Source organism: Pseudomonas sp. PICF141, assembly GCF_002286815.1.
Classification (GTDB): domain Bacteria; phylum Pseudomonadota; class Gammaproteobacteria; order Pseudomonadales; family Pseudomonadaceae; genus Aquipseudomonas.
In genome coordinates, this window is the sequence record NZ_MUNM01000073.1 from 57,018 (window position 1) to 114,688 (window position 57,671).

Below are 57,671 nucleotides of genomic sequence, written 5' to 3' on the forward strand. Positions count from 1 at the left end.
TTGCCCGCGCCGTTGGGGCCGATGATGCAGCGCAATTCACCGACGCCGATGTACAGGTTCAGATCGTTCAGTGCCTTGAACCCATCGAAGCTGACGCTGATGTCTTCCAGGGTCAGGAGGGTACCGTGGCGAGTGTTCAGGCCAGGGCCAACGCGTTGGCCGAGGCCGATGGCATCGCGGCTGCTGCCGGCGTCCCTGTTGGGCTCCAGCGGCGGAAAGAACGCCGGCTCAAGCATGAATTCAGCCGTTGCAGTCACTCTCATTGCTCACCCCTTTTGTTCAGCAACCCGATCACGCCTTTGGGCAGGTACAACGTCACCACGATGAACAGCGCACCGAGGAAAAACAGCCAGTACTCCGGAAACGCCACGGTGAACCAACTCTTCATCCCGTTGACCACACCCGCGCCGAGCAGAGGACCGATCAACGTGCCGCGACCACCGAGGGCTACCCAAACGGCGGCTTCGATGGAGTTGGTCGGCGACATTTCACTCGGGTTGATGATCCCGACTTGCGGCACATACAGCGCACCGGCCAGGCCGCACAATACCGCGCTCAACACCCAGACAAACAACTTGAAGCCGCGTGGATCGTAGCCGCAGAACATCAGGCGATTTTCCGCATCGCGCAACGCGGTCAGCACCCGGCCGAACTTGCTTTGCGCCAGCCGCCAGCCGATGAACAGGCTCGCCACCAGCAGCAACACCGTGGCGAAAAACAGCACAGCACGCGTGCCCGGTTCGGTGATGCCAAACCCGAGAATGGTGCGGAAGTTGGTGAAGCCGTTGTTGCCGCCAAACCCGGTTTCGTTGCGGAAAAACAGCAACATCCCGGCGAAGGTCAAGGCCTGGGTCATGATCGAGAAATACACGCCCTTGATCCGTGAACGGAAGGCGAAAAAACCGAACACCAACGCCAGCAGTCCAGGCGCTAACACAACAAGACACATGGCCCAGAGGAAGCTGCTGGTGCCGGTCCAGTACCACGGCAATTCGGTCCACGACAGGAACGTCATGAACGCCGGCAAGCCATCGCCCGAGGCCTGGCGCATCAGGTACATGCCCATCGCATAACCGCCGAGGGCGAAGAACAGACCGTGACCCAAGGACAGCAGGCCGGCGTAACCCCAGACCAGATCGAGCGCCAGGGCGACGATGGCGTAGCAAAGGATTTTGCCCACCAGGGTCAGCGTATAAGCCGAGACATGAAAAGTGCTGTCCGCCGGCAACAACGACAGCAATGGCAACGCCATCAGCAGAACGAGGATTACCGCACCGACAGCAATCGTGACTTTGGGGCCGGCCTTTTGTGTGGCCGTGAGCATCAGGGGCTGGTTCATCAGTCGATCACCCGTCCTTTCAGTGCGAAGAGGCCTTGCGGACGTTTCTGAATGAACAGAATGATCAGCGCGAGGATCAGGATTTTGCCCAGCACCGCACCGATCTGCGGTTCGAGAATTTTGTTGGCGATGCCCAGACCGAAGGCGGCCAATACGCTACCGGCCAATTGGCCGACACCGCCGAGCACCACCACCAGGAACGAGTCGATGATGTAGCTTTGGCCGAGGTCCGGACCGACGTTGCCGATCTGGCTGAGGGCTACTCCGCCAAGGCCCGCAATGCCAGAGCCTAGGCCGAAGGCGAGCATGTCCACACGCCCGGTCGGTACGCCGCAGCAGGCAGCCATGTTGCGGTTTTGAGTGACGGCACGCACGTTCAAACCGAGGCGTGTCCTGTTCAGCAGCAGCCAGGTCAGCACCACCACAAACAAGGCGAACGCGATGATCACGATGCGGTTGTACGGCAGCACCAGATTCGGCAGCACCTGAATCCCGCCCGACAACCACGCCGGGTTGGCCACTTCAACGTTCTGCGCGCCGAACACCAGGCGCACCAACTGAATCAGCATCAGGCTGATGCCCCACGTGGCGAGCAGGGTTTCCAATGGGCGGCCATAGAGGTGACGAATCACCGTGCGCTCCAGCGCCATGCCAATCCCGGCGGTGACAAAAAACGCTACCGGCAAAGCAATCAGCGGGTAAAACTCGATGGCCTGCGGGACGAAGCGCTGGAACATCAGCTGCACCACGTAAGTCGAGTAAGCGCCGAGCATCAGCATCTCGCCGTGGGCCATGTTGATCACGCCGAGCAGGCCGAAGGTGATCGCCAACCCGAGGGCCGCCAGCAGCAGAATCGAACCGAGGGACATGCCGCTGAAGGCCTGGCCGAGCATCTCGCCGATCAGCAATTTGCGTTTGACCTGGGCCAGGCTGGTTTCGGCGGCGGTGCGCACATTGGCATCGGCCTCGACGCCGGGTTCGAGCAACCCTTCCAGGCGGGTGCGGGCCAGCGGATCGCCGGTTTCACCGAGCAAGCGCACAGCGGCGAGGCGCACGGCCGGATCGGTGTCGACCAATTGCAGGTTGGCCAGCGCCAGGCTCAGGGCAGCGTGAACGCTTTCGTCTTTTTCGCCCGCCAGCTGCTGGTCGAGGAATTTCAGCTGTGCCGGTTTGGCGCTTTTCTGCAATTGCTGCGCGGCGGCCAAGCGGATTTTGGCGTCGGCGGCGAGCAATTGGTGGCTGGCCAAAGCGGTGTCGATCAGACCGCGCAGGCGATTGTTCAGGCGCAGGTTTTTTGCTTGGCCATCGACCGTCAATTCGCCTTGTTGCAGGGCGTTGATCAGTTCGATACGAACCGGATCGGGCTGCGCGGCCCAGGTTTCCAGAAGTTTGGCTTGCTGCACGGGATTGGCCGCGACGAAATCTTCGGCGTCGCCGGCGTGGGTGGCCATCGGTAGTAACAGCGCGACGGCGAGGATCAAGCGGTAAAGGGCAGTGGGCATAACGAGTGTCCTGTATTGATCGTTCCCACGCTCCGCGTGGGAATGCAGCCCGGGACGCTCCGCGTCCCAAAGCGGACGCAGAGCGTCCGTTGAGGCATTCCCACGCAGAGCGTGGGAACGATCAGGCTAAGCGGGGTGAATCAGTTGCTCTTCACCGCATAGTCCGGCTTCTTGTCGTTGCCCTGAATGAATGGGCTCCACGGCTGGGCGCGGATCGGCCCTTCGGTCTGCCACACCACGTTGAACTGACCGTCGGCCTGAATCTCGCCGATCATCACCGGCTTGTGCAGGTGGTGGTTGGTCTTGTCCATGGTCAAGGTGTAACCGGACGGCGCGGCGAAAGTCTGGCCGGCCAGGGCTTCACGGACTTTGTCGACGTCGGTGGACTTGGCTTTCTCGGCGGCTTGCGCCCACATGTGGATGCCGACGTAGGTGGCTTCCATCGGGTCGTTGGTCACCGCTTTGTCGGCGCCCGGCAGGTTGTGTTTCTTGGCATAGGCTTTCCAGTCGGCGACGAATTTGTTGTTCTGCGGGTTCTCGACCGACTGGAAGTAGTTCCACGCCGCGAGGTTGCCCACCAGCGGTTTGGTGTCGATGCCACGCAATTCTTCTTCGCCCACGGAGAAGGCCACGACCGGAACCTCGGTGGCTTTCAGGCCCTGGTTGGCCAACTCTTTATAGAACGGCACATTGGAGTCGCCGTTGACGGTGGAGATGACGGCGGTCTTGCCACCGGCGGAGAATTTTTTGATGTTGGCGACGATGGTTTGATAGTCGCTATGGCCGAACGGGGTGTAGACCTCTTCGATATCCTTGTCCGCCACACCTTTGGCGTGCAGGAACGAGCGCAGGATTTTGTTGGTGGTGCGCGGGTAGACGTAGTCGGTGCCGAGCAGGAAGTAACGCTTGGCGCTGCCGCCTTCTTCGCTCATCAGGTATTCCACCGCCGGAATCGCCTGCTGGTTTGGCGCTGCGCCGGTGTAGAACACGTTCGGCGACATTTCTTCGCCTTCGTACTGCACCGGGTAGAACAGCAGGCCGTTGAGCTCTTCGAACACCGGCAGTACCGATTTGCGCGACACCGATGTCCAGCAACCGAACACCACCGCCACTTTGTCCTGAGTCAGTAACTGCCGGCCCTTTTCGGCGAACAGCGGCCAGTTCGATGCCGGGTCGACCACCACCGGCTCCAGCATCTTGCCGTTCACACCGCCCTTGGCGTTAATTTCGTCGATGGTCATCAACGCCATGTCTTTGAGGGAGGTTTCGGAGATCGCCATGGTGCCGGACAACGAATGCAGAATACCGACCTTGATGGTCTCGGCGGCCTGGACCGTCCAGGCCATGCCCATCGCGGCAATGCTTGCCGATAGTGTGAAAGCCTTGATCAAACTGCGACGCTTCATTGTGCGATCTCCATGAACGTTAAAGTTTTTTATGGTTGGCAGATGCGGACGACTGAAGGGTCTTTAGCAAGGGCTGTGCCCGGTCGGGGAAGGGCAAGCAAATGTCGTAGTAGAGCGGTTGCGCGGGTTTGGCGGCGCACCACGAAGGATCGCGTTTGGCGCATGGGTGCAACGAGGTGCGCCACATTGGGGCGTAGGTGTCGTGTGCTGGCGAAATCGCTGGCCAGGACACTTGCATTACCGTAGGAGCTGTCGAGTGAAACGAGGCTGCGATCTTTTGATCTTAAAAAATCAAAGTCAAAAGATCGCAGCCTCGTTTCACTCGACAGCTCCTACAGAAGGCGTAGAGAAGAGGTTAGCGGCGGCGCATCAGGCCGATGAAGAACAACCCGCCAATCGCGGCAGTGGCGACGCCGATGGGCAAGTCTTCCGGGGCGATCAGGGTGCGGGCGGCCACATCGACCCAGACGAGGAACAAGCTGCCCAGCAACACGCACACCGGCAGCAATCGCCGATGCTCGGCCCCGACCAACCGCCGCGCGATGTGCGGCACCATCAGCCCGACGAAGCCGATAGACCCACTGATCGACACCAACACCCCAGTCATCAGTGAGGCAATCAAAAACACCCACAAACGCACGGTGCGAGCATTCAGCCCGAGGGTCACAGCCGTCTGTTCGCCGGCCATCAGCGCATTCAACGGCCGGGCCATCCCCAGCAGCAACACCAACCCAAGCAACACACTCGCCGCCGGCACCGCGAGCAATTCCCAGCGCGCCAGCCCGAGACCGCCAAGCATCCAGAACATCACCGCGGAACTGGCGCGATGGTCGCCCAGAAACAACAGCAGATTGGCAATCGCCATCATCACGAACGACACCGCCACGCCGCACAGCAACAGTCGATCACTGTCGAGCCGGCCATTGCGATTGGCGATCATCAGCACCACCAGCATGCTCAGCAGCGCGCCGATAAACGCCGCAATCGGCAAGGTCAGCAGGCCTGCGATTTCACCGACATGCAGCACCACGATCACCGCGCCGAGGGTCGCGCCGGAGGTCACACCGAGCAGGTGCGGATCCGCCAGCGGATTGCGCGTCACCGCTTGCAGCACCGCGCCGATCAACGCCAGGCCAGCGCCCACCAGCGCGCCGAGCAACATGCGCGGCACGCGGATCAGCCAGACGATGTGTTCCTGGCCGGCCGTCCAGTCCGGAACACCGAAACCAGAAATCTTGTGCAGCAGAATCCGCCACACCACCTCCACGGGCACCCGCGCCGGGCCGAAACCCAGCGACACCACGCACGACACCAGCAACAGTGCGCCGAGGGCAATCAGCAACCAGGCATAGCGACGATCGATCATTCGCCGTGGAAACCCTTGGCCAGGCTATCGACCGCCAGCACGTTGTCGATCCCCGGCGTGGCCTGCACGTAAGGGATGACGATGAAGCGCTGGTTCTTGATCGCGTCCACCGATTGCAGGGCCTTATTGTTCAGCAGGAATTGCTCCTTCTGCTGCGCGGTGACTTCGCCGTAATCAACGATCACGATCACTTGCGGATTGCGCTCGACCACGTTTTCCCAGTTGACCCGGGTCCAGCTCGCCTCGACGTCGTCGAGAATATTGCGCCCGCCGGCAGCGTCGATCAGCGCCTGCGGCATCCCTAGACGACCGGAAGTCATGGCCCGGTCTTCACCACTGTCGTAGAGAAATACCCGTGGCTTGTCCATCGGCAGACCCTTGCGGATGTCGGCGACCTGCGCCTGCATCCGGGCGATCACAGCGTTGGCGCGGTCCTGCACGTCGAAGACTTTCCCGAGATTGCGCAGGTCGTTGTAAGTGTCTTCCAGGCTGGCCAGTGGGCGCGGCATGACGAAGGCGCAGGACTCGGTGAGTTCGTACACGTTGATGCCCAGCGGCTGCAGGGTTTGCGGGGTGAGATCACCGCCGACGCGCATGCCGTAATCCCAACCGGCGAAGAAGAAATCGACGTTGGCGTTGAGCAGGGTTTCCACTGACGGGTACTTGGCCGCCAGTTCCGGCAGGCCATCAAGGATGGTCTGCATCTGGGGCGTCACCGACTTCCAGCCCGTCACGCCGCTGTAGCCGGCCATCTGCGGTTTGAGGCCGAGGGCGAGCATCATCTGGGTCATGTTGATGTCATGGCTGACCGCGTGTTTCGGCGCTTGCTTGAACGTCACTTCGCGGTTGCAGCTCTGGACGGTCAGCGGGTATTTCGTGGCTTCGGCGAAAGCGTGGGCACTGCCCAGCAACAGAACGACGCAAAGCAGGGAACGCAAAGTCATGATTGGGTTATCCAGGTGATTCGTGGGTAGCCGTGCAAGGGATGGTCGTCGATCAGGGCGTCGACGCCGAACACGTTGTGCAAAAGCTGGGCGGTCAGGACTTCTTTGGGTGGGCCGCTGGCCACAATGCGACCGTGATTGATCACGTACAGCCGGTCGCAAAAAGCCGCCGCCAGATTGAGGTCATGGATGCTCGCCAGCGTGCCGATCTGCAGACGCTTGACCAATTGCAACAGCTCCAGCTGATAGCGCGGGTCGAGGTGATTGGTGGGTTCGTCGAGGATCAGCAATTGCGGTTGTTGGGCCAGGGCGCGGGCGAGGATCACGCGCTGTTTTTCACCACCGGAAAGCGTGGCGAAGGCGTGGTCTTCGAAGCCTTTGAGGCCGACCGATTCGAGGGCATGAGCCACCCGTTTTCGGTCCTCAAGGGTATCGCCATCAAACAACCCTTTGTGCGGCGTACGGCCCATGGCGACCACTTCATCCACGGTCAGGCCGAAGGCGTCGGGGAACTCTTGCAACACCACCGCGATGCGTTGCGCACACCAGCGTGAGGATTGCTTCCAGACATTGTGATGCTCCAGCTTAACCTCGCCGCTTTGCGGTTTGCTGAAGCGATAGGCGCACCGTAACAGGCTGGTCTTGCCGCTGCCGTTGGGGCCGATCAACCCGACGAATTCGCCAGCGGCCACGTGCAACGATGCATCACGCAGCTGGAACTGGTGGTGGCAGTGGCCGTGGCCCAGGGGTGTCCAGGCGAGGTTCGTGAGGTTCAGCGAGGTCATGCATTTCTCTTGGGAGTTTTGCTGTGGCTGATGACGCCTTCGCGGGCAAGCCTCGCTCCTACAGGGTTTGTGTCGTGCGCAATATTTGTGATCGACACAAATCCTGTAGGAGCGAGGCTTGCCCGCGAAGAGGCCCTATGCTTCAGAGATAAGCGCCAGAAGTCTATAGATCCTTCTAAAACGCGCATCTCGCCTGCTTCATGATGAAGCTGAAGTGGATTCAGTTTGCCGACTCAAACGCGACAGCAGCACCCGATCCAACACCCAGACCACCACCAGCGAAGCCCCCACCAACGGAAACATCACCGCCAACCCGAACATGATGACCATCGCGGTTTTCCATTTCGGCAGGTCGTGACGCAACGGCGGTACGCCGAATTTGCCCTGCGGCCGGCGTTTCCACCAGATCACCACACCGCTGACGGCACTGAGCAAAATCATCAGGCAGATCAGCAGCACGATGATCTGATTGAACGGGCCGAACATCTTGCCTTCGTGCAGCATCACGCCGACTTCGGTGGCCCGGGCGACGTTGCTGTAATGCTGCCAGCGCACGTCGGCGAGGACGTCGCCGGTGTATTGGTCGACATGCAGGGTGGCGTCATTGCGCGGGTCGTCGGCGAACACCGCGATGGTGAATACACCGGTGGCCGTGGTGGGGAAGGTGATGCTGTAGCCAGGTTCGACCTTGCGCTGCACGGCGATGTCTTGCACGTCTTGCAGGCTGATGGTCGGCGCTGCCGGGCCGGCTTGGGTGGCGGTGTGCGCCATGTGTTCGGCGTGGTCGCCGGACATCGGCATCGGCGTGTTTTCCATCGCCCAAGGCACGGTCTGACGCGTGGCGCTGTTGAGGCTGCGGGCCTCGACGTCGGATTTGGGCACGTCATTCCACATGGCTACCGGGAAGCGATTCCAGAGGTCGGCGTATTGCTTGCCCCAGAACCCGGTCCAGGTCATGCCGCTGAGCAGCATCACCAGCAACAAGGCCGCGCCCCAGAACCCGGTCACCGCGTGCAGGTCGCGCCAGAGCACTCGACCACGACTGTTCATGCGTGGCCAGAGAATCCCGGCGCACTGGCCGCGTGGCCACCACAGAAATACCCCGGAAACCACCAGCACCACGCCCCAACCGGCGGCCAGTTCCACCAGCCGGTCACCGACGGTGCCGATCATCAATTCGCCGTGAATCGAGCGTGCTATCGCTTGCAGATTCTTCTTCGCGTCTTGTTCGCCAAGGATGTCGCCGTGGTACGGATCGATGAACACGTTCAGTTCATGACCTTCATTGATCACCACAAATTGCGCACTGCGTTCGGCGTTGAGCGGCGGCAGGTATTGTTTGATCTGGCCCAGTGGATACGCCTCTTTCACCCGCTTGAGCAGTTCATCGGCGGAGACCGTGTGATGAGCAGGCGGGACATTCAGCAGGCTGCCGTACATCAACGGGTCGAGTTGCGGTTTGAACAGGTAAATGATGCCGGTCAAGGCCAGCATCACCATGAATGGCGCGACGAACAGACCGGCATAGAAATGCCAGCGCCAGGCCAGGTTGTAGAAATTCGGTTTGGGCTGTTTCATTTGTGTGCTCCGCTTGGCGATTCATTTGTCTTGAAAAGATCGCAGCCTCCGGCAGCTCCTACGGGATGTGTTTACACCCGCAATTGCGGCGATATCCTTGGCCCATGTAGGAGCTGCCGAAGGCTGCGATCTTTTGACTTTTCTTGTTAGAAGCTCATATCAACCTTGGTCCAGAGCGTGCGCCCCGGTTCGTTGATGGCTTGCGGATCATTGGCCGGGAACCCGAAACCAGCGTTGCCCGCCAGGTTCAAATGCTCGGCGTACGCCTTGCCGAACAAATTGTCGACGCCGCTGCTGACCTTCCAGTTCTTGTTGATCCGGTACGCGCCGTTGAGCGAGAACACGCCAAAACCCGAGCTCGTGTCGAAGTCTTTGCCGACCACGTTGCCCTTGTTCTGGTCGATGCGGTTCTGCGCCGCCACCACCCGCCACAAGGCGCCGGCGCTCCAGTTGTCTTCGCTGTAGGTCAGGCCGAAACGGGCATCCAGCGGTGGCATCTGCGGCAGGGCACTGCCGTCGCTGCTGTTCTTGCCCCAGGCGTAGGCCAGGGTCGCGTCGGCTTTCCAGTTGGCCGTCAGCTTGTAGGCGGCCCCGATTTCGCCGCCCATGATGCGCGCGTCGATGTTCTCGGCTTGCGAGGTCATGCCCATCATCCCCGGCGTGTAGTTGAACAGGATGTAGTCGCGCACTTGCCCGACGTAACCCGAGGCCCAGGCTTCAAGGTCTTCGGTCTTGTATTGCAGGCCGAAGTCGAACTGGGTGGTTTTCTCCGGCTTGATCGAGTCGAAGGCGTTCACCGAACCGGCGGGGCCGGACTTGGGCGAAAACAGCTCCCAGTAATCCGGGAAGCGCTGGGCGTGACCGAGACCGGCATACAGCGTGGTCGGGCTGTCGGCCAGGTCATGCTCGTAACGGACGAAACCGCTGGGCAGTGTGTCGGCGCGGGTGTCGTCGGCCGTCGGGTTGGGACGGGCCATCATTCCGGAGCCGATGGTCTGCCGATAATCCTTGGCCGACGCGCGATCCAGTCGTGCCCCGGTGACCAACCGATCACGGTCGGCGGCGTACCAGGTCAGTTCGCTGAATACGCCGTAATTATGAAAGTCGGCGTCCTTGTTGCGCGGTACATCCTTGTAGGCGTCGACGCCCATCGCACTGCGTTGACGATGTTCGTTGGTTTGCGCATCCACGCCGCTGATCAGCTGCACATCGGCCCAGCGCCAGGTGGCTTTGATCCGCGCGCCGAGGGTCCGGCGGTCGACGTTGGAAGCCATGGGGCCGGCCATCATCCCGGTGCCGGACGGCGTGCGCAGGGTGTAGTTGTCCATCACATGGTCGGCGTAGTTGTAGTAGACCTGCGCCTCGACCTTATCCAGCACCTCACCGATGTTTGACTGTTCGAAGCGCAGGCCGAGGCTTTCGCGCAAGAACTGCGAACCGTCCATGCCGCGCCCGGCGTAACGAGCTTCACCATCGCCCTTGCCGGCGGTCAGTTCCAGCAGCGTGTCGGCGCTCGGGGTCCAGCCGACAGCGATGTCGCCGTTCCACTTGTCATAGCGCGAGGGCACGGTGTCGTTGTTGCCGTCCTTGTAGTCGTCGGAATGCGCGGTGTTGCCGATCACGCGCACGTAGCCCAGCGGCCCGCCGGCAGCGGCGTCCACCACTTTGTCGAAGCGCCCGTTGGAACCGGCCAGCACGCTGGCGTTCACCCGGGTGCCGAGTTCGCCAAAGCTTTCCGGCGCGCGGTCGAACAGCACGGTGCCGGCCGATGCGCCGGGGCCCCAGAGCACGGTTTGCGGGCCTTTGATCACGGTGAGTTTGTCGTAGGTTTCCGGCGAAATGTACGAGGTTGGCGCGTCCATCCGGCCGGGGCAGGCGCCGAGCATCATGCTGCCGTTGGTAAGGATATTCAGGCGCGAACCGAACATGCCGCGCAGCACCGGATCGCCGTTGGTGCCGCCGTTGCGCACCAGCGCGAAGCCGGGGATGGTCTTCAGATAATCGCCACCGTCGCTGGCCGGCACCGGTTGGCGCGGGTCCTTGGGGTTGGTGACGATGGTCAGCGGCGAACTCGGCGCGATGGCGGTAATCACCGTCGGGCTCAGTTCTTCGGAGTGCCCGGCGTGTTCATCGGCCTGCACCATCGGTGCCAGCAGCAAGCCACAAAGAACGGCCGTGGCGTGCCTTAAGCGAACGTGAGATTCGTTCAAGGTAAAAGAAGCCTGGGCAGCGCCCAAGCGTGTGTCAGCAGAAAATCTTGGCATGACAATGTCCATCGAACAGTCGTAAACGACACGGCCGGCAGCCTGCAAATCTCTGTGGGAGCAAGTTCCTGTGGCGAGGGGGCTCGCCCCCGTTGGGCCGCAAAGCGGGCCCAAAACCTGCGATCGCCGTGTATCAGGTACACGGCGTGCAACGTTTTACGACTGCTACGCGGCCGAACGAGGGCAAGCCCCTTCACCACCCAGCTCGCTCCCACAGGTTGCTATGGCCATGTTGCGGGCCGCGTGAGATCGGAGGTGAGTGTTTACGCGACGATGGGTGGGGCGCGGGTGCGGGCGCCGGGGAAGAAGGTTTGCCGGGCGTGGCCCAGGCGGGTAGCGGGAGTGCTGAAAGTGGTTGTCTGTGGACTGTTGAAGGCGGCGAAGAACTGACCGCCAGTCAGCGCCGGGCAATTGAACAGCAGGCTGCAATAGCCACATTTTTCCCAGAGTGCGTGATGGTCGGCTTTGGGCGGGCAGTGCTCGGCGGCGGGTTGCGCGCCATGCTCCATGGCGGGCATGTCCATCGACATGCTCATGGACATTGAGGCGCGTTGATCCATCGGCATCGACTGAGAAATCAGCGGGCCGATAAAGATCATCACCATGGCGAACAGGCTGATCCAGCTGCCGCGCGTCAGGCTCATTGGCTGACGGCGGTGCACGGATGACCTGTTGCCAAGCGGGCGCATGGGCGTTTTCAACGTGGGCGATTACTGAGCGTGCATATGCTCTTGCATGCCATCAGGCGCCTTTTTCTGCACCGCGACCTCGACCGTCACATCGCCGGATTTTTCGAAGTGCATCGTCACCGGGAAGCGCTTGCCGTCGCTCAGCAGCCCGCGGTCTTTCAGCTCCAGCAGCATCACGTGATACGCCATCGGTGCGAAGTTGACCTTGCCGCCAGCCGGAATCTCGATGCTGGGCACTTGCTGCATTTTCATCAGGTCGTTTTGCTTCACGTGCTCGTGCAATTCGGCCTTTCCCGAAATTGGCGAGTCAACGCTCAGCAGTCGGTCGGCGGTTTTGCCGTTGTTGTGAATCACGAAATACGCCGCGACGGTGGGCGCGTTGGGCGGCAATTCTTGCGACCACGGATGGGCGATCGCAAGTTCGCCAGCCTTGTATTCGTGAGCGTTGGCAAAACAGGCAGGCAGCAGCAATACAGCCAGAACGATGAGCTTGTTCAACATGGCAGTTCTCCAGAACGATTCAAAACGCAGGTCAATTGCGAGAAGGAATCACACCAGAGGGGACGCGCGGGGGTTGAGGTTTGGCCATTGCTGGCGCGGTGCAGGGGTGTCGAGTGTGGCAGGCAGCAGGCTTCGATTGGCCTCGAAACGCGCAAAATACAGCTGCGGCGCATGCCCCGGCAACGCCACCAAAGGCGCAGAGCCCGAGCAGCACCAGCAATGCTGCATGTTGGAATGATCGTCGCTCTGCGGGGCTTTCTGCTCGATATCACCCAGGGAAATCGCCACCAACCTGGTGCCGTTGGAAGAGCAGAAACTGCCCCACATCAATTGCTCTGCAGGTGATTTCGCCGTCTGCGCCATCGCTCCGGACATCGGCATGGCGAGCATGTTGAACAGCACTGCAAAGCAGGCGATCCAGGCAAATGCTAGCCGTTGTCGGGACATGAGGGCAGATCCGGTTGAGTGGGCGATCAGGCGCGGCTATTTAGCCTGATCAGGGGCGATAAGTAAAAAGGCCGCGTGCGGTGTGGTGTCGCAGCAGACTTTCAAACGAGTGTAGCGGTATCGTTTGGAAATGCCGGATGAGTTGCGGCTAGCCTACAACCCTGTGGCGAGGGGGCTTGCCCCCGTTGGGCCCGCGCAGCGGCCCCAAAACCTGCAACCTGATTTTATCAGCCTGAACCGTGTCTACCTGTTTGCGACTGCTTCGCAGCCGAACGGGGGCAAGCCCCCTCGCCACACAATGATTTATTCGTCCGCTAGATTGCGCTTCGCCAGTGCAGCCAAGACCTCATCCACCGCCCAAAACTCCCGCTCAACCCCCGGCAACACCGGCCGCTTCAACACCAGCACCGGCATTCCACGTTCCCGTGCCACTTCCAGCTTCGGCTCGGTGGCGGCGCTGCCGCTGTTTTTGCTGATCATCACGTCGATCTGCCGATGCTCGAACAGCTCGCGTTCATCCTCGATCAGAAACGGCCCACGCGCGCCGATCACTTCGCAGCGCTCATTGCCGGGATAAACGTCCAGCGCACGCAACGTCCAGAATTGCTCCGGCGGGATTTCATGGAGGTGCTGCAGCGGTTCGCGGCCGAGGGTGAACAGCGGTCGGCGGAAGGGTTTGAGTGCTTCGATCAGTTCGGCCCAGTCGCTGACTTCGCGCCAGTCATCTCCGGCTTGTGGTTGCCAGGCCGGACGCCGCAGAGCCCAGCATGCGATGCCGCTCAACTTCGCGGCAGTCGCGGCGTTCTGACTGATTTGCGCTGCGTAGGGATGGGTTGCATCCAGTAGCAGGTCGATGCCTTCAGCCCGAATAAATTGCGCCAGACCTTCAGCGCCGCCATAGCCGCCAACCCGAACATGGCAGTTCAGGTCCGTCGGCACGCGACCGATACCGGCCAGGCTATAGATGTGTTCCGGGCCCAGCGTCCGGGCAATGGCCAGGGCCTCAGTGACGCCGCCGAGCAACAACACGCGCTTCATTGGAAAACTCCCGCATGGCCGACAATCCCGCCCTGGCGATCGATGGCGAACACTTCGACCTGAACCTGCGCCGGCACCACGCTGCGGGCAAAGTCCAGCGCGTGCTGACACACCGCGTCGCCGAGGGCGATCCCGGCGGCGCTGGCCATGGCCAATGCCTGTTGACTGGTATTGGCTTGGCGGATCGCCTGTTGCAACGCCTCATCGGCGCCGACCGCCGCCGCCCATTCGGCCAGTTGTGGCAGGTCGATGCTTGAATGCCGACTGTGCAAATCCATGTGCCCGGCCGCCAGTTTGCTGATCTTGCCGAAGCCGCCGCACAGGCTGAGTTTATCCACAGGCACTTTGCGCAAGTGCTTGAGCACCGCGCCGACAAAGTCGCCCATTTCGATCAGGGCGATTTCCGGCAAGTCATAGACTCGGCGCATGGTGTCTTCACTGGCGTTGCCGGTGCACGCGGCGATGTGCAGGTAACCGTTGGTTTTGGCGACGTCGATGCCTTGGTGGATCGAGGCGATGTAGGCCGCGCAAGAGAACGGCCGGACGATGCCGCTGGTGCCGAGGATCGACAGGCCGCCGAGAATCCCCAGGCGCGGGTTCATCGTTTTCAGTGCCAGGGCTTCGCCGTCCTCGACGTTCACCGTGACTTCGAAGCCGCCCTGATAATCCAGCTCTTCGGCCAGCCGCATCAGGTGCTCGCTGATCATCTTGCGCGGTACCGGATTGATCGCCGGTTCGCCGACGTTCAGCACCAGCCCGGGCCGTGTGACGGTGCCCACCCCACGACCGGCGCTGAAGCGAATGCCCGGCTCACTGTGCAAGCGCACCTGGGAAAAGAGCAGGGCGCCGTGGGTCACGTCCGGGTCGTCGCCGGCGTCCTTGATCGTTCCGGCTTCGGCGCCGGCGTCCGTCAGCCGACAGAATTCCAGGCGCATCTGCACCCGTTTGCCTTTGGGCAGAATGATCTCGACGGCGTCTGCTTCCGCGCCACTGAGCAGCAGGCGCGCCGCCGCGAGGCTGGTGGCGGTGGCGCAGCTGCCGGTGGTCAGGCCGCTGCGCAGCGGGGCGGGTTGTTCGGCGGTTTCGTCACGCATCGAGGGGCTTCGTCACGTCCAGCAAGGTAATCGGCAGCGCCTGACGCCAGGTATCGAACTCGCCCAGCGGTTGCGCCTGGGCGACATGAATGCGGGTCAATTCACCGCCATGCCGTTCACGCCAGGCCATCAAGGTCACTTCACTTTGCAGGGTGACGGCGTTGGCCACCAGTCGACCGCCGGGTTTGAGTTGCGCCCAGCAAGTATCGAGTACGCCTTCGCGGGTGACGCCGCCACCGATGAAAATCGCGTCCGGGCGTTCCAGCCCATCCAGGGCTTGGGGGGCGCTGCCGCGAATCAATTGCAGACCGGGGACGCCCAAGGCATCGCGGTTGTGCTCGATCAACAGTTGCCGGCCTTCATCCGCTTCGATGGCCAGTGCTCGGCAGCTCGGATGAGCGCGCATCCACTCGATGCCGATCGAACCGCTGCCGGCGCCGACGTCCCACAGCAGTTCGCCGGGAATCGGGGCCAGGCGCGCGAGGGTAATGGCGCGCACATCGCGTTTGGTCAGTTGGCCGTCATGCTTGAAGGCAGCGTCTGGCAACCCGGCGAGTCGGGACAGGCGCGGCGTGTTCGGTTCGGCGATGCATTCGATGGCGATCAGGTTCAGATCGACGGTTGCCGGCTCACTCCAGTCGTTGGCAACACCCTCGATGCGTCGTTCGGCTTCGCCGCCCAGATGTTCCAGCACGGTGAGGCGACTCGGTCCGAAACCACGTTCGCACAGCAATGCCGCGATGGCTGCCGGAGTCTGGCCGTCGTTGCTCAACACCAGCAAGCGCACCCCACTGAACAGATGGGCGTTGAGTGCGGCGATGGGGCGGGCGACCACCGACAGTGTCACCACATCCTGCAATGGCCAGCCCAGGCGAGCGGCCGCCAGTGACACGGAGGACGGGGCGGGCAAAATCAGCATTTCTGCACCGGGCAGGTGCCGCGCCAGGCTGGCGCCGACGCCAAAAAACATCGGGTCGCCGCTGGCCAGTACACAAACCGGCTCGCCACGCAGCGCCAGCAATGGTTCAAGGGAAAACGGACTGGGCCATAACTGGCGTTCGCCGCGAATGCACACGGGCAGCAAGTCCAGTTGGCGCTGGCCGCCGATGATCCGCGAGGCGTTCATCAGGGCGCGCCGGGCATTCTTGCCCAGGCCCTTGAAGCCGTCTTCACCGATTCCCACAACCGTTAGCCAGGGTGTCATGCCGTTCCTTAAATCCAGGGTGATCTTCAGGGGCGGCATCATAACGCGGCAGCCGGTATCTGACGCGGGTCGGTTGTCGGAGAATGGTTGACCGATAGCGGAAACTAAATGTGGTGCAAAAGCGCTTTTCTCAGGGGGCGTTTTTGCTAGTTTGGACTCAACTTAAATCGGAGTTAATGGACGCTCTGATTTAACAACGAAGCATTTATTGATTAATGAGTTGCCAGGTTGGCAGGAAGAGATATGGATATCAATTCAGATAACACCCGTCGTCATGCAATCGCCGTGAACAATATGTTATTCACAGGCATTGAGAACCAGACAGCCGCCGATAACAATTTTGTAAAGAATTGCGCGCTACTCGCGCAGATCAAGGCGGATGAACGTTACAACAGCAGTACCCAGCCAGGTGAATGGTTCGATCACTTTGCCGGCATTCTCTGGTCATTTGGCTGGAGCCTTGAGGAACAGCCCGTCGTTCTGGTCCAGCGCGAATTTTCCGGAAGCGTGCAACAGGCATGGCGAAAGTTGGCGGCGCCGTTGCTCACTCGTTCCCAACTGGCACAAGTTGAAGCAGGACTTGCAGCGCTGGAAAACGATGCAGCAATCCTGAAAAATTTTACGGCCCTGAGTGGCAAGACGTTCAACTCGCATATTTTGCCGATCAGTTATAACGCCAGCGGCGAGTTGGTCGTAGTGCTCAGTCATATCCGGTTTATCAAGATGGTCCTCAACACCACGTTCCTGTTTTGGCAGATCCATCAGCCGATGTCGCAACTGGATATTCGCGCCAGAAAACTGGTGATCAAGCGCCGAACAATGGAGGCTCATCGAGCGGGCGTTGAGCAGGCGCTTCGCCAGATCCCTTTCACGCTCGAAGAATACGAACTCTGAACAGCGCCAGGCTGGGTGATTTGTAGCCATGGCGGATTCCGACCGGCAGGCATTTTCATGCGCTTGGGCAAAGCAGGCATAATGGCGACCTTTCGCCCATCACAGCGCTGCCAGCCAGCCGGTCACCCCTTTGAACGAACGCCCGATGTCCACCGCTTTACGCCCCTCGGCCTGCCCGGGGTTGCTGCGTATCGTCCAGGCACTGGATGGCGGTATCTGTCGGATCAAATTGAACGGCGGCTCGATCAGCGCTGCCCAGGCTGAAGCGGTGGCCGACGCGGCCGAGCGGTTTGCCGGGGGCGTGATCGAGGCGACTAACCGCGCCAACTTGCAGATTCGCGGGATCGGCGGCGAACAGATGGCACTGATCGATTGCCTGCTCGCCGCTGGATTGGGGCCGCGTACCGCTGCTGGCGACGATGTGCGCAACCTGATGCTCAGCCCGGCCGCCGGGATTGATCGGCATATGCTGTTCGACACGCGCCCGCTGGCTGAACAGATGCTCGCCACCTTGCAAAGCCACGAACGCTTTCACCAGCTCAGCGCCAAGTTTGCCGTGCAACTCGACGGCGGCGAGGCGCTGGCGATGCTCGAACACCCCCATGATCTGTGGTTGTCTGCTGCTGAGCGAGACGGCGAACGGTTGCTGGCATTCGGTCTGGCGGGTTGCCCCACGGACACGCCCGCCGGTTCAGTGTCACTTGAGCAAGGACACGCGTTGGTCGTTGCAGTGCTGGAGTTGTTTCTCGATTTGGCGCGGCCCGATCAAACACGGATGCGTCATGTACTGGCCGAAATCCCGGCCGCGGAATTTCTCGCTCGCCTGGCCGAGCGTGTTCCCTTGACACCGATCACCGATTGGCGGCGTTCATCGAGCCCGGACGCTCTGCACATCGGCGTTCATCCGCAGGCCGGAACCGACTATGTCTATATCGGTGCCGTACCTGCGTTGGGGCGGCTCGATCCCGCCGTGCTCAGAGGCGCGGCGCAGCTGGCGCGCGAGTTCGGCGGCGGGAGCCTGCGCTTCACCCCGTGGCAGAGTCTGTTACTGCCCGATATTCAACAGAAGCAAGCGCTCGAAGTGATTCGGCGCCTGGAGCAATTGGGCCTGTTGTGTGAACCCGATCAGCCCTTGTCACGATTGATCGCCTGCACCGGCTCCGCTGGTTGTGGCAAAGGCCTGGCCGATACCAAGGGCGACGCCTTGCAATTGGCTGCGCTGTTGCAACGCCATGATCAAACGGTGCATGTGTCCGGTTGCCAGCGTTCATGCGCCGCCGCTCATGGGGTGCCGGTCACGTTACTGGCCGTCGCACCCGGTCGCTACAACCTCTATTTTCGCGATGCGGGACAGTCCGGTTTCGGCACCCTGCACGCATGCAATCTTACTATTGAAGCGGTCGGCGCCTTGCTCGACGCCCGCCCATGGAGTTCCCTTGATGCTTGATTACATCCGCGACGGTCAGGAGATTTATCGCAACTCCTTCGCGATCATTCGTGCCGAGGCCAACCTTGCGCGTATTCCGGCCGATCTGGAAAAACTCGCGGTCCGTGTGATCCACGCCTGCGGCATGGTCGACGCTATCGACGGGCTGCAATTTTCCGAAGGCGCGGGCAAGGCTGGGCGTGATGCGCTGGCCGCCGGTGCGCCGATTCTGTGCGACGCGCGGATGGTTTCCGAAGGCGTGACCCGCACGCGTTTGCCTGCGAACAACGAAGTCATCTGCACCCTGCGCGATGAAAGCGTGCCAGAGCTTGCCCGCGAGCTGGGTAACACCCGCTCCGCCGCCGCGCTGGAGCTATGGCGCCCGCACCTGGAAGGCAGCGTGGTGGTGATCGGCAATGCGCCGACCGCGCTGTTTTATCTGTTGGAAATGCTCGACGCCGGCGCACCGAAACCGGCGCTGATCCTTGGCTTCCCGGTGGGCTTCGTCGGCGCCGCCGAATCCAAGGCAGCACTCGCCGCCGATAGCCGTGGCGTGCCCTTCGTCATCATGCAAGGCCGGCTGGGCGGCAGCGCCATGGCCGCCGCCGCCGTCAATGCCCTCGCCACGGAGATCGAATGATGCAGCAACCTGGACGTTTGATCGGCCTGGGCGTCGGCCCCGGTGATCCGGAACTGATTACCGTCAAAGCCTTGCGCTTGCTGCGCGAATCGCCGGTGGTGGCGTACTTCGTCGCCAAGGGCAAAAAGGGCAACGCCTTCGGCATCATCGAAGCCCATCTGCAGGACGCGCAAACCCTGCTGCCGCTGATCTATCCGGTGACCACCGAAGCGTTGCCGGCACCGCTGTCGTATGAACAAGTGATCAGCGATTTCTATGATACCGCTGGCGAACAACTCGCCGCGCATCTGGACGCGGGTCGTGACGTGGCGGTGATCTGCGAAGGCGATCCGTTCTTCTATGGCTCCTACATGTACCTGCATGATCGCCTGGCCGAACGTTATGAAGCCGAAGTCGTGCCGGGCGTCTGCTCGATGCTCGGCGGCGCGTCGGTACTCGGTGCGCCGCTGGTGTATCGAAATCAGAGCCTGTCGGTATTATCGGGGGTGTTGCCTCACGAAGACCTCAAGCGGCGCCTGGCCGATGCCGATGCCGCAGTGATCATGAAACTGGGGCGTAACTTTCCCAAAGTCCGTCAGGTGCTCGAAGAGCTTGGTCTGGCGCAGCGCGCGCTGTACGTCGAGCGCGCGACCATGGCCAATCAGAAGATCGTGCCGCTGGATCAGGTCGAGCCGATGTCCTCGCCGTATTTCTCACTGATCATCGTTCCCGGTGAAAGGTGGCAAGGCTGATGACTCATTCCGCTCCGGCGATTGTCATTCTCGGCAACGGCAGCCTCGCCACCGCGCGCAAAATTGCGCAGCTATACCCCGGCGCATTGATCCACGGACTGGCCGAACGGGTCGAAGGCGCGGACCGTGTGTATCACGAGTTCGGCGCGACCTTGCGCGAGCTTTATCAACAGGACACGCCGATCATCGCGCTGTGCGCCGCCGGAATCGTGATCCGCACCCTGGCGCCGTTGCTGCTGGAGAAGGGCGCCGAGCCGCCGGTGCTGGCCGTGGCCGAAGACGGCAGCGCCGTGGTGCCGCTGCTGGGTGGCCTGGGTGGGGTGAATGGCATGGCGCGCGAGATTGCCGCTGGCCTCGACGTTGCGGCGGCGATTACCACCAGCGGTGAGCTGCGTTTCGGCACCTGCCTGCTCAATCCACCCGACGGGTATGCTTTGGGCGATCTGGAGCTGGGCAAGCGCTTTGTCTCGGACTTGCTGGCGGGCGAACACGTGCGCATCGAAGGCGCTGCGCCCTGGTTGGCGCAAGCACAGTTACCTCAAGATGCCGAGGCGCATTTGTCGATCCATGTCGGCAGCGCCGAACGGGCGCCGACAGCCAATGAACTGTTGATCTACCCGCGCAGTGTGTTGTTGGCGGTGAGCGCCGGGGTAGCGGATTTGCCGCAGACGATTCGCGCGGCACTGCGTCAGGCGCAAGTTGCCGCGCAATCGCTGGCGTGTTTGCTGGCGCCCGCCACGGAAATGGCCAGCCCGACGCTGCGCGAAGCGGCGCTTGAACTGGGTGTGCCGCTGCGTTTTTCCTCCCCTGCCGGCGCTGCCAGCGAGATGGCTCGCAGGGCTCTTCCCGGCGCGACGATTATCCCGATCGACGGGCATCTGGCGCTGGCAATCGCCGAACAGCCTCTGAACGTTTCGCAGATCGGCCAGCCACGCGGTCGACTGGCGGTGATCGGCCTGGGCCCCGGCGCTGCCGAATTGATGGTGCCGGCGGTGAAGGCTGAATTGGCCAGAGCCACTGATGTGCTCGGTTACGAAACCTATGTGCGCATGGCCGGCCCGTTTCGTCCGGATCAAGTGCTGCATTGCACCGATAACCGCGAAGAGATGCAGCGTGCCCGTCACGCCTTCGAGCTGGCCGCCCAGGGGCGATCAGTGATTGTGGTCTCGTCTGGCGACCCTGGCGTGTTCGCCATGGCCGCCGCCGTGCTCGAAGCCTTGCACGAGTCGAGTGATCCGGCCTGGCACAGCGTCGAGCTGGAGATCTTGCCGGGGGTTTCCGCTTCGCTGGCGACGGCCGCTCAGGCCGGTGCGCCGTTGGGGCATGACTTCTGCGTGATGTCACTGTCGGACAACCTCAAGCCGTGGTCGATCATCGAAAAGCGTCTTGACCTGGCTGCCGAAGCCGATCTGGCGCTGGCCTTCTACAACCCGATCTCCCGCTCGCGGCCATGGCAACTGGGCCGTGCGCTGGAGATCGTCGCACAGCACCGTCGCCCTAAAACCCCGGTGGTTCTGGGGCGTGATATCGGTCGCCCCGGCCAGACGCTGCGGGTCATCACACTCGGCGCGCTCACGCCCGAGCAAGTGGACATGCGCACCATGGTGCTGATCGGCTCGTCCACCACTTGTGTGTTCCCCCGCGCCGAAGGCGGTGACTGGGTGTATACACCGCGCTGGTATGGCAACAAACCCCTCTGCTGAAATCTGGCGGCCCGCCCGGGCCGCCTTCATCACCTCAATCCGGTGACTTCCTTCGATTGTTTCGCCATTTGTGCATGTAAGCCTGTTCGGTTGTTTGCGTGGGATTGTATTACCTGCTATCAGGAATTTTTATTCTGCTTTGTAGGAAGTTCTACTTTGACGCCAGGATTTTTCAGGGTGTGACGGATCATTATTCAGGCAGTTGTTATAAGGAATGGCCTTTAAGGGGTTCTGACTTGTGTGTCATAAATGAATGAATAAAAGTGCGCCGGTCTGTAACACGGAGTGTGGTGTTTGTTTGGTAATTAATTGAATTCCTTGTTGGTTGAGTTGCATCGGGCGGGGCGTTATTTTAAAACTATTGCTGAGCATCGTCCAGGAACACTTGGTGATTGTCGATCCGGACAGCGGGCACAGTGTGATTTTTCGCGAAGTGTATGCAACGGATGTCAACTTGCGCGGCGATGCCTGGCTCGGGTTCGAAGGGCATCGAACTTATGCAGTTTCGACACTGGTGCGGACGTTGGTTGACCGACAAATAAGTCAGAACAGCGCAACGCTGAAAGAACTGCTGAGCGTAGCGAGTACTGAGTTGGATACCAGCTTGGTGGATTAATCAGAAAAAATTAACCGCAATTTAAAAAGAAGCGATGTGGCGAGCGCCCTCAAACAATCGAAGTTGCTCGAGGCGGGCGCTAGTGCCTGAGTTTCAAGAAATAATCTTAATAGGGACATTATGAGTCAATTAATGCACTTACCCCTTGTTGGACAAGGGTTTGTCAATGCCATTGGTTTATCCGGATTCTCCGGTGATCTTGCTGAGTTTGCGGGAAGTGAGGAACATTCTGCGCTCCAGCGGTATTACAAGGCCGCAAGCGAAAGTGAACAGTTGTCTGAACAATGGGTGCCAGCCAAGTTATTTGAGGAAGCGCTTGTTGCCCTGATCCTTAAAAAAAACGGGCCGATTACCGATACACTTCGCAACGCCAGCGTCGCCACTAAAGCTTACGTGGGCAGGATCGAAAAAACGGTCGCACTGCTTGCCAAAACCCACCCGCCGGTGCCGAAAAACATGCACTTTGTGTGGGTGGGCGGTGCTCTGTTCGGGGATCACCAGCGCGACTATTTCAATATCTGGAAGCAAGTGCTGAGCAAAGACGGACATACCTTCAACCTTTGGTATGACCCTCAAGCACTGATGGCTTTTGATACCAACCGGATCATTACCCAGGCCGCCAAAGCGCACGCCATGGAGTCAGGCGGGACAGAGTTGAGCAGTGCCATCAAACTGGGCGATTTGATCGAGAAGCGCGTAGTGGTGCTACGCCAACAAATGTTTGAGCACATCACGATGGCGCAACAACAGGGCATCAATGCTGACGATGCCCGTATCGATTTGTTGGTGAAGGCTTACGGACAAGACCGGACGGCGCTTGAAGCGGCGAAAGCCCGATACCTTGAGAGCCACCTGGCAATGGCGGGCGAACGGGTTCGAGTGCGCGATGCACGTGCGGCATTTGGTTCGCATTTTCTATGGGACGTCTACGAGCGTGAAGTGTCTTTTCGCGGGAACCTGGCCGCGGCATCCGATGTGGTGCGATTGCAGGCGATAAGTCTGGAGGCGGGTACTTACAGCGATCTTGACTATTTGCCGCCACTCGTCGATCAGTTGGGTGAAGTAAACATCAAGGCATTCAGCTTCGAACAAAAACTGGGTGTGTTGCAGTTATTGCTGGATAAAAATCCGACGTTGATGCCGGGTCGTGACAAAAGCAGGTACAAAAGTTACGCACATTATTTACCTCCTGAACATCTAGAGGCTCTGACCCGATTTGCCGAAAGCAATCCTGAGGTCGCTGATGTTTTCGCCGCGACGAAAGGGCTCACCGTTCCAGAAAGTGCTGTCCGCCTAGGGGCACCTGTAGGCTCGGAAATGAACGCATTTATCATGGCCCATCCTGAGTCAGGAATGGTTGATTCGATCATGAGGCGAATTCGGAGTAATTACGACATTCTGACCAAGGTTGAGCAGGAACTAATAGCATCCGGAAAACAATGGGATCGTAATGCGGTAATTGATATCGGAGGCAAAATTGTTGGCGCGAATAATGACCGGTTTACCAGTTCGGCATTGGATCGCTTGGCTTATGTCTCCGCTCTAGCGGACTACCATCGCGACGGTATAGACCCACTGGCGCGAAGCACCATCTCAATGACCGGTCCCGGCGCCGCTATTTGGGGGATTGAGGATTTTATGGATGCCCACTGCATTGCGCAAAAAGGCGTCGAGGTAAGGGAAAGGCTTCGACTTGTAGAAATCGGGTACAACCGGGCGACTGAAGAAGAGTTGATCAGTGGCTGGGTGGAAAATGTTAAAGAGCCTGAACAGTGGTTGGAAAAAGAACAGCAAAACTGGCGCGACGGTAAATACAAGGCCCGATACACCGGCAATCTTGCGGAGTTGCTGAAGGCGCAGACCCTGACCTTCAAACAAGGCTGGCCGGTGATCGAAGGCAAACCCGTGTTACTGACATCGGTGCTGCAACAGCTGCTTGATGATCTGGGCGAACCCTTCATGCGCGCGATGAATGACAAGTTGAGCGGCGACATCACGTTCAACGATCGCATTGCCCTCGATTTTGAGACGCGACAGCAAATTCTGGCGCAACCTATCAGCCAACTTCCTGAATCAATAGGCGCCGAGTCGCTTGGCAATGTGAACGAGGCATTGTCGCGTATCGCTGGTGGCAGGTTGCCTGCGGAGCAGTTGAGTCCGTTGCACCGTGTCGTGTTTGGCGGCCTGTTCGGTGCCCCCACTCTGGATCAGGAGGGGTTCGCACCTGCCTGGAAGGAGACGGTCGCCCTCGCCGAAAGCACTCAGGATCGCGGGCTTTTCGCACGTTACGAATTGATCGAGCAGACTCTGTTCAATCGGCGACCGGCGATGTTCGAAGCAGGTCGCAATGCTTCATCCTTGTCTGGGCAGGTGCCGGAAACATCGCAGATACTGAAGGCCCAGGCCCTTGCCGAACCGATGAGCGTGCGGCAGTGGGGGGAGCACGTCCACAGGATCGAAACGGCCGCCAGGAAAGAATACCGGGCGTCGATTCTGCAGAGAGGGCATCTGGTCCGTGAACGGTTTTTCCAGGCCGGGGCCGACACCGTCAAACAGTTGCCACAGGATCTGCTCGTACGCGGCAGCGGTGATCCGGGCCGGCGTTGTTATCCGCTGGCGCTGTTCATGGCCGCAGCGCTTGACAGTGGCAGCACGGCAGAGCGGGCCTTGATCGGTAAACTGGCCATTGCCAACCTTACGCCTGACGCCGCTGAAACCCATGCGTTGCTTCATGTTCTGGATGAGTTGCGTGGCATTCCCATGTCGCAGTTCGGCGAAAAAACCGCGGCTGTGGATTTGAGCGCGGCCATGCGGGCGCTGGAAGCGAAAACCTCCACCGGCAGCTTGATGCTCAACACAGGCAATCATTCGATGCTGGTAAGCAAGGTCATGGAACAGGGTGAGACATCCTATCGATTTTATGACCCCAATTTCGGCCTGTATGCCTTCAGGCGGGCAGAGGATTTGCAGCAAGGCATCAGCAACTTTTTTCAGGATGAAGTGATTGCCAGGCTCTATGGCCTCGGAGAGAAGGCGAACTCGACGTTCGATGTGATCGATCTCAATGGTTCGAGCATTGCCGAAAAATCTTTGCCTTCACGGGTGACCGTCGGCGATCTGCTGAGGCGCGAGCAGATCGCCGGTGGACGGTCAATCGAGCCTTGGCAGCATCACGCGGCATTACGTGCCCGTTCATTGTCGGAAAACGCCCGGCTGGGCGATGGCCTGGCTCGGCTGGACGCCCAGGGTTGGGCGCGGCAGATCGAAAGCGCGACCCTTCGCTTGCAGGCAGAACATCAGTTGAGTCATGACTTTGTGCCGGTCTTCGAGTCATTGAAGACCGATGCGACAGGCAGGCGTGAAATTACCCTGGTCAATGCCACGGACTCCAGTCAAACCCGCAGAGTCGTGACCGATGACCTGCGTCTGGACACCATCAAGTCTCATCTGACGGACGTATACCAGGCACTGTCGGTCAAAGCGCCCCGCCCTGGTGCCATTGATCCGACCGATGCGGGGGGCGTCCATACACTCAACGCCGGATTTGCCATTCAAGCCCTGTTGTTCGCTCTGAAGGATCGGGAATCCTCTGAAGGTGAGACGACGGCATTGACGTCTGCGGTGCGTTTGCATGGCTACCTGTCCTATGCACAACTGACCCATGGCCTCGTGGTGGATGTTGTGGAACTGATCAATCTGGTGCGTATCGCGTTTACCGACAGCCTGTTGGTCGCCAAAACCACCTCGTCGGTGGTGATCAATGCCTTGGGGCATGTAGCCAATGAGGGGGTGGGCAATATTCTTCAACTGGCTGCGGTCGGATTCGATATTTACTTGCTGGCCAATGCCGAGAATGAAGCTCAGATTGCCCAGTTCGCAACCCAACTTGCATTCGACTCCGCAGGCCTGGTGGCGGGGCTTGGCGGCCTTGGTGCATCCGTGGTCGGTGCCGGCACCGCGGCTGCGTTTCTGGGAGGGGCAAGTGTCATTCTGGGAGGGCTGGCGGTCGGCATCGGCGCGTTGGTCGAAGGTTTCAGCGGAATACTGGAACGGGCCCGTCAGGTCGGCAAGTATCTGAACCTGATTGAGCAGGGTTACCGCAGCGGCGGTTATTCGCGGATTGACGATGCGCTGAGTATCAGCCCCTATGTCGTGGTCACGCATCTGGACCTTGAGGCACGGCTGCTGCGTTATGGCGGTGTGTTGAATATTTACGCGGCCATTCCCCATTCGTTGCATCCGCCGCAGGGCAATCCGGATCGGTCATTGTCGATCAGCATCCGTGAGTCGCTCGGATATGCCTACGAAAGCGCGATTCCCGATGCCGAAGACTTTGATGCCGTTGTGCTCCCGTGCATGCCGCATTGCTACTTCGGGTTCGACTATAAGGCATTGCCGTTTTCGACCACCCGCCGGGAGGATTTTGAAACGGCGTTGAAACTCGAGAATGACAGTGAAGGGAAGCGCCAGTTCTGGTTCAGTTTTTACAGGTTCCCGACCGAATATATCCTGTATCAACTGACACCCAATTACTCGCAGACGTTGATCAACGTCGTGCTGGATCGCAGAAACCGCTCTCTCCACGTGCCGAAATTGCCAAGAGAGCTGCACAATTACTTGTCCTACGAAATTCTGGGGTGGGGTGGGCAGTGCACGGTGGTACTGACCGAGGGGGTTCGGGCGATCACGCTTTTAACGACCTCGGATGCGCCGTCGATGGCCTGGGCATTGGGTGCAACCTGGTTGAGCGAGGGAGATGTAAAAATTGAAGGGGCCAGTGTGCAGTTGGGCACGATCCGGGTCCATGTCCCAGACAAATCGCCTTTGCTTGTGCAACTGGACAAGCAGTCATATCAGGTGGACTGGGAGCGGGGGAGTCTGCTGATCTCCGAACTTTCAATCGGCTCTGTCGATGACGTTCGCGCTGTGCAGGCGTCCATCCGCGAGCTAGCGCTTTCCAAGCGCCTGGCCGGTCGCTACACGACTGTCCGAAACTTTCCTGTTCCCTACAGCAACCCCCTGGAACCGGTTTACACAACGGCCCAATACGACGGCAACGAAGACCGTTTTCTGTTTGTCCGTGGCCTGAGTCCGGCTTATCAGAAAACCGCCTGTCTGGGCGCTATGGTCGACAAGTACGCGTACTACTATGTCCCCGACGAAGTTCTGATCTGGCGCACGGAGGTGACCACCGGAAAGGTCAATCGTATCTACCGATTGATGGATCCGTTACCGGGCTCAAGGATTTCAGCCTTCCAGGAACTGGAAGGAGGGTTGATACGGGTCGTTCAGAACGTTGTGCTGCGAAACGGTGGGGACATGAAGATGACTTACCTGCTCGGTGCAAATGACCTCTCGCTGTTTTCTGTCATCGGCCCATTGACCGAGGGCCAGAAGGCGTTGTTACAACGCAGGAACACGGTCTCCCTTCCGTATTTTTTCTGGGATTACGAATTGATGGTACGCGACGAGAAACTCATGCCTTTCGAGGCGGTGAGTGTCGTGGACTATCGATACGCGCCGCTGACTTCGATCACCTATTGGCATGATGATTCTCGCAATCGCGTCAGTCTCTGGCTGCGAAGGGATGACGGGCTGGTGATTCGGCCGAACCTGCAAGCGGATTCAGGCACTCTGATTTTGCTTAATACCCAGGATGCCGACGGCGATACGTTCCTGTTTTATGATCAGCGCCATCGCAGTATCTACCGACAGCGAGTGACGATGCGGGATGACGAACCATCCGCGCCTGCTGTGAAGATTCTGCCTCATGAGGTGGTCGAGGTGTATTTCCAGGCGCAGCGCCATATTGCGCTCACTCAGGACGGCATGCTGTTTCAGCTGAACAGAACTGATGAATCGCAGCTGGTCGCGTTGAACGAGGACTGGCTGGCTCGAGCCGAGGCGGTGGGTGGCGATTTCGAATGGCACAAGAGCGTTCTGGGGTTTGCCCAAGAGTTGGCCGTCGATGGTTTTGAAGTATTGGGTGTGCGCAATGTCCCCGGCAACGCGTTCCTGCGTGTCTGGTGCCTGGAGCAGCGCTTGTTGATAGCCGACATGAGGCCGAATCAATCCTTACAGTTATTGGCACAGACCCCGGACAAAACGGCTGCATGGCTATGGGATTCGTCCTCGGGACAGGTCTATCGTCAGCCATTCATGGAGCCCGACGCATTTGCGGCAGCCTTCGCCAATGGCACGCGCCTGTTACATCGAGATCGGTTGCCGGCAATGCAGCGGGTGGCTGCGCAATGGGCTTTTACCCGGATTGTACCCGAAGGCACGCGATTGCGTGGCTTGACCCGAGAGCATGTCTGGATCGAGTTATCTGAAGATGATGCACCTCGTATCGTCGGTGTAGAGAGTGACTTCTTCCTGGGTCTTGGTACCCGGCAGGCGCGGGAAAACAAGCTGCTTCAGTTGATTGCCGGCCGATTATGCGCGCCCGTTTTGACCGCAGGCAGATTCGATAATCTCTATGCCTGGTATGACACCGCTGGCGAGCGCTTGTACTACTCGACTATAGAGAGCAACGGGCATTGGCCCGCTTTTCTGGGCGTGCGCAATGGCGAAATAGCGCTGTTGTACAACACCGTGACCCGTCAGGTGTTCAGTAACAGAAACGGGGCATGGCTGGTGCCGGACCATGATGTCTGGATGCATGCCGACACGGTGAGTCGAGCGGCCCAGGTGATGACGATCCAGACCCAGGACAACATCGAGGACTTGCTGATGTTGATTCCGGACGGTGTCACCACCCTGGTGCTGGGGCTCAAAGGCCCGATGACATGCCAAATCTCGCAAGCCGCCTGGTTACGGCTTGACTGCCTGATTATCGACTTCCATTTGCCCACGCCTCGACAGCGCCAATTGCTCCTGCAACTGCCGCCTATGGATCATTGGCGGATCACGTTGGCCGAGGGGCATCTGTTGCTGACCGATCCGGATGACGGGCGCAGCCTGATTTTCCGAAATATCGAATCCGCCGGAGCGCAATCACGGAACATGTTTGAACTGCTGGTCAATGTTTCCGGCGATCAGCTGTTCGTTACCCTTGATGAGCTGATGGTGGACTTGAAGGAGGGTATGAGTCTTGATCTGCTGGAACTGCTGGTCGTCGAGGCGTAGACCCGGCAACAGGTAATCTGCCTCCGGGTGTATCAAGCGAGGCTGCGATTTTCGCAGCCTTTTTCAGGGGGGCGTGACGCCGGGTACCAGATAACCCTTCACCCCGGTGAAAATGATTTGCGCCGCCAATGCGCAGACAAACAAGCCCATCAACCGGCTGACAATCTGCAGGCCCTGATCGCCAAGAATGCGTTCAATCCGGCTCGACAGATAAAGCACCACGCCAACCGTGAAACTGGCCAAGGCGATACTCATGATGGCGGTGAGCTTGTCATCCCAGTGCGGCTGGCTCACCCCCATCACCAGCAGAGCACCGATGGTGCCCGGGCCGACGGTCAGCGGAATGGTCAGCGGGACGATGGTCACATCCTGCTGCACATTGTCGGTCTGCACCGCAGATTTACCCTGGGCCATGCCCAGTGCCGAGATGAATAACACACTGCCGGCACCGATGCGGAACGCGTCCACGGTGATGCCGAAAACATTGAAAATCACCCGCCCGAACAGGTACAGCAAAACGCTGGATACCAACGTGGCGACGGCCACCTTCCAGGCCAGGCGTCGCTGTTCTTTGCGCGAGTAACCGCGGGTCAGGCTGATGAAGCAGGACAACACGAAGAACGGGCTGTAGAGCACCAGCATCTTCAAGTAAACGCTGAATAATACGTGGAGCATGATTTCGGCTCGCGGCGGCAGATGGGCAGAGCGGAGTCTATCAGTCGGTTTAATGTTTGGGGGGATGATGTGTGAAAGGGGGGCTGAAGGTAAGTTGTGGGTGAGGAAGTTGTTAGTTGTAGAGTGTTGATATTAATACGTTACATGTTCTTGTTTGTTGTTTTTTCTTTCTTTGGTTATTGTTGTTTTGCGGGTTCAAGAGGAGCCTGTTTTAATTGATAAGGGAATAAGTTGTGAATATTAATAATGTCGAAGATTTCTCTATAGCCGAATGTATTCATCGTTTGAATACTTATGAAGTGGACGGCGCTGAAGTTATCCGTCCTCGCAGTTTTTCGGTGCCGGTTGTCGATGAGCCCGGTAAAGGTTCCATCGTCGGTGAGGGCATCTTGTCCTTTACCGGTAACCTGAGTGAGCAAAATCGGGAAGATGTTCAGCATGCCTTCCTGTTCGCGACGCTGGTCGCAAATAAAAAGTTTCCGCATGAGTATCAGGGCAAGGAGTGGTATTACCAGTTCCTGGAAGTCATGACCCATGCAGGCTGGCTGCCGACCAGCAAGTACTACAACGATTTGAACATCAGCGGTAATACCGTACGGATGGATCAATTGGTGCTGGAGATCCTTGGCAGTGTCGTAGCCGGGCTTGCCGTGCCTGGCTCGGCCTCGGTCCTGATGCTGAAGGTGGCGGGCGATGCAATCACCGCATTGAAAAAGCGTGAAACCGCATTGACCCTGTATGAGCGCAATATGCTGGAGCACGGTGTGGGTGGTATGGCGGCCGGCACCTGCACCGAAGTCAATGGTGAAGTCACCATGGCATTGGGTACCGTTCGCTTCATCCGCAAGAACACCGCAACGCAAGTGCTGTTCATGGATTGGGATTCCCGCGACGTAAAACTGTACCGCGGTGATTCTGTCTTCAGGAAAGTGCCTTCCATTGTCGAGCAGACCCGCGACACGATTCGTACAAAACTTGGCTTGAATGCAAAAACCAAGATCGAAGACTACGAGATCTGATCGAATGTTTTAAAAGGGCGGCGGCTTCTCGGTCGCCCTTTTTCATTGAGGGTTTGCTATGGCTCAGTCATATGGTTTGTTGACGGTGGGTAACGCCGTTGTTGCTTTGTCGGATGTCGAAAAAATATCGGCTTATGAGGATGTCGTACATTCAAGTCTGCTGGCGCAATTGGTTGCCAACAAAAAAATCGAGAGCATGAAAGTTCAAGACTGGTATGACACCTATGTGGCGGTGCTGGATGATTTCTGGATCCGCAATTTGAAGTTTCGCCAGGACTTTTCTCTCAACGGGCTGAAGGCGTCCACAGCGCTTGAGTGGATCTGGGCTGCAATGGCAAACAGCGGTAGTGAAGATCATGCGCTTGGCGGCTTTTTAGCGTATGCGGCGCGATTGCCGTGTTATGTCCCTGCCATCCAGATATGGCCTGAGCAGTGTTGTGAAGATGAGATGCAAGCACCTCGTTCACCGCTCAAGGTTGTGCGCCTGCTGGCAATTGTGGGACAAAGCCCGACCTCGATCAGCAGCATTTATCTCGAATTCAAAACCCGGCAGGCGTTGGCCCTGAATCCGTGGTCGCAGCATTTTGAGGCCGATGAAGTAGAAGGTCAGGTGTGCGTGCGATACGCACGGGCGAATCTGTCCGAAACCCTCTACGCGTTATCCCGTGAGGCGATTACCCACAAGCTCAGGGATCGATTGGCGGACAACGTGGCGCTGCTGGTTGAGAAGGCCGATATGGGGGCGTGATACGTCGGCATCAGAGCGTCGAAGCCGTACGATTCTGCTGATCACGTTGGGCAACCCAATGCTCGATCAGGTCGCGCAGTTGCGACAGTTCCACCGGTTTGGCCATGTGCCCGTCCATGCCCGCCTGGCGCGCGCGCTCTTTGTGTTCAGCGAGGATATGTGCGGTCAACGCCACCACGGGGGTGCGAATCCGCTGGTTGCCGACTTCCCAGGCACGCAGTTGCTGGGTGGCGGAGAAACCGTCGAGGATTGGCATTTCACAGTCCATCAGCACCAGGTCGTAGCGCTGGGCTTTCATCGCCACCAGGGCTTCTTCGCCATTGCTGGCGGTGTCCGGTTGCAGATTGAGCTTGCCCAGCATGCCGCGTATGACCTTGGTCGAGATGGTGTTGTCTTCGGCCACCAGAATGCGGAAATCGCTGGGCACCTTGACCGGAAGTGTCGGGCCGGTGGGCAACTGCTGCGAAACGGAGAGGCCTTTGTTGCGTTGGTTCAGCTCGTCCGCCAGCGTGGTCTTGAGTGTATAGCCCGCCACCGGTTTAGCGAGAATTCGCTTGATCCCGCAGTTGCGCGCGATGATTTTGCTCGGGGCGTTGCTGATGCCGGTGAGCATGATGAGCAGAATGTCATGGTTCAGGCTCGGGTCTTCCTTGATCTTGGCCGCGAGCTGCATGCCGGTCATGCCAGGCATGTTCTGGTCCAGCAGGACCACGTCAAAGTAGTCGCGCAGATGTGCCTTGGTGCGCAGCAGCGCCAGGGCCTCCTTGCCGGACGGCACGGCACTGACATTCAGGCCCCAGGCGCTGCACTGCTGCACCAGCACCTTGCGACAGGTGTCGTTATCGTCCACCACCAGTACGCGTGCACCTTGCAGCGGACCGTCCAGGTCTGAGGTCGGATGTTCGAGACGGTCTGGGTCCAATGGCAGGGTCAGCCACAAAGTGCTGCCCTGGTTGGCGCCGCTCTTGATGCCGAACTCGCCCTGCATCAAGCGGATCAGCTGACGGGCGATGACCAACCCGAGATTACCCCCCAGGCTGGTGGCCGAGAGGAAGTGTTTGCTGTGCAGTTCGGCATGCATCAATGCGTCGCGCTCTTGCGCCTCCATGGGCTGGCCGCTGTCTTGCACAGCGATGCGCAGTCGCGGTTTGGCACTGCGTTCGTCCAGGGCGACAACGATCAGGATCTCGCCTTCATCGGTTTTCTTCAGGGCGTTTTCCAGCAGGCTCAGCAGGGTCTGACGCAGGCGCGTCGGATCTCCGCTGATGACGCGGGGTACCTGCGGCTGGATAAAGCTGATCAATTCGACGTTTTGCTGTTCGGCTTTGGCGCGGAAGATGCTCAGGCAATCTTCGATCAGTGCGTTGAGGTCGAACTGCACGTCGTCCAGTTCGATCTGTCCGGACTCGAGTTTGGAGATGTCGAGAATTTCGTTGATCAGTGTCAGCAGCTCGTTGCCGGCGCTATGGATGGTCTGCACGTAGTCACGTTGCTTGACCGACAGCGGTGTGCCCAGTAGCAATTCGGTCATGCCCAGCACCCCATTCATCGGGGTGCGGATCTCGTGGCTGATCTTCGCCAGAAATTCGGCTTTGGCGTTGATTTCGGCGTTGCTGGCGGCCAGGTCGCGACTGACGCTGAAACGGTCTTCGGTGATGCTGCGCTGTCGCTCACCCAAGGCAATACTCATCAACAGGCCACTGATACAGATAAACACCAGCAGAATAATGATCAGGTTTTGTGGAGCGACCAGGGTCAGCCCCTGGAGGGCCGGCAGGATAATCAATGTGCCGAGGTTGAACACCACCATGGCCGCCACGAACAGGCGCGCCGGGCGATAACCTTTTTGCCAGTGATGGGCGCTGACGAACAGCATGCTCAGACCGGCCAGGGCAACCAGCCCATACGTGATCAGGTTCAGCGGCAGTGTGTTGACGAACAACAACAGCAGGCCACAGACCATGATGAACAGGATGTCCCCCAGCAGCAGCCTGTTTAACGGGTGAGGGCCGAGCGGGGCGAAGAAGCGGTAGGCGAACATCAGGCCGCAAGGCGCGGTCATCAGCAAGGCGAGGTAGGCCCCGGGTGTTTGTACGACGGACCAGTTCGGTAACCATGGTCGGGCCAGGTTCAGCAGCAACACCAGACTGAGCATCAGCAGCCCTTCGCACGCTGCCAGCCAGAGGCTGCTGCGCGAACGGGTGTAGATGTAACGGGTCAGGTTGTGCAGGATCAACATCCCGAGGCAGCCGAAGAGCAAGCCGTAGATCAGCGTCTGGTACTGAGTGGCCGCGGTCATGACCGCCGATTGCAGGGTGATGTAAGGCCGAAACTGGTGTTCGGAGACCAGCCGCAGGTACACGTCGAGGGTTTTGTCACTTTGCGGCAGCGGCAACATGAAGTCGCTGCTGGGAAGGGGAGGCTTGACCTGGAACTGCGTGGTACCGGTATTCAATTGATCGATCAGCTGATCGCCGTCGAGCACATACAGATTGAGATGGGCGACGTCAGGTGCGAACACTCTGAGCAACTGTTCATGCTTGCCGGGGGCGAGCTTGAAACGCAGCCACAGGGCGCCATCGGGCGCGGTCGCGGTGAGGCGATCGAGTTCGGTGGGGCTGAATTGATTGGTGTAGCGGCTGGAGCGGATATCGCTCAGTTGCAGATCGCCCTGTTCGTCAAGCAATACCGCCCATCCACTGCCTTGCGTGGCCTGGGCCGGGAGCATGCAGAGCAAGGTCAGCAGAGTGACGGTCAAGCCTATGGCGATCCTGAGCCAGCGCACGGCGAAATCCCTTCGTAGGTTAATGCCAAAGTATAACTATGCGCGGCGCCGGAATAGTCAGGCAAGGGCCGCAAGCCCTTGCCTGGCCGGATGGATGGCTTATTCCTGATTCTCGCCACGCTCGCGGGCAATGGCGCGGTAGCCAATGTCCTTACGGTAGAAGCAGCCTTCCCAGTCGATTTTAGCCGCCAGTTTGTAAGCTTGCTGTTGAGCTGCATCGACGCTGGTGCCCATGGCGGTAGCGCACAGTACCCGACCCCCGGCGGTCACCACTTGACCGTCCTTGAGCGCAGTGCCGGCATGGAAGACTTTGCCTTCCAGTGTCGCCGCTGCATCCAGGCCGTTGATGGCAACGCCTTTGGCATAGTCACCCGGGTAACCGCCAGCGGCCAATACAATACCGACGCTCGGACGTGGATCCCATTGTGCTTCGACCTTGTCCAGGGCTTGTGCCAGCGCCGCTTCGACCAGCAACACCAGGCTCGACTGCAAGCGCAGCATCACCGGTTGGGTCTCAGGATCGCCGAAACGGCAGTTGAACTCGATAACTTTTGGGTTGCCAGCCTTGTCGATCATCAGGCCAGCATAGAGGAAGCCGGTGTAGACGTTCCCTTCCTCGGCCATGCCGCGCACGGTCGGCCAGATCACCAGGTCCATGACGCGCTGGTGCACGTCAGCGGTCACGACCGGGGCAGGGGAGTAGGCACCCATGCCGCCAGTGTTCGGACCTGTGTCACCGTCGCCGACGCGTTTGTGGTCCTGGCTGGTGGCCATCGGCAATACGTTCTTGCCGTCGACCATGACAATGAAGCTGGCTTCTTCGCCGTCCAGGAACTCTTCGATCACCACGCGCGAACCGGCATCGCCGAATGCGTTGCCCGCGAGCATGTCGCGTACCGCGTCTTCGGCTTCGCCCAGGGTCATGGCCACGATCACGCCTTTACCCGCGGCCAGGCCATCGGCCTTGATCACGATCGGTGCGCCTTTTTCACGCAGATAAGCCAGGGCTGGCTCGATCTCGGTGAAGTTCTGATAGTCGGCGGTCGGGATCTTGTGGCGCGCCAGGAAGTCTTTGGTAAAGGCTTTCGAACCTTCCAGTTGCGCCGCGCCCGCGGTCGGGCCGAAGCAATCCAGGCCACGGGAGCGGAACAGATCGACAACACCGGCTACCAGCGGCACTTCCGGGCCGACGATGGTCAGGGAAACGTTCTTCTCGGCAAAGTCAGCCAGTTGCTCCAGGGCCAGTACGTCGATGGCGACGTTCTCGCACTTGGCTTCAATGGCGGTGCCGGCGTTGCCCGGGGCAACGAAAACTTTTTGCACGCGCGGATCCTGAGCCACTTTCCAGGCCAGGGCGTGTTCACGGCCACCGCTGCCAATGATCAAAACGTTCAAAGAGAGACTCCTTCGGAGAAAGCTGCAAGCTACAAGCAGCAAGCAAGAGCGAATGTTTGGCTCTCAGTTACAGCTTATGGCTCTGAATTAATAAGGCTGCAGCTGCAAGAAGGAGCGACACCAGTCTGCTCTTTCTTGCAGCTTGCAGCTTGAGGCTTGTAGCTGCCGTGTATCAGTGACGGAAGTGGCGCATGCCAGTAAAGACCATGGCGATGCCCGCTTCATCAGCAGCAGCAATCACTTCGTTATCACGCATCGAGCCGCCCGGCTGGATCACCGCAGTGATGCCGACCTTGGCCGCATTGTCCAGACCATCGCGGAACGGGAAAAAGGCGTCGGAGGCCATCACCGAGCCTGCTACCTGCAACCCGGCGTGCTCAGCCTTGATCGCGGCGATACGAGCAGAGTTCACGCGGCTCATCTGGCCGGCACCGACACCGATGGTCTGACGGTTCTTGGCGTAGACGATGGCGTTGGATTTAACGTACTTGGCAACTTTCCAGGCGAAGATCAGGTCATTGATTTCCTGTTCGCTCGGTGCGCGCTTGGTCACCACTTTCAGGTCTTCGCTGCCGATCATGCCAATGTCGCGACTCTGCACCAGCAACCCGCCGTTGACGCGTTTGTAGTCCCAGGCCGGTGCGCGATCGGCCGACCACTCGCCACAGGCCAGCAAACGTACGTTGGCTTTTGCCGCGACGATAGCGCGAGCTTCGTCACTGACGGACGGGGCGATGATCACTTCGACGAACTGACGCTCGACGATGGCTTTGGCGGTTTCTGCATCCAGTTCGCGGTTGAACGCGATAATGCCGCCGAACGCCGATTCAGTGTCGGTGGCGTAGGCCAGTTCGTAGGCCTGACGGATACCGCCTTCAGCGTCCGGGCTCACGGCCACGCCGCACGGGTTGGCGTGCTTGACGATCACGCAGGCCGGTTTGACGAAGCTCTTCACGCATTCCAGCGCGGCGTCGGTGTCGGCCACGTTGTTGAACGACAGCTCTTTGCCTTGCAGTTGGGTTGCAGTAGCGATGCCCACTTCGGCTGGCTTGGCTTCAACGTAGAACGCCGCGCTCTGGTGCGGGTTCTCGCCGTAGCGCATTTCCTGGGCCTTGATGAACTGGCTGTTGAAGGTGCGCGGGAATTCGCTGCGACCTTCAGTGGAGAGGGTTTCAGCCGCCTGGTTCACGGTGCCCATGTAGTTGGCGATCATGCCGTCATAGGCGGCGGTGTGTTCGAAGGCCTTGAGCATCAGGTCGAAACGCTGAGCGTAGGTCAGGCCGCCGGCCTTGAGGTTTTCCAGGACGTTGGCGTAATCGCTGGCATTCACCACAATGGCCACGTCTTTGTGGTTCTTGGCTGCCGAACGGACCATGGTCGGGCCGCCGATGTCGATGTTTTCGATGGCGGTCGGCAGGTCGCAGCCTGGCTTGTTGATGGTGGCTTCGAACGGGTACAGGTTGACCGCAACCAGGTCGATCGGCTTGATGCCGTGCTCATTCATGATGGCGTCGTCGATACCGCGACGACCGAGGATCCCGCCGTGGATTTTCGGGTGCAGGGTTTTAACCCGCCCGTCCATCATTTCTGCGAAACCGGTGTAATCCGCGACTTCCACTGCGGCAACACCGTTGTCGCGCAGCAGCTTGAACGTTCCACCGGTGGAGAGGATCTCGACGCCCAGGGCTTCAAGCTCCTTGGCGAATTCAAGGATCCCGGTCTTGTCGGAAACGCTGATCAAGGCGCGGCGGATCGGCAGGCGGGTAGTCTGGTCGGTCATTTCAATTTCCATCGAAAGCAAGGGAAGTCAGCAAAAAAGGCGACCGGTTCTACGCGGGCGCCTTTCTGGTTTGATTGAATGCTTACAGCAAATCGTACTGCTTGAGTTTCTTGCGCAGGGTGCCCCGGTTCAGCCCGAGCAGCTCACTGGCCTTGGTCTGGTTGCCCTTGACGTAGTTCATCACGCATTCGAGCAGGGGAGCCTCGACTTCGGAAAGCACCAGGTTATACACATCCGTGACGGCAGCGCCCTCAAGGTGGGCGAAATAATTGTGCAGCGCCTTCTCGACACTCCCGCGAAGGGTCTGACCTTCTTCGCTCGGCGTATTGAGGTGCTGTTTCAAATTCACGTTGTCGCTCACGGGTGTTGTTCCACTCACTAAAGTCTCGGTCATCATCGTCATGCGGCCACCCCTTCTCCGTCCCCTGTCAGGCTCTTGTAACGTTCGGCGAAAAAGCCCCGAACGTAGGCGCATTGTGCTTCCGTATCTTCCAAACGATTGAAGTGGGCGCGGAACTCCCTGGCGCCCGGCAAGGTTGCGAGATACCAGCCCACATGCTTGCGAGCTATGCGCACGCCCATGACGTCGCCATAGAAGGCATGCAGCGCAGCCAGATGCTCAAGCAGAATACGTTCCACCTCGATCAGTTCCGGTGCCGGGAGTTTTTCGCCGGTACGCAGATAATGATCGATCTCACGAAAAATCCATGGCTGCCCCTGGGCAGCCCGACCTACCAACAGGCCATCGGCACCGGTCGCGTCGAGCACGTACCGGGCCTTCTCGGGCGAATCGATATCGCCATTGGCGAAGACCGGAATCGACACCGCCTGCTTGATCGCGGCAATGGTGTCGTACTCGGCTTCCCCGGTATACAGATCGGCACGGGTGCGGCCGTGTACCGCCAACGCCGTGATGCCTGCCTGTTCGGCGATCTTCGCCACGGTCAGGCCATTCTTGTTCGCCCGGTCCCAGCCGGTGCGGATCTTCAGGGTAACCGGCACATCGACCGCGGCCACGACGGCCTGCAGGATCTCGGTCACCAATGCTTCATCTTTCAACAGGGCGGAACCGGCGGCCTTGTTGCAGACCTTTTTCGCCGGACAGCCCATGTTGATATCAATAATCTGCGCGCCCAGTTCGACATTGGCCCGGGCCGCATCCGCCAGCATCTGCGCATCGCCACCGGCGATCTGTACCGAGCGGGGCTCGGGATCACCTTCGTGGATCATGCGCATCCGCGATTTGCGGGTATTCCACAAGCTCATGTCGCTGGTGACCATTTCCGAGACTACAAGGCCGGCGCCCAGTCGCTTGCACAGCTGACGAAAGGGCTGATCGGTGACACCCGCCATAGGGGCGAGAATCAAGCCGTTGTGCAATGTATATGGACCGATGCGTACCGCCGACATAGGACTTCCCTGTTGTGGGGCCGGATCATGAGAGTTCGAAAAAGGGTTGGCATGATACCCGCTCTCGATGACTGGATAAAGGCTGAATTGAACAAAATCTGAACAGTAATTTTGTTATTGCCAGCGGTTTGGTAGCGCAAGCAAAGCCGGAAAACGGCTGCCAGGCTGTAACACTCGAGCGTTTTACTCAGGGGAATGGAAGCTCAGGCTGTAATTCACCGCTTTGGCGCCTGGATCAAGAATATCCAGCGCGATGTGGATTGGCGTTTGCGGCGGCATCTCCGCCATCCCTTCGAGATCACCGCTGAGGTACTCGCCAGGTTTGAAGCGACGGCTGGCGATCAGGTGGCCGTTGAGGTCGGCAAAGCGCAGCTCCAGCAGCGGGAAGGGTTGTGAGAAGGGCGCGCGATTGTAGATGATCGCGTCGACCACCAGTGCGCCAGTGAAGTCCGGGTGGCTGCGGACCACCAGGTTGCTGCTTTTGACTTTTGCGATGTCGACTTTGGACGGCACGGTGCAGCCGATGTGCGGGCACAGTTGCTGGAACCATGGACGGTACTGGTCCTGGCGTGCCAGTTCGTCGAAATGATAAGCGACGTATTGGCCGGCGAGGCCAGCGGCGCCGAGCAAAATCAGCAGCAGCCAGAAAAAGCGCCGGCCCCAGGGAGAGCGACGTTTTTGCCAATCCAGTTGCAACGGATCGTCGGTCAGATCCTCCAATACTTCCGCGCGCAACGCCGGTTCGCTGCGTTCACGTCGCTTGCGCAGGGGTTCGGCAGAGGGCCGGTCATTGTCGACTTCATCGGCAGTCGCCGACAGGCTGGCAAAGGGGATCGGGGCGTCGAGCGGGTCGTGCAGGCGCAGCTGCTGGATCTCGGGTTCGTCGTCCGGATACGTGGGCTCCAGCGACAGTGAAGGTTCGGTGCGCGAATGTTTGCTTGGTTCGATCGCAGGTTCTGGCGTGGGCGCGTCGGCGGTTTTTGCGCGGTCGGCGGCCGACTCACTGAAGAGACTGTCGGACCAGGGCACTTGGTCATGCTCGGTGGTATCGCGGCGAGCGCTGAGGCTGTCTTCGCGCGGCCGAGTGAATTCCATGGTTGGCTGGATTTCCCGCTGTTCGAGCCGGGCGAGCTCTTCGTCCAGATCCAGGCTGTCCAGATCCATTTCTGCAGCGGTCCATTGCTTTTGGCTGATGGCGCGCTGCACGGGCGGTTCGGTGGGCGTCGGTGCAACCGGTTTGACCGTTTCCTTGCCGGCCCGTTGCTCGAGTAACTGCCTGGCGGCGTTGAACACCTGCAAACACGAGCCGCAACGAACTACTCCACGGGCCACGCTCAACTGAGCATGGCTGACGCGGAAGCTGGTTTGGCAATGCGGGCACTGGGTGACGAAGCTATCGGTCATGCGGAAATCCGGTTTATGCAGGCGCTCATTCTAGCGCCGACGGCCAGTAATGCGTACCCAGCCGTCGCGATTGGCAATCGGATCCAGATCGAAGTCCTGAGCGTACGCGGCGGCGACTTCTTCACCTTGTTCGGCGAGGATGCCCGACAGTGCCAAACGACCGCCCGGCTTGACCAGGCTGGACAGTTGCGGAGCCAGCGAAACCAGCGGGCCGGCCAGAATGTTGGCGACCAGCACGTCGGCCTGAACCTGGGGCAGGTCTTGCGGCAGATACAACGCGAAGAGTTCGTCGGCAATGTTGTTGCGCCCGGCATTGTCGCGTGAGGCTTCCAGCGCCTGCACATCGATGTCGGTGCCGACGGCTTGCTTGGCGCCCAGCAACAGGGCGGCAATCGCCAGAATCCCCGAGCCGCAACCGAAGTCGAGCACGTTGCAACCTTTCAGGTCCTGACCGTCGAGCCATTCCAGGCACAGCGCGGTGGTCGGGTGAGTGCCGGTGCCGAACGCCAGGCCCGGGTCCAGCAGCAAGTTCACTGCGTCGGGTTCCGGCGCGGCATGCCAGCTCGGGACGATCCACAGGCGCTGACCGAAGCGCATCGGCTGGAAACCGTCCATCCAGCTGCGTTCCCAGTCCTGGTCTTCGATCACTTCGCTGTGGTGTTCGGGCAGCGGACTGCCAGTCAGCAGCTCAAGATGGGCCAGCACCGGACCAGGCTCGGTGCCACCTTCGAACAAGGCCAGCAAGTGAGTGTGCGACCACAACGGCGTGGTATTGAGTTCCGGTTCGAAAATCGGCTGATCTTCGGCGTCCATGAAGGTCACCGACACGGCGCCCACTTCAAGGAAAGCGTCTTCGTAGGTTTCGGCTTGTTCTGGGCTGATGGCGAGACGGACTTGCAGCCAAGGCATGGCGGGCACCTTTGAAAAAATATGGATTGCAGCCTGGCGGGTTGCCAGAAACGCGCAAGTTTACGCGAGCGCGAGGCAGAAGACGACAAGACCGATATATGCGTGCTCTTCGTAGGCGCGAGGCTTGCCCGCGAAGAACGATGACGCGGTAAGTCTGAAACACCGTGGCGCCTGGTTCGCGGGCAAGCCTCGTTCCTACAAAGAGCGCAGAAACAACAAAGCCGCTCGAAAGCGGCTTTGTTGGTATGGATCACAGCTTAGTGCTTTTCGCCAGCCAGCTTGTGTTCCAGGTAGTGGATGTTGACTCCGCCTTCGCAGAAGCCAGCATCGCGGACCAGGTCACGGTGCAGCGGGATGTTGGTCTTGATCCCGTCGACCACGATTTCGTCCAGCGCATTGCGCATGCGCGCCATGGCTTCGTCACGGGTGGCGCCGTAGGTGATCAGCTTGCCGATCAACGAATCGTAGTTCGGCGGAACGGCATAGCCACTGTACAGGTGCGAATCGACGCGAACGCCGTTGCCGCCTGGCGCGTGGAAATGCTTGACCGTGCCTGGGCTAGGCATGAAGGTTTTCGGGTCTTCGGCGTTGATCCGGCATTCCAGCGCGTGACCGCGGATAACGACGTCATCCTGGGTATACGACAGCTTGTTGCCAGCGGCGATGCTGAGCATCTCCTTGACGATGTCGATGCCGGTGACCATTTCCGATACCGGGTGTTCTACCTGGACACGAGTGTTCATCTCGATGAAGTAGAAGTGGCCGTTCTCGTACAGGAACTCGAACGTGCCGGCGCCACGGTAGCCGATGTCGATGCAAGCCTTGACGCAGCGAGCGAGGACTTCAGCGCGTGCTTTCTCGTCGATGCCCGGTGCCGGCGCTTCTTCGAGAACCTTCTGGTGGCGACGTTGCAGCGAGCAATCGCGGTCGCCCAGATGGATAGCGTGGCCCTGGCCGTCGGAAAGAACTTGAACTTCCACGTGGCGTGGGTTGGTCAGGAATTTTTCCAGGTAGACCATCGGGTTGCCGAACGCTGCGCCCGCTTCGGAGCGGGTCAGTTTCGCCGAGGAGATCAGGTCTTCCTCTTTGTACACCACGCGCATGCCGCGACCACCACCGCCGCCAGCGGCTTTGATGATCACCGGATAACCGACTTCGCGGCCGATGCCCAGAGCGGTTTCTTCGTCTTCCGGCAACGGGCCGTCGGAACCCGGAACGGTTGGAACGCCGGCGGCGATCATGGCGTGCTTGGCCGATACCTTGTCGCCCATCAGGCGAATGGTCTCGGCTTTCGGGCCAATGAACGCGAAGCCGGAATTCTCGACCTGTTCGGCAAAGTCGGCGTTTTCCGCTAGAAAGCCGTAGCCTGGGTGGATAGCGGTAGCGCCAGTCACTTCAGCGGCGGCGATGATGGCCGGAATGTGCAGGTAAGAGTGCGCGGCCGAGGCCGGGCCGATGCAGACGGATTCGTCTGCCAGGCCCAGGTGCATCAGCTCTTTGTCGGCCTTGGAGTAAACGGCAACAGTCTTGATGCCCATCTCTTTGCAGGCACGCAGGATCCGCAGGGCGATCTCACCGCGGTTGGCGATCAGAACTTTTTCCAACTTCGCAGTCATCAAAGTTTCTCCGCGGTTCAAACGATGGTGAACAGCGGTTGGTCGTACTCAACCGGCTGGCCGTCTTCGACGAGGATGGATTCGATCACACCGCTGGCTTCAGCTTCGATGTGGTTCATCATCTTCATGGCTTCGACGATGCACAGGGTGTCGCCTTTCTTCACGGTCTGGCCGACTTCAACGAAGGACGGCGAGGACGGCGAGGATTTGCGATAGAAAGTACCGACCATCGGCGAGCGCGCAACGTTGCCGTTCAGCGCAGGCGCAGCCGGGGCTGCAGGAGCAGCGGCGGCAACCGGAGCGGCAGCGACAGGTGCTGGCGCTGGCGCCGGTGCCGGAGCATGCATAGGAGCGGGAGCGTAGTACTGCTGAGCCGGCGTCTTGCTGTGACGGCTGATGCGTACGGACTCTTCGCCTTCCTTGATCTCGAGTTCGTCGATACCGGACTCTTCCAGCAACTCGATCAGTTTCTTAACTTTACGGATATCCATGAATCATCAACTCCCAAGGGTCGGTCAGGGGGCGTTTAACGCTTGTTGTTCAAGCTGTTGCCTGTGTTTCAAGCTGCTCTAGGGCGGCCTCCAGGGCCAGTCGATAACCGCTGGCGCCAAGGCCGCAGATCACTCCCACCGCAACGTCGGAGAAGTAAGAGTGATGGCGGAAAGGTTCGCGTTTGTGCACGTTAGATAAATGCACTTCGATGAATGGGATGCTCACTGCCAGCAGCGCGTCACGTAATGCGACACTTGTATGCGTAAAAGCTGCTGGATTGATCAGGATGAAGTCCACACCTTCGCTGCGGGCAGCGTGGATGCGATCGATCAATTCGTACTCGGCGTTGCTTTGCAGATAGAGCAAATGGTGGCCGGCATTGCGTGCCCGCTGTTCCAGATCCTGATTGATCTGCGCCAGTGTCGTTGCACCGTAGACGCCCGGTTCCCGAGTGCCGAGCAGGTTCAGGTTGGGGCCGTGTAACACCAATAAGGTCGCCATCTGCCGCTCCTTTGTCATCTGTGTGCAATTGTCAGAACCCGGCGACTATGCCGCAAAGCCTTTGTGACTGTCCAGTTCTATGCAATAGCCAGCACGATGGCCGATGTTTACGCGAAATATATGACCGGGCAATTAAATCTGGTCATTTGCTTTCGCAACACGTTCGGCGAAGTTTTTCGCGCTGATTTCGCCAATCACCCGCACATCGACACGTTCGACGCCGTCCTTGCCGAAAAACATCAGCGCCGGAGGACCGAATAGTTGGTAGCGGTCGAGCAGGGCGCGTTGTTCGGCGTTGCTGGCAGTGATGTCGAAACGAATCAATCGATAACCTTTGAGGCGTTTGACGACATTGGCATCGGTGAGCACTTCGTGTTCGATGACTTTGCAGCTGATGCACCAGTCGGCGTACCAATCGAGCAGCAGCGGTGTGCCATCGGCTTTGGCTTCGGCCAGAACGCGGTCCAGTTCGGCTGGCGTGGTGATGGTTTGCCAGTTGCCGGCGATGGGTGGTTGACCGTTGCTGGCGACATTGCGCGGTTGGCCAATGGGGTTGAACGGATCGGTCTGGCCACTGAAGGCGCCGTACCAGCAAGCCAGGGCATAAAACAGCAAGAACATCCCCAGCAATTGCCCCAGGCGTTTTCTGGGCGGTTTATAGACGAATTCCAGTGCGCCCATAAACAACCCGACGCCACCGGCGAGCAAGCCGATCAACAGCAAGGTGATCTGGCCCGGCAGTACCCGGCTGAGCAAGGCAATCGCCAGCCCGAGCAACAGCACCCCAATCGCATTTTTCACGTAGATCAGCCATGGCCCGCTTCTCGGCAGCCAGGCCGCGCCGCCGGTTGCTACCAGCAACAGCGGTGCACCCATGCCCAGGCCGAGCATGAACAATTTCAAGCCGCCGCCCAGCGCATCGCCGCTGGCGCTGATGTATAGCAGCGCGCCGGCCAGCGGTGCCGATACACACGGCGAAACCAGCAGGCTCGACACCACGCCCAGCCCGGCCGCGCCCCACAATGAGCCGCCTTCGGTACGTCCGGCGATCCGGTCCAGGCGGCTGCTGATGGCATGGGGGAGCTTCAGTTCGAATACACCAAACATGGCCAGGGCAAATACAACGAAAAACATCGCGAACGGCACCAGCACCCAAGCCGACTGCAAGCGCGCCTGAAGATTGAGCTGTGCGCCGAACATTCCCATCAAGGCGCCGAGCAGGGCGAAACAGAGGGCCATCGGCAATACGTAAGCCAGCGACAGGTTGAAGCCGCGTAACCCGCCAACCTGTCCGCGCAGGACCACCCCGGAGAGGATCGGCAGCATCGGCAGCACGCAGGGGGTGAAGGTCAGGCCCACTCCTGCAAGAAAAAACAGCGCCAGTTCGCGCCAGCTCCAGGCTGTGGTCGCGGCACCGTCGCCATCAATACTCAGGCGTTCGGTCTCAGGCGGATAACACAGGCCTTTGTCGGCACAGCCCTGATAGGTCACGACCAGCGTAAAGGCGCGTGAGTCGGTGCGTGGCAGTTCTACATCGAGAATGCCGTGGTAAACCTCGACATCGCCGAAGAACTCATCGTGCTTTTGTTCGCCTTTGGGCAATTGCGCCGCGCCCAGGCCAATGTCGGCCGGGTCGGCGCGAAACTGGAAGCGATGGCGGTAGAGGTAGTAACCCTCGGTAGCGACGAAACGCAGTTTGATCGATTGCGGCGTACTTTCTACCAGGCTCAACTTGAACGCTTCGCGCACCGGCAGGAAGTCGGCGCTGTTGTTGACTGAACCCAGGGTGGAACTGGGCCGACTGTCCAGCAACCCGGCGGCGGAGGCCGGCAGGGCGAGTACTAAAAACAGCAGGCAAAGCAAACGGCGCATGACAATCTCGCGTATCGAAAGTGTGGGCATGATAGCGGACGTCGGAAGGGTATGCAGGAAGCATGATCGTTCCCGCGCTCTGCGTGGGAATGCAGCCCGGGACGCTCTGCGTCCCAACAGTGGACGCAGAGCGTCCATTGAGGCGTTCCCACGCAGAGCGTGGGAACGATCATTGGGAAGAGAAACTGTCAGACGCGAAAGGCCTGAACGGCTGTATGCAATCGCCCGCCCAGCACCAACAAATTCTCCCCTTGTTCACGCCCCTCGCCGATGCGCAGCAGATTATCCCCACCCAATTGGTGAATCCGCTCACTGTGATCGCGTATTTCGCTGACAGCGCCGCTCTGTTGGGCGGTGACATCGGCGATGCGCACGGCGGTGTCGGCAATGGTCTGGATTGCCCCGACGATTTTATCCAGTGCCCCGTCGGCTGCCTGGGCCTGATTGGCCGTGGCTTCGGCGTGTTCGACCTGGGCACGCATGCCATCGACCGATTGCCGCGCGGCGGTTTGCAGGCCGGCGATCAATGTCTGGATCTCGGCCGTCGCCCCGGCGGTGCGTTGCGCCAGTGAGCGAACTTCCTCGGCCACCACTGCAAACCCCCGGCCCATTTCTCCGGCACGGGCCGCTTCGATGGCGGCGTTCAGGGCCAGCAGATTGGTCTGGTCGGCAATCGAGCGGATCACCGTCAGTACACCGCCGATGGTCGCTGACTCCTCGGCCAGATGCTCGATCATTTGTGCGTTGCCTTGCACTTCACCCACCAACGCATGCAGGCCGGTGAGGCTCAGTCCGATCACTTTCTGCCCGTGTTCCACCGCAAGTCCGGCATGGCGGCTGGCATCGGCGGCCTGGCTGGCGTCACCGGCGACTTGTTGAATCGTCGCTTCAAGCTCACCCAAAGAGTCGCGGATCAACGCGGTGTCGCCGGCCTGATGCTCGGCGCCACTGTGCAGGTCATTGCTTAATTCGGCCAACGTTCGGCTGCTGCCGGCGACTTGCTCGGCATTGAGGCGAATGGTGCCGACCAGGTCGACCAGATAGGCGCGCAAGCGATTGAGCGAGGCTTGAATGTCATGCAGCTCGCGGTTGGTCGCGCCCAGTTGAATGTCGCGGCTGAAGTCACCTTCGGCCCAGGTCGACAGCGCCGGGGCAAGGTTGGTCAGGGTTCGGGCCAGGCGTCGCTGCAAGGTATCGATGAGCAATGCGATCAGCAGAATCAGCCCGATCATCACCCCTTGCATCAGCCGCACTTCGCTCTGGATCTGCCCGTGCTGGGCGCGCACCACCGGTTCCAGTCCGGCGATGGACTGCTGCACGGCGGTGATTTTCACGTGCGTCGCAGCGCTGAGGTCGGCGCGTTTCTGGATCTGTTCGCGGGTGCGCGCCAGTTCCGAAGGGTAGCGGCTGAGCAGGCTGTTGAGTTCCCGCTTAAGGCCGACGCCAACCTCTTCGGCGACGGTTTTCTCAGTGTTGTCCAACCCCATCATCGCGGCGAAATCATCGGTATTCGATTCGGTGCTGGCGGTCACGCCAAGTAGCGGTAAAGCGTCCAGTTGCGCGGCTTGAGTGCGGATGTTAGCGACTTCCCGCTCGACATCGGCGGCCAGTTCGCTACGACCACTGCTGACCAGTTTGTCCCGGGCCAGTGACAATTTACCCAAGTGCTGGGAAGCGACGAGCAAAGGCGTCAGATAGGACGCGTTGCCACTGGCGTATTGGCTGAGTTGATCGAGGCTGGCGCTGAGTTCGCGTTCGGCCTGCAGCAGCAGTGCTTGCGGGTCGCCGGCGAGTTTGCCGGCGGCCAGCAGGTCGGTTTTGCCGAATTCAGCCAGATTCGACAGGCTGGGGCGCAAGGTATCGGCCAATGCCGGTGGCAACTCAGCGAGTTCCGCTTGCAAGGCGTCGATGGCCTGGCTGGCGCTGCTCAGGCGCAGGGCATCGCCGCTGGCCAGGTAATCCTCGACGTTGCGCGCTACTTCATTTTGAAACTGCTGAGAAAGGCCCAGATAACGCTCCATCAACAGATAGGGGCGCTCCAGGGCTTTTTGCGACCACCAGAGCGTGGCGCCAAGGGCCACGCACACGGCGACCAGAAGGAGGGTATTGAGGTTGGTCAACAGCTTCAAGCGCATCATGGTCTACCAACGGCAGAATGGTAAGTGCCTGAAGTTATTGCGTTTCTATTACAGAGTTATGACCGAATGGGTCGATTCCGATGAAAAAGTGGCACTTTGCTCTCGCGCGGCTTGTACCCGGTTACGTCCCTCGTTCTTCGCGCGGTACAGCGCCTCGTCGGCCTGGCTGGCCATCAGCAGACTGTCAGAATTTTCGCGCAATTCGACGACGCCGGCACTGAACGTGCACCACAGATCCTGCGGCTGAGCGGGGTAGTGAATTTCGGCAAAGCGCTGACGGATTTCATCGAGCACCTTGCAGGCCGATTCGATATCAGTGTCCGGCATGACGATGGCGAACTCTTCGCCGCCATAACGGCCAATGAAGTCGGTCTTGCGCAACCGCTGCTTGAGGAACAGCGCCAGGCTCTTGATCACTCGGTCGCCCATGGGATGGCCGTGACTGTCGTTGACCCGTTTGAAGTGGTCGATGTCGAGCATCGCAAAGCTCAGCGGCTTGCTTTCGCGGCGGGCGCGGAATGAACAGTCTTCGAGCAATTGCAGAATGTGAGTGTGGTTATACAAACCGGTCAGGCTGTCGCGCACCATCCGCGCTTTCAGATTGCGCGCCCGCGCCGCGCGGTTGCGCACGGTGGTGATCAGGTGTCGTGGTTTGATCGGTTTGGTCAGAAAGTCGTCGCCGCCTTCGCTCATGGCGTCGAGTTGTTTGTCCAGATCGTCTTCGGCCGACAGATAAATGATCGGCACGCTGACATAGCGGTCGTTATGGCGGATCACCTTGGCCAGTTCGGTACCGGTGCAGGCCGGCATGTACATGTCGAGGATGATCAGGTCCGGCTGGAAATCCGCCAGTTCGGCCATGGCCTGGATCGGTTCGATCAAGGTCCGCGTCACGATCCCGGCACTGTTGAGCAAGCGCTCGGTGTGCAAGGCCTGGGCGCGGGAGTCATCGATGATCAGCACTTTATAGGGTTCGTACTGGGCGACGCAGGTCAGGACTTCGATTTTTTCCAGCAGGCTCGAGGCTTCGAGCGTGCCGGTGAGAAATTCCTGGCCTCCGGCACGCACGGCGGCGAGGCGGGTCGGGGTATCGGTTTCGTGCAGGCTGAAAAACAACAGCGGCAAGGGCTGATCAAGACCTTCCTGGGCTTCGGCCGCCAGTTTCAGGCCGATGCCGGCGCCGCTGAAGTCGACGTCCATGACAATCGCCGCCGGCAAGCGTTCGACCATCGAGGAGCGGAACGCGGCGACACTGTCGAGGGATTGGGCACTCAGCCCGAAAAATTCAAGTTGTTTGGCCAGCCGTTCGGCCCGGTCGTGATCTTGCAGCATCACGTAGATCGGCTTGCGCAGTGGCGGCAGGAAGGTTTGTTCGAGCTGATCGCCATGACGCAGGCCGGTGCGGGACAGGCGCTGCATCAGACGATTGAGTTCAGTGATCAGTCCGCTGCTCAGGCGTCCGCGATTGGCATCGACCGCTTCCAGCGACTGGCCGATGTGGCGCGCCAGTTGAGTGTGTTCCGGTTGTTCGAAACGTTCGGCAAAACGCAGCAGGCGCAGATTGGCTTCACTCAGCTCCGACAAGTCGGTAGTGGACCATTCGTTGCGCTGCAGGCGTTGCCATATCTCAAGAATCTGACGTGCCTGATGAATTACCCGCTGGGCAAAATGGTGCTTGAGGCGCTCACGGCTGGGGTCTTCTGGCTCGGTCATATCCTGACTACTAGGTAGGGTGCATGCTGAGATCGACTGGTGGCTCTATGCTAGCACCTCTTTTCGATTGCATGAGTGTCGCAGGTCAATAATCTGCGAAGCGATGTTATTCAGTTTCTGACCCGTGAGTCTCGGCCAGAGCGTCACTGGCCGATAGAGCCTGATGAATCAGGTGTTTGAGGACATCTCCTGGTCATTTCAAGGCAACTTCCCATGTCTCGGCGAGCCTCGTCTGTCAGGTATTTCTGATTTTTCGGCCAAACGATCCGGTCGGGAATTGCGGCTGATAGGGTTCAGGGATTCCCTTAGTCGCTCGTCTGCAAACCATGACCCAGTGTTTCAAACAACACCCCATAGATGATCAGCGCCTGAACCAAAACAGCACGCCCGTTGCTGACTGTGAATGCAAAGAGGTGCGGCTTTATGGCAGCAAGACCCTCGTTACGGACGTGCCGATTCTGACTTGCGCATGCCTCTGGCGTACCTTCCAGCGCGAGGCGGAAGAAATCGTCGCACCTAAAGGCGTATTGATTGCGGACCCCGTTGAGCGCAACCGCGCTATCAATGCTGCGTACGCTCGACTTTGGTTGCACGACTCGCGGTTTCAGTGGGCCGGGTTGGCGGCGTTTGCTTCCAAGCAGGTCGGTTGCGGATTGTTGCATGCGGCGGACAGCGTCGAACGCATCAGTGATGAGCGTGAGACGAGGCAGGTATTGCGAGACAGCCGCCGCGAATCCGGATTATTGACGACGGGCAAGATGGCCGAGCAGACAGATGCGTTGCGTAACTATAGAGAAGCCGATGCGCGCAATCCTGTGCCATCTGTGGATTTTCGTTCAGCGGGGGAAGACTTGTCGTTGGTGCAACAGCAATTCCGGCATGTGCACGACATGATGGCGCTGGGCAATACCACGCTGTTTCTGGATGTTTATCCGCTGCATGAGTTTTATGCGAAGCGTGGGTTGGGGGAGTTGAAGCAGTGTCTGAAGGCGCGGGCGGGCATCTATGGGCATTCAAAGTTTCCGGTGCTTTGGCCGGTGAGGCAGGAAAAGCTCCAGTTCGGAATGGATTATCCCGAAATTTTGCCAGCTTTTGAGGCGATAGAGGCAGGGGACATTTTCAGAAGCGTGGAGTATTTGGCGCTGCATGAGCAGAAAAATATTCTCCAGCCGACAATTTACCAAGATCGTCGATTGGTGGCTTTGCTGCGTGGCAACCACGCTTCCTACGTCACGGGGTTTCCTTCAGGCGTTGCCCAGGCAATTGAGCTGACCCTTACCAGCCAATGCCAGCGCGTCGAGGACGGGCGAACTATCGTTTTTGGCGACAACCCGCTGGCGGACTTGTCGGACCTCAAGCAACGAATGGCATTCGTACTCCGGGCGGCGACACGCTTTGATCAGATGCTCAGCGATCACAACCGTAGTGCATTAGAGCAATCGATCAACGAGATCGCATCGGGCGGCAGCGGGCTATGAATCTGCGACCACGGTTATTGGGCAGGCGCTGCTGCGCCAACCTTCTGCTTCTGGCTGTTGTAGCTTGGGCCGCCATACATCAGCTAACGCAACCTCTCTGGGATGAGCCGGAAATCGTCCTGAAAATGGGTGGTACCTATGACGATTTACGCAGGAACTCTTCAGCCCCGTTTAGTCCGGAGATACGAGGGCACATCTGGTTTGGCATTCCCAAGGTCGATGCAAAATTGCGATTCGTCGACCCGCAGTTCGGGTTTACCACGCCTGCAGCGCGCTTTTTTACTGTCGACTTTGACGACAATGTCATTTACAGCCTCCGCATGTCCCCCCAGATCGAACCGCTCCTGATTGATGACGCGCTTAAAGTTGTTCTCGACCTGCAAGACCAATGGCGCGCTAAAGGTTGGGTGGCGAAGGGGCTGCGAAACAATCCCACGATCGTCGATACACCTGAGTGGCGGGCCTACCTGCGCAAAGGAATTCTCGCAGGGATAACCTACTGGCAAGCCGACGATAAGTATCAGGTCATGCTGGTACTGGCTCGCTTCGAGGATTACCGAAATCCGACCGAAGAGCGCTACCTCATCACCCTCGCACTTGCCAAACCCTGGATCCCCTTCGCCGAAATCGAAGACCGATATGACGAACCCAGTCACTTCCCCGCCCCGCAACCCGAACAAAAAGGAGCCCCACCATGCCAACTCCCGCCTTCATGACCCTCAAGGGTGAAAGACAAGGCCTGATCAGCGCAGGTGCCTTCACCGAAGCGTCAGTGGGCAACGTCTATCAGTTGGGCCGCGAAGACCAGATCATGATTCAGGCCCTGAGCCATGGCATTTTCGTGCCCAAAGGGGCGGGAGCGGGACGTCGGATGCACAAGCCCTTGATCATCACCAAGGCCATCGACAAAGCGTCGCCGCTGATTAACATCGCTCTGTGTTCCGGGGAGTTGCTCAGCCAGTGCCGTGTCGAGTGGTATCGCACCTCGGCTCACGGAACGCAGGAACATTTCTACACGATGGAGCTGGAAGACGCGGTAATCGTCGGCGCCGAAGTGCTCATGCCTCATTGTCAGGACCCCGGCACCGCTCACCTGACTCAACTGGAAAAGGTCCACTTCAGCTATCGGCGGATCTATTGGCGGCATGAGGTCAGCCGGACCATGGGTTCCGACGAATGGCGTGCCGAGGCGCAGGAATGAGGCTGGTCAATGAAATGCATCTGTCCGCGTGGGAGCGCCAACATGCTTATCCCAGCGAGCAAGCACTGGAGCACGTGCGCCAGGCGTTGCTCGATCGGCAATCCATCGACGGCCTTGATGAATTGCGTGCGGCGTTACTGATCAATATCGACAGCGAGGTGCTGGAGCAGGTCGAGGGTGGCCAGTGGTGGCTGATCCGCACGGAGGCCGACTTGGGCGACTGGGTAATGCCGAGGCCTGCATTCGATCAGGCGGTGATCGAATTGATGAAAAATCCACCGGTTCAACCTTCGCGATCGCCAAGGATCTTTCGCCTCGTTGACAGCGTCACGGCCGAGCCGCTGGCGCAGTTGTCGTACCTGGCCACGATAGATGGGCAGTCTGTGCAGCGTCGAACCGATAGCGAGGGCATCGCCCATCTTTTTGCGCCGGCCGGGGTGCAGCAGATTTCAATGAAGATCATCGGCGTTTAGCGCTGGCATGGTTACTTGAGTTTATTGGCAACGGCTGTCGCAGCTCAGGGCAATATTTTGCGGATAGACGTAACGGCAGGTGCCGGTAAAAGGCACGTTGTTGTATGGTTGTGGTCGAACCGATGAACCCAAGTGATTGAAAGGATACCGCCATGCTGGACTGGAAGAACCGCACAGGCAGCGCGCCTGAGCGTGCCGCTGAACCGAAATCGGCCACCCGCAGTTATTTTGGCGGCCTGTTGTTCAGCCGGGCGCTGGCTACTCTGATTGTTCTTTACCTGTTGGTAGCGATCGCGCTGGGCTGGTACTGGAGCCAGGAGCCGGCGCTGTTCCCGGTTCAGCAGAATGCCCAGGTGGCGGCCGAGAAAGAAGGCAAGCAGATGGTGGTCGGCTACACCACGGTGGAAACCCTCAAGACCGTTGCCAATACCTTGCTGACCAAGCCGGGTGGCTATATTTCCAACGACCGTTTCCCGCCGGGTCTGTGGATGGACAACATGCCGAGCTGGGAATATGGCGTGTTGGTCCAGGTCCGTGACCTGAGTCGTGCGCTGCGTAAAGACTTCGCCCGTTCCCAGTCACAGTCCGCCGAAGACGCCGACCTGGCCAAGGCCGAGCCGCGTTTCAACTTCGACAACAAAAGCTGGGTGCTGCCATCCAGTGAATCGGAGTACCTGGAAGGCATCAACTCCCTGAGCCGTTATCAGGCACGTCTGTCGGGGCCTGACCAGAAAAGTGCGCTGTTCTATGCCCGCGCCGACAACCTGAACAACTGGCTGGGTGATGTCGGAACCCGTCTGGGTTCGCTGTCGCAACGGCTGTCGGCCAGTGTTGGCCGGGTCAAGCTCAATACCGCGCTGAAAACTGAAGTACCGGCGCTCGGTCAAGTGCCGCAGGTGGACGAAGAAGTCGTCGAGACCCCATGGCTACAGATCGATAACGTGTTCTACGAAGCCCGCGGTCAGGCCTGGGCGTTGTCCCACCTGCTGCGTGCCATCGAAGTCGATTTTGCCGATGTGCTGGCGAAGAAAAACGCCACGGTCAGCGTGCGCCAGATCATTCGTGAGCTGGAAGCCTCGCAAGAACCGGTCTGGAGCCCGATGATCCTCAACGGCAGCGGCTTCGGTGTGTTGGCCAACCACTCGCTGGTCATGGCCAATTACATCTCCCGGGCCAATGCCGCGGTGATCGATTTGCGTCAACTGCTCAATCAGGGCTGAGTCATGGTTGATAACTCCATCGATGGCATGCGGGAGGCCGCCCATCGTGCGGCCTCCGATGCCGAACAGATCGCCTGGGTCGACGAGCAGGACAACCTGCTCGGTGCTCTGGTGCGCTCAGACCTGCGCGAACGCGGGCTGATCGGGCGTGGCACCTACATCATGTTGTTCAACTCCGCCGGTGAGTTGTGCGTACACCGGCGCACATTGAGCAAAGCGATCTACCCCGGTTACTGGGACGTGGCGGCCGGTGGCATGGTATTGGCCACCGAAACTTACGCCGAATCGGCGGCCCGAGAGCTGGAAGAAGAGCTGGGCGTGAGCGGTGTGGAACTGACGGCTCATGATCACTTTTTCTTCGAAGACACCGGCAACCGACTCTGGTGCTCGGCGTTTTCGGCGGTATGGGACGGCCCGTTGATCCTGCAACCGGAGGAAGTGCTGGAAGCGTGCTTTATCCCGATCGACCAGGTCATGCTGGAAATCACGCAGAAGCCTTATTGCCCGGACTCTCTGGCAGCTTTACAGCGTTATCTGAAGGCCCGGCAAACCGACGTCGCAAAGAAGGTATAAATTGGCGCCGATTGGCTCTTAGCAATCGGCGTTTTTGCCGTTACACTGCGCGACCTTTTCAAACTGAACCGGTAATGCTTGTTGTAGAAATGTAGGAGCTGTCGAGTGCAACGAGGCTGCGATCTTTTGATTTTTCTTTTGAATCAAGATCAAAAGATCGCAGCCTCGTTGCACTCGACAGCTCCTACGCTCATACACCGATGTATTACGGTCCAGTAGCGCTGCCCCTGCCTGAGTGGGGCTTCGCGGTCGATGGCTCCCTCCCGGGTTGCCGCGACCAGTCTTTGTCCTCCCAAGAGGATTGCCGGTGGCCAAAAAAGCCGCATCCTTCGCCGCCCTTGGTGGCCTGGTATTTTCCACCGACGCAGGTCGTCATTGCCCGGATTGCAGTAAACCGGTGGATGCCTGCATCTGCAAACAGACCGTTATCCCGGCCGGCGACGGCATTGCCCGCGTGCGTCGCGAAAGCAAGGGCCGTGGCGGCAAGACGGTGACCACTATCACCGGCGTGCCGTTGGCCGAAGACGCGCTCAAGGAGCTGGCCACGACGTTGAAAAAACGTTGCGGGACCGGTGGGGCGTTGAAAGACGGAATCATCGAAATCCAGGGCGATCATGTCGAGCTACTCTTGGCCGAATTGATCAAGCACGGTTTCAAAGCGAAGAAGTCCGGCGGCTAGCAGCCTCTGTGAAAACCACCCTCGGCTTGATCCGGCCCCGATTCAATTCTGGTCTGGCGTCGTCTACATGGTTTTCACAGAGCCTGTTCTGACCGGTTTCTAAACTCAGCGCTGAATGCGAGGTCTATGCCACTTGCATGCAGGCTAATCGTCATTTTCATTCTTTAGACTGCGCCGGCCTGAACCCAGGCGACGCTCTATGACTTCTTTATAGGGGACTTCAATGTCCGTACGACGCACACGCAAAGACGATGGCAGCCAATGGACAGTTGTGGACAGCCGCAGTGTTTACGGGATTCGCCATTGGGGGGCCGGGTATTTCGCGATCAATGACGCCGGTCGCGTCGAAGTTCGTCCGAACGGTCCGACCAGTTCGCCTATCGACCTGTTCGAGCAAGTCGACCAACTGCGCAAAAGCGGTTTGTCCTTGCCGTTGCTGGTGCGTTTCCCTGACATCCTGCAAGACCGCGTGCGCCAGCTGACTGGCGCTTTCGACGCCAATATCGAGCGCCTGGAATACCAGAGCAAGTACACCGCGCTGTACCCGATCAAAGTCAACCAGCAGGAAGCGGTGATCGAAAACATCATCGCCACCCAGAACGTTTCCATCGGTCTGGAAGCCGGCTCCAAGCCTGAGCTGCTGGCGGTACTGGCGCTGGCGCCGAAAGGCGGGACCATCGTCTGCAACGGTTACAAGGACCGCGAGTTCATCCGACTGGCGCTGATGGGCCAGAAACTGGGTCACAACGTGTTCATCGTGATCGAGAAAGAATCCGAAGTCGGTCTGGTCATCGAAGAAGCCGCCTCGCTCAAGGTCAAGCCGCAGGTCGGCCTGCGCGTGCGCCTGTCGTCCCTGGCATCGAGCAAGTGGGCAGACACCGGTGGTGAAAAATCCAAGTTCGGCCTGTCGGCGGCGCAATTGCTGTCGGTGGTCGAGCGTTTCCGCGCCGCCGGCCTGGACCAGGGCATTCGCCTGCTGCACTTTCATATGGGTTCGCAGATCGCCAACCTGGCGGACTACCAACACGGTTTCAAGGAAGCGATCCGTTACTACGGCGAACTGCGCAACCTTGGCCTGCCGGTGGATCACATCGACGTCGGTGGTGGTTTGGGCGTGGACTACGACGGTACGCACTCGCGTAACGCCAGTTCGATCAACTACGACATGGACGATTACGCCGGTGTCGTGGTCGGGATGCTCAAGGAGTTCTGCGATGCGCAGAGCCTGCCGCACCCGAACATCTTTTCTGAAAGCGGCCGCTCCCTGACCGCTCACCACGCCATGCTGGTGGTTCAGGTCACCGACGTCGAGAAACACAACGACGACGTGCCGAGGATCGATAACAAGGAAGAACTGCCGGAAACCGTACAGTGGCTGGTCGACCTGCTCGGCCCGACCGACATCGAGATGGTCACCGAAACGTACTGGCGCGCCACGCACTACATGAGCGACGTCGCCACGCAATACGCCGATGGCAAGCTGACCCTGGCGCAAAAAGCTTTGGCCGAGCAATGCTACTTCGCCGTTTGCCGTCGCCTGCACAACTCGTTGAAGGCCCGTCAGCGTTCCCACCGTCAGGTGCTCGACGAACTCAATGACAAGCTGGCCGACAAGTACATCTGCAACTTCTCGGTATTTCAGAGCCTGCCGGATACCTGGGCCATCGGCCAGGTCCTGCCTATTCTGCCGTTGCACCGTCTGGACGAAGAGCCGCTACGCCGCGCAGTGCTGCAAGACCTGACCTGCGACTCCGACGGCAAGATCAAGCAATACGTCGATGAGCAGAGCATCGAGACCAGCTTGCCGGTACACGGCCTGAACGAAGGTGAAGACTATCTGCTGGGGATCTTCCTGGTGGGTGCCTACCAGGAAATTCTCGGTGATATGCATAACCTGTTTGGTGACACCGACTCGGTGAACATCTACCAGAACGCCGACGGCAGCGTGTACCACGCCGGTATCGAAACCCACGACACCATCGAAGACATGCTGCGTTACGTGCACTTGTCGCCGGAAGAGTTGATGACCCACTATCGCGATAAATGCGCCAGTGCCCGCATCAGCGCCGCCGAGCGCACCCAGTTCCTCGACGCCTTGCGTCTGGGCCTGACCCGTTCGTCTTACCTGTCTTCTTGAGGTAAGGCTCCGTTCCCATCGGGTTGTCTGAAAATTCTCCATGCGCTGGGGAAATTTCAGATGATCTGGTGCGGAGCTTCTCTTTTATCAAGCGAAATTACCCACAGACCGGGCTATCCAAGGGATATGGTCTTCTTTTCACGTAGGTCATTTCCTAA

The 57,671-nt window shown here is 59.4% G+C and carries 46 protein-coding genes (1 of these 46 only partly in view); 17 read left to right on the forward strand and 29 right to left on the reverse strand.

Going from position 1 to position 57,671, the window contains the following annotated elements:
* From urtD to cbiE, 15 genes are all read right to left on the reverse strand, one after another.
* A protein-coding gene (gene urtD, locus BZL43_RS20925) for an urea ABC transporter ATP-binding protein UrtD (RefSeq protein ID WP_095634060.1) crosses the window boundary here: on the reverse strand, nt 1-263 show its start. It extends 610 nt beyond the left edge of the window; the window shows 263 of its 873 coding nt (coding positions 1-263); the start codon lies at nt 261-263; the stop codon falls past the left edge of the window.
* The gene (gene urtC, locus BZL43_RS20930; protein ID WP_095634061.1) at nt 260-1,339 is read right to left on the reverse strand and encodes an urea ABC transporter permease subunit UrtC; all 1,080 of its coding nucleotides are present in this window, start codon (nt 1,337-1,339) and stop codon (nt 260-262) included. The genes urtD and urtC overlap by 4 nt, the downstream gene beginning before the upstream one ends.
* Nucleotides 1,339-2,841, reverse strand: a complete 1,503-nt coding sequence (gene urtB, locus BZL43_RS20935) for an urea ABC transporter permease subunit UrtB (RefSeq protein ID WP_095634062.1) — start codon at nt 2,839-2,841, stop codon at nt 1,339-1,341. The genes urtC and urtB overlap by 1 nt, the downstream gene beginning before the upstream one ends.
* 140 nt (nt 2,842-2,981) lie before the next feature.
* Nucleotides 2,982-4,247 (reverse strand): urea ABC transporter substrate-binding protein, encoded by a 1,266-nt coding sequence (gene urtA / locus BZL43_RS20940; protein ID WP_095634063.1) that lies wholly within the window; start codon nt 4,245-4,247, stop codon nt 2,982-2,984.
* 355 nt (nt 4,248-4,602) lie between these two features.
* On the reverse strand, nt 4,603-5,613 hold the full coding sequence (locus tag BZL43_RS20945; protein ID WP_095634064.1) for an iron ABC transporter permease: 1,011 nt from the start codon (nt 5,611-5,613) through the stop codon (nt 4,603-4,605).
* The gene (locus BZL43_RS20950; protein ID WP_095634065.1) at nt 5,610-6,557 is read right to left on the reverse strand and encodes an ABC transporter substrate-binding protein; all 948 of its coding nucleotides are present in this window, start codon (nt 6,555-6,557) and stop codon (nt 5,610-5,612) included. Before BZL43_RS20950 ends, BZL43_RS20945 begins: the two co-directional genes overlap by 4 nt.
* A complete protein-coding gene (locus BZL43_RS20955) occupies nt 6,554-7,342 on the reverse strand; it encodes an ABC transporter ATP-binding protein (RefSeq protein ID WP_095634066.1) in 789 nt (262 codons plus the stop codon). Before BZL43_RS20955 ends, BZL43_RS20950 begins: the two co-directional genes overlap by 4 nt.
* A 198-nt stretch (nt 7,343-7,540) precedes the next feature.
* Nucleotides 7,541-8,920 carry a PepSY domain-containing protein gene (locus BZL43_RS20960; protein WP_095634067.1) on the reverse strand — a complete coding sequence of 460 codons (1,380 nt, stop codon included), beginning with the start codon at nt 8,918-8,920 and terminating at the stop codon, nt 7,541-7,543.
* Between the two features lie 146 nt (nt 8,921-9,066).
* On the reverse strand, nt 9,067-11,184 hold the full coding sequence (locus BZL43_RS20965; RefSeq protein ID WP_095634142.1) for a TonB-dependent copper receptor: 2,118 nt from the start codon (nt 11,182-11,184) through the stop codon (nt 9,067-9,069).
* A gap of 263 nt (nt 11,185-11,447) precedes the next feature.
* Nucleotides 11,448-11,873, reverse strand: coding sequence for a DUF2946 domain-containing protein (locus BZL43_RS20975; protein WP_095634068.1), 426 nt, complete (start codon nt 11,871-11,873; stop codon nt 11,448-11,450).
* Nucleotides 11,874-11,894: 21 nt separating this feature from the next.
* Complete coding sequence (locus tag BZL43_RS20980; RefSeq protein WP_095634069.1) at nt 11,895-12,374, reverse strand: copper chaperone PCu(A)C; 480 nt, start codon at nt 12,372-12,374, stop codon at nt 11,895-11,897.
* A gap of 48 nt (nt 12,375-12,422) precedes the next feature.
* Nucleotides 12,423-12,821 carry a DUF2946 domain-containing protein gene (locus BZL43_RS20985; RefSeq protein ID WP_095634070.1) on the reverse strand — a complete coding sequence of 133 codons (399 nt, stop codon included), beginning with the start codon at nt 12,819-12,821 and terminating at the stop codon, nt 12,423-12,425.
* Nucleotides 12,822-13,124: 303 nt separating this feature from the next.
* Nucleotides 13,125-13,859 (reverse strand): cobalt-precorrin-6A reductase, encoded by a 735-nt coding sequence (locus BZL43_RS20990; protein ID WP_095634071.1) that lies wholly within the window; start codon nt 13,857-13,859, stop codon nt 13,125-13,127.
* Nucleotides 13,856-14,953, reverse strand: a complete 1,098-nt coding sequence (locus BZL43_RS20995; RefSeq protein WP_095634072.1) for a cobalt-precorrin-5B (C(1))-methyltransferase — start codon at nt 14,951-14,953, stop codon at nt 13,856-13,858. The genes BZL43_RS20990 and BZL43_RS20995 overlap by 4 nt, the downstream gene beginning before the upstream one ends.
* Entirely contained in the window at nt 14,946-16,157 is a 1,212-nt protein-coding gene (cbiE, locus tag BZL43_RS21000) for a precorrin-6y C5,15-methyltransferase (decarboxylating) subunit CbiE (RefSeq protein ID WP_095634073.1), read from the reverse strand. The genes BZL43_RS20995 and cbiE overlap by 8 nt, the downstream gene beginning before the upstream one ends.
* Nucleotides 16,158-16,400: 243 nt before the next feature.
* Here cbiE and BZL43_RS21005 point away from each other — a divergent pair, with 243 nt between their 5' ends.
* From BZL43_RS21005 to BZL43_RS21035, 7 genes are all read left to right on the forward strand, one after another.
* Nucleotides 16,401-17,051: a hypothetical protein gene (locus BZL43_RS21005; protein WP_095634074.1), complete on the forward strand. Its 651-nt coding sequence runs from the start codon at nt 16,401-16,403 to the stop codon at nt 17,049-17,051.
* A gap of 145 nt (nt 17,052-17,196) precedes the next feature.
* Nucleotides 17,197-18,498, forward strand: a complete 1,302-nt coding sequence (gene cobG, locus BZL43_RS21010) for a precorrin-3B synthase (RefSeq protein ID WP_095634075.1) — start codon at nt 17,197-17,199, stop codon at nt 18,496-18,498.
* Nucleotides 18,491-19,117 (forward strand): precorrin-8X methylmutase, encoded by a 627-nt coding sequence (locus tag BZL43_RS21015; RefSeq protein ID WP_095634076.1) that lies wholly within the window; start codon nt 18,491-18,493, stop codon nt 19,115-19,117. Before cobG ends, BZL43_RS21015 begins: the two co-directional genes overlap by 8 nt.
* Nucleotides 19,117-19,848: a precorrin-2 C(20)-methyltransferase gene (locus BZL43_RS21020; RefSeq protein ID WP_095634077.1), complete on the forward strand. Its 732-nt coding sequence runs from the start codon at nt 19,117-19,119 to the stop codon at nt 19,846-19,848. The genes BZL43_RS21015 and BZL43_RS21020 overlap by 1 nt, the downstream gene beginning before the upstream one ends.
* Nucleotides 19,848-21,551, forward strand: coding sequence for a precorrin-3B C(17)-methyltransferase (gene cobJ / locus BZL43_RS21025; protein ID WP_095634078.1), 1,704 nt, complete (start codon nt 19,848-19,850; stop codon nt 21,549-21,551). Before BZL43_RS21020 ends, cobJ begins: the two co-directional genes overlap by 1 nt.
* Before the next feature lie 388 nt (nt 21,552-21,939).
* Nucleotides 21,940-22,167: a hypothetical protein gene (locus tag BZL43_RS21030; protein ID WP_095634079.1), complete on the forward strand. Its 228-nt coding sequence runs from the start codon at nt 21,940-21,942 to the stop codon at nt 22,165-22,167.
* Nucleotides 22,168-22,299: 132 nt separating this feature from the next.
* Nucleotides 22,300-29,295: a TcdA/TcdB pore-forming domain-containing protein gene (locus BZL43_RS21035; RefSeq protein ID WP_256582890.1), complete on the forward strand. Its 6,996-nt coding sequence runs from the start codon at nt 22,300-22,302 to the stop codon at nt 29,293-29,295.
* Nucleotides 29,296-29,358: 63 nt separating this feature from the next.
* On the opposite strand, the gene BZL43_RS21040 is transcribed toward BZL43_RS21035, so the two are convergent.
* Nucleotides 29,359-29,970 (reverse strand): MarC family protein, encoded by a 612-nt coding sequence (locus BZL43_RS21040; RefSeq protein WP_095634081.1) that lies wholly within the window; start codon nt 29,968-29,970, stop codon nt 29,359-29,361.
* A gap of 233 nt (nt 29,971-30,203) precedes the next feature.
* Here BZL43_RS21040 and BZL43_RS21045 point away from each other — a divergent pair, with 233 nt between their 5' ends.
* Together BZL43_RS21045 and BZL43_RS21050 are read left to right on the forward strand one after the other, a co-directional pair.
* On the forward strand, nt 30,204-30,989 hold the full coding sequence (locus BZL43_RS21045; protein WP_095634082.1) for a hypothetical protein: 786 nt from the start codon (nt 30,204-30,206) through the stop codon (nt 30,987-30,989).
* A gap of 58 nt (nt 30,990-31,047) precedes the next feature.
* Nucleotides 31,048-31,737, forward strand: coding sequence for a hypothetical protein (locus BZL43_RS21050; RefSeq protein WP_095634083.1), 690 nt, complete (start codon nt 31,048-31,050; stop codon nt 31,735-31,737).
* A 10-nt stretch (nt 31,738-31,747) separates the two neighbouring features.
* Here the strand turns inward: BZL43_RS21050 and BZL43_RS21055 are convergent, their stop codons facing one another.
* From BZL43_RS21055 to gcbA, 13 genes are all read right to left on the reverse strand, one after another.
* Nucleotides 31,748-34,522 (reverse strand): hybrid sensor histidine kinase/response regulator, encoded by a 2,775-nt coding sequence (locus BZL43_RS21055; RefSeq protein WP_095634084.1) that lies wholly within the window; start codon nt 34,520-34,522, stop codon nt 31,748-31,750.
* A gap of 99 nt (nt 34,523-34,621) precedes the next feature.
* Nucleotides 34,622-35,917 (reverse strand): phosphoribosylamine--glycine ligase, encoded by a 1,296-nt coding sequence (purD, locus tag BZL43_RS21060; protein WP_095634085.1) that lies wholly within the window; start codon nt 35,915-35,917, stop codon nt 34,622-34,624.
* Nucleotides 35,918-36,089: 172 nt separating this feature from the next.
* On the reverse strand, nt 36,090-37,697 hold the full coding sequence (gene purH / locus BZL43_RS21065) for a bifunctional phosphoribosylaminoimidazolecarboxamide formyltransferase/IMP cyclohydrolase (protein WP_095634086.1): 1,608 nt from the start codon (nt 37,695-37,697) through the stop codon (nt 36,090-36,092).
* 82 nt (nt 37,698-37,779) lie between these two features.
* On the reverse strand, nt 37,780-38,100 hold the full coding sequence (fis, locus tag BZL43_RS21070) for a DNA-binding transcriptional regulator Fis (protein ID WP_007907419.1): 321 nt from the start codon (nt 38,098-38,100) through the stop codon (nt 37,780-37,782).
* Nucleotides 38,097-39,107: a tRNA dihydrouridine synthase DusB gene (gene dusB / locus BZL43_RS21075; protein WP_095634087.1), complete on the reverse strand. Its 1,011-nt coding sequence runs from the start codon at nt 39,105-39,107 to the stop codon at nt 38,097-38,099. The genes fis and dusB overlap by 4 nt, the downstream gene beginning before the upstream one ends.
* 183 nt (nt 39,108-39,290) lie before the next feature.
* Entirely contained in the window at nt 39,291-40,511 is a 1,221-nt protein-coding gene (locus tag BZL43_RS21080; RefSeq protein WP_095634088.1) for a DUF3426 domain-containing protein, read from the reverse strand.
* Nucleotides 40,512-40,541: 30 nt separating this feature from the next.
* On the reverse strand, nt 40,542-41,420 hold the full coding sequence (gene prmA, locus BZL43_RS21085) for a 50S ribosomal protein L11 methyltransferase (RefSeq protein ID WP_095634089.1): 879 nt from the start codon (nt 41,418-41,420) through the stop codon (nt 40,542-40,544).
* Between the two features lie 257 nt (nt 41,421-41,677).
* Nucleotides 41,678-43,036 carry an acetyl-CoA carboxylase biotin carboxylase subunit gene (gene accC, locus BZL43_RS21090; RefSeq protein WP_095634090.1) on the reverse strand — a complete coding sequence of 453 codons (1,359 nt, stop codon included), beginning with the start codon at nt 43,034-43,036 and terminating at the stop codon, nt 41,678-41,680.
* A gap of 17 nt (nt 43,037-43,053) precedes the next feature.
* Complete coding sequence (accB, locus tag BZL43_RS21095) at nt 43,054-43,527, reverse strand: acetyl-CoA carboxylase biotin carboxyl carrier protein (RefSeq protein WP_095634091.1); 474 nt, start codon at nt 43,525-43,527, stop codon at nt 43,054-43,056.
* 49 nt (nt 43,528-43,576) lie between these two features.
* Nucleotides 43,577-44,029, reverse strand: a complete 453-nt coding sequence (aroQ, locus tag BZL43_RS21100) for a type II 3-dehydroquinate dehydratase (RefSeq protein ID WP_095634092.1) — start codon at nt 44,027-44,029, stop codon at nt 43,577-43,579.
* A 132-nt stretch (nt 44,030-44,161) separates the two neighbouring features.
* Nucleotides 44,162-45,901 (reverse strand): protein-disulfide reductase DsbD, encoded by a 1,740-nt coding sequence (locus BZL43_RS21105; protein ID WP_095634093.1) that lies wholly within the window; start codon nt 45,899-45,901, stop codon nt 44,162-44,164.
* 188 nt (nt 45,902-46,089) lie between these two features.
* The gene (locus BZL43_RS21115; protein WP_371916223.1) at nt 46,090-48,039 is read right to left on the reverse strand and encodes a methyl-accepting chemotaxis protein; all 1,950 of its coding nucleotides are present in this window, start codon (nt 48,037-48,039) and stop codon (nt 46,090-46,092) included.
* A gap of 48 nt (nt 48,040-48,087) precedes the next feature.
* A complete protein-coding gene (gene gcbA / locus BZL43_RS21120) occupies nt 48,088-49,752 on the reverse strand; it encodes a diguanylate cyclase GcbA (RefSeq protein ID WP_095634095.1) in 1,665 nt (554 codons plus the stop codon).
* A gap of 326 nt (nt 49,753-50,078) precedes the next feature.
* On the opposite strand from gcbA, the gene BZL43_RS21125 reads away from it, so the two are divergent.
* The 8 genes from BZL43_RS21125 to speA all read left to right on the forward strand — a co-directional run bounded on the left by BZL43_RS21125 (nt 50,079) and on the right by speA (nt 57,513).
* Complete coding sequence (locus tag BZL43_RS21125) at nt 50,079-51,230, forward strand: DUF2515 family protein (protein WP_095634096.1); 1,152 nt, start codon at nt 50,079-50,081, stop codon at nt 51,228-51,230.
* Nucleotides 51,227-51,946, forward strand: a complete 720-nt coding sequence (locus BZL43_RS21130) for a hypothetical protein (protein WP_095634097.1) — start codon at nt 51,227-51,229, stop codon at nt 51,944-51,946. Before BZL43_RS21125 ends, BZL43_RS21130 begins: the two co-directional genes overlap by 4 nt.
* Nucleotides 51,925-52,431, forward strand: a complete 507-nt coding sequence (locus tag BZL43_RS21135) for an Hcp family type VI secretion system effector (RefSeq protein WP_095634098.1) — start codon at nt 51,925-51,927, stop codon at nt 52,429-52,431. Before BZL43_RS21130 ends, BZL43_RS21135 begins: the two co-directional genes overlap by 22 nt.
* Nucleotides 52,428-52,904, forward strand: a complete 477-nt coding sequence (locus BZL43_RS21140) for a hypothetical protein (protein WP_095634099.1) — start codon at nt 52,428-52,430, stop codon at nt 52,902-52,904. Before BZL43_RS21135 ends, BZL43_RS21140 begins: the two co-directional genes overlap by 4 nt.
* 152 nt (nt 52,905-53,056) lie before the next feature.
* The gene (locus BZL43_RS21145; protein ID WP_095634100.1) at nt 53,057-54,124 is read left to right on the forward strand and encodes a DUF2333 family protein; all 1,068 of its coding nucleotides are present in this window, start codon (nt 53,057-53,059) and stop codon (nt 54,122-54,124) included.
* Between the two features lie 3 nt (nt 54,125-54,127).
* A complete protein-coding gene (locus BZL43_RS21150) occupies nt 54,128-54,697 on the forward strand; it encodes an NUDIX hydrolase (protein ID WP_095634101.1) in 570 nt (189 codons plus the stop codon).
* Nucleotides 54,698-55,004: 307 nt separating this feature from the next.
* Nucleotides 55,005-55,376 (forward strand): translation initiation factor Sui1, encoded by a 372-nt coding sequence (locus BZL43_RS21155; protein WP_063341676.1) that lies wholly within the window; start codon nt 55,005-55,007, stop codon nt 55,374-55,376.
* A 223-nt stretch (nt 55,377-55,599) separates the two neighbouring features.
* Nucleotides 55,600-57,513: an arginine decarboxylase gene (gene speA, locus BZL43_RS21160; RefSeq protein WP_095634102.1), complete on the forward strand. Its 1,914-nt coding sequence runs from the start codon at nt 55,600-55,602 to the stop codon at nt 57,511-57,513.
* Nucleotides 57,514-57,671: the final 158 nt, after the last annotated feature.

Excerpts from the sequence above, each read along its gene's own strand:
- urtC (WP_095634061.1), bottom strand. The coding sequence starts at position 1,339 with ATGAACCAGCCCCTGATGCTCACGGCCACACAAAAGGCCGGCCCCAAA.
- urtB (WP_095634062.1), bottom strand. The coding sequence starts at position 2,841 with ATGCCCACTGCCCTTTACCGCTTGATCCTCGCCGTCGCGCTGTTACTA.
- urtA (WP_095634063.1), bottom strand. The coding sequence starts at position 4,247 with ATGAAGCGTCGCAGTTTGATCAAGGCTTTCACACTATCGGCAAGCATT.
- BZL43_RS20945 (WP_095634064.1), bottom strand. The coding sequence starts at position 5,613 with ATGATCGATCGTCGCTATGCCTGGTTGCTGATTGCCCTCGGCGCACTG.
- BZL43_RS20950 (WP_095634065.1), bottom strand. The coding sequence starts at position 6,557 with ATGACTTTGCGTTCCCTGCTTTGCGTCGTTCTGTTGCTGGGCAGTGCC.
- BZL43_RS20955 (WP_095634066.1), bottom strand. The coding sequence starts at position 7,342 with ATGACCTCGCTGAACCTCACGAACCTCGCCTGGACACCCCTGGGCCAC.
- BZL43_RS20960 (WP_095634067.1), bottom strand. The coding sequence starts at position 8,920 with ATGAAACAGCCCAAACCGAATTTCTACAACCTGGCCTGGCGCTGGCAT.
- BZL43_RS20965 (WP_095634142.1), bottom strand. The coding sequence starts at position 11,184 with ATGCCAAGATTTTCTGCTGACACACGCTTGGGCGCTGCCCAGGCTTCT.
- BZL43_RS20975 (WP_095634068.1), bottom strand. The coding sequence starts at position 11,873 with ATGCGCCCGCTTGGCAACAGGTCATCCGTGCACCGCCGTCAGCCAATG.
- BZL43_RS20980 (WP_095634069.1), bottom strand. The coding sequence starts at position 12,374 with ATGTTGAACAAGCTCATCGTTCTGGCTGTATTGCTGCTGCCTGCCTGT.
- BZL43_RS20985 (WP_095634070.1), bottom strand. The coding sequence starts at position 12,821 with ATGTCCCGACAACGGCTAGCATTTGCCTGGATCGCCTGCTTTGCAGTG.
- BZL43_RS20990 (WP_095634071.1), bottom strand. The coding sequence starts at position 13,859 with ATGAAGCGCGTGTTGTTGCTCGGCGGCGTCACTGAGGCCCTGGCCATT.
- BZL43_RS20995 (WP_095634072.1), bottom strand. The coding sequence starts at position 14,953 with ATGCGTGACGAAACCGCCGAACAACCCGCCCCGCTGCGCAGCGGCCTG.
- cbiE (WP_095634073.1), bottom strand. The coding sequence starts at position 16,157 with ATGACACCCTGGCTAACGGTTGTGGGAATCGGTGAAGACGGCTTCAAG.
- BZL43_RS21005 (WP_095634074.1), top strand. The coding sequence starts at position 16,401 with ATGGATATCAATTCAGATAACACCCGTCGTCATGCAATCGCCGTGAAC.
- cobG (WP_095634075.1), top strand. The coding sequence starts at position 17,197 with ATGTCCACCGCTTTACGCCCCTCGGCCTGCCCGGGGTTGCTGCGTATC.
- BZL43_RS21015 (WP_095634076.1), top strand. The coding sequence starts at position 18,491 with ATGCTTGATTACATCCGCGACGGTCAGGAGATTTATCGCAACTCCTTC.
- BZL43_RS21020 (WP_095634077.1), top strand. The coding sequence starts at position 19,117 with ATGCAGCAACCTGGACGTTTGATCGGCCTGGGCGTCGGCCCCGGTGAT.
- cobJ (WP_095634078.1), top strand. The coding sequence starts at position 19,848 with ATGACTCATTCCGCTCCGGCGATTGTCATTCTCGGCAACGGCAGCCTC.
- BZL43_RS21035 (WP_256582890.1), top strand. The coding sequence starts at position 22,300 with ATGCACTTACCCCTTGTTGGACAAGGGTTTGTCAATGCCATTGGTTTA.
- BZL43_RS21040 (WP_095634081.1), bottom strand. The coding sequence starts at position 29,970 with ATGCTCCACGTATTATTCAGCGTTTACTTGAAGATGCTGGTGCTCTAC.
- BZL43_RS21050 (WP_095634083.1), top strand. The coding sequence starts at position 31,048 with ATGGCTCAGTCATATGGTTTGTTGACGGTGGGTAACGCCGTTGTTGCT.
- purH (WP_095634086.1), bottom strand. The coding sequence starts at position 37,697 with ATGACCGACCAGACTACCCGCCTGCCGATCCGCCGCGCCTTGATCAGC.
- fis (WP_007907419.1), bottom strand. The coding sequence starts at position 38,100 with ATGACGATGATGACCGAGACTTTAGTGAGTGGAACAACACCCGTGAGC.
- dusB (WP_095634087.1), bottom strand. The coding sequence starts at position 39,107 with ATGTCGGCGGTACGCATCGGTCCATATACATTGCACAACGGCTTGATT.
- BZL43_RS21080 (WP_095634088.1), bottom strand. The coding sequence starts at position 40,511 with ATGACCGATAGCTTCGTCACCCAGTGCCCGCATTGCCAAACCAGCTTC.
- prmA (WP_095634089.1), bottom strand. The coding sequence starts at position 41,420 with ATGCCTTGGCTGCAAGTCCGTCTCGCCATCAGCCCAGAACAAGCCGAA.
- accC (WP_095634090.1), bottom strand. The coding sequence starts at position 43,036 with ATGACTGCGAAGTTGGAAAAAGTTCTGATCGCCAACCGCGGTGAGATC.
- accB (WP_095634091.1), bottom strand. The coding sequence starts at position 43,527 with ATGGATATCCGTAAAGTTAAGAAACTGATCGAGTTGCTGGAAGAGTCC.
- aroQ (WP_095634092.1), bottom strand. The coding sequence starts at position 44,029 with ATGGCGACCTTATTGGTGTTACACGGCCCCAACCTGAACCTGCTCGGC.
- BZL43_RS21105 (WP_095634093.1), bottom strand. The coding sequence starts at position 45,901 with ATGCGCCGTTTGCTTTGCCTGCTGTTTTTAGTACTCGCCCTGCCGGCC.
- BZL43_RS21115 (WP_371916223.1), bottom strand. The coding sequence starts at position 48,039 with ATGATGCGCTTGAAGCTGTTGACCAACCTCAATACCCTCCTTCTGGTC.
- gcbA (WP_095634095.1), bottom strand. The coding sequence starts at position 49,752 with ATGACCGAGCCAGAAGACCCCAGCCGTGAGCGCCTCAAGCACCATTTT.
- BZL43_RS21125 (WP_095634096.1), top strand. The coding sequence starts at position 50,079 with ATGACCCAGTGTTTCAAACAACACCCCATAGATGATCAGCGCCTGAAC.
- BZL43_RS21130 (WP_095634097.1), top strand. The coding sequence starts at position 51,227 with ATGAATCTGCGACCACGGTTATTGGGCAGGCGCTGCTGCGCCAACCTT.
- BZL43_RS21135 (WP_095634098.1), top strand. The coding sequence starts at position 51,925 with ATGCCAACTCCCGCCTTCATGACCCTCAAGGGTGAAAGACAAGGCCTG.
- BZL43_RS21140 (WP_095634099.1), top strand. The coding sequence starts at position 52,428 with ATGAGGCTGGTCAATGAAATGCATCTGTCCGCGTGGGAGCGCCAACAT.
- BZL43_RS21145 (WP_095634100.1), top strand. The coding sequence starts at position 53,057 with ATGCTGGACTGGAAGAACCGCACAGGCAGCGCGCCTGAGCGTGCCGCT.
- BZL43_RS21150 (WP_095634101.1), top strand. The coding sequence starts at position 54,128 with ATGGTTGATAACTCCATCGATGGCATGCGGGAGGCCGCCCATCGTGCG.
- speA (WP_095634102.1), top strand. The coding sequence starts at position 55,600 with ATGTCCGTACGACGCACACGCAAAGACGATGGCAGCCAATGGACAGTT.